Source organism: Streptomyces sp. NPDC031670 (assembly GCF_055580545.1).
The window spans coordinates 1-50,792 of sequence record NZ_JBVILC010000033.1 but is presented as its reverse complement, the minus strand read 5'-3'; the positions used below and the strand labels follow the sequence as shown (position 1 = coordinate 50,792).

The 50,792-nt window shown below is 72.0% G+C and carries 42 protein-coding genes and 1 pseudogene; 10 read left to right on the top strand and 33 right to left on the bottom strand.

Annotated features, from left to right (window positions below; all coding sequences use genetic code 11):
• Positions 1 to 344: 344 nt before the first annotated feature.
• The 3 genes from ACZ5ID_RS34990 to thyX form a co-directional block, all read right to left on the bottom strand.
• On the bottom strand, positions 345 to 2,030 hold the full coding sequence (locus ACZ5ID_RS34990; RefSeq protein ID WP_468906260.1) for a ribonuclease J: 1,686 nt from the start codon (positions 2,028 to 2,030) through the stop codon (positions 345 to 347).
• Positions 2,031 to 2,164: 134 nt separating this feature from the next.
• Positions 2,165 to 3,064 carry a 4-hydroxy-tetrahydrodipicolinate synthase gene (dapA, locus tag ACZ5ID_RS34985; RefSeq protein ID WP_468906258.1) on the bottom strand — a complete coding sequence of 300 codons (900 nt, stop codon included), beginning with the start codon at positions 3,062 to 3,064 and terminating at the stop codon, positions 2,165 to 2,167.
• A 200-nt stretch (positions 3,065 to 3,264) separates the two neighbouring features.
• The gene (gene thyX, locus ACZ5ID_RS34980; protein WP_468906256.1) at positions 3,265 to 4,005 is read right to left on the bottom strand and encodes an FAD-dependent thymidylate synthase; all 741 of its coding nucleotides are present in this window, start codon (positions 4,003 to 4,005) and stop codon (positions 3,265 to 3,267) included.
• Positions 4,006 to 4,196: 191 nt separating this feature from the next.
• On the opposite strand from thyX, the gene ACZ5ID_RS34975 reads away from it, so the two are divergent.
• Both ACZ5ID_RS34975 and ACZ5ID_RS34970 read left to right on the top strand, forming a co-directional pair.
• The gene (locus ACZ5ID_RS34975; protein WP_468906254.1) at positions 4,197 to 4,436 is read left to right on the top strand and encodes a hypothetical protein; all 240 of its coding nucleotides are present in this window, start codon (positions 4,197 to 4,199) and stop codon (positions 4,434 to 4,436) included.
• A 127-nt stretch (positions 4,437 to 4,563) separates the two neighbouring features.
• On the top strand, positions 4,564 to 5,115 hold the full coding sequence (locus tag ACZ5ID_RS34970; protein WP_468906252.1) for a hypothetical protein: 552 nt from the start codon (positions 4,564 to 4,566) through the stop codon (positions 5,113 to 5,115).
• Between the two features lie 27 nt (positions 5,116 to 5,142).
• Here ACZ5ID_RS34970 and ACZ5ID_RS34965 read toward each other — a convergent pair whose 3' ends face one another.
• From ACZ5ID_RS34965 to eccD, 6 genes are all read right to left on the bottom strand, one after another.
• The gene (locus ACZ5ID_RS34965; protein ID WP_468906250.1) at positions 5,143 to 5,583 is read right to left on the bottom strand and encodes a hypothetical protein; all 441 of its coding nucleotides are present in this window, start codon (positions 5,581 to 5,583) and stop codon (positions 5,143 to 5,145) included.
• Between the two features lie 15 nt (positions 5,584 to 5,598).
• The gene (gene dapB / locus ACZ5ID_RS34960; protein ID WP_468906248.1) at positions 5,599 to 6,351 is read right to left on the bottom strand and encodes a 4-hydroxy-tetrahydrodipicolinate reductase; all 753 of its coding nucleotides are present in this window, start codon (positions 6,349 to 6,351) and stop codon (positions 5,599 to 5,601) included.
• A gap of 49 nt (positions 6,352 to 6,400) precedes the next feature.
• On the bottom strand, positions 6,401 to 7,780 hold the full coding sequence (locus ACZ5ID_RS34955; RefSeq protein WP_468906246.1) for a M16 family metallopeptidase: 1,380 nt from the start codon (positions 7,778 to 7,780) through the stop codon (positions 6,401 to 6,403).
• A complete protein-coding gene (locus tag ACZ5ID_RS34950; protein WP_468906270.1) occupies positions 7,777 to 9,993 on the bottom strand; it encodes a polyribonucleotide nucleotidyltransferase in 2,217 nt (738 codons plus the stop codon). The genes ACZ5ID_RS34955 and ACZ5ID_RS34950 overlap by 4 nt, the downstream gene beginning before the upstream one ends.
• 279 nt (positions 9,994 to 10,272) lie before the next feature.
• Positions 10,273 to 10,563 carry a 30S ribosomal protein S15 gene (gene rpsO / locus ACZ5ID_RS34945; RefSeq protein WP_344078972.1) on the bottom strand — a complete coding sequence of 97 codons (291 nt, stop codon included), beginning with the start codon at positions 10,561 to 10,563 and terminating at the stop codon, positions 10,273 to 10,275.
• Positions 10,564 to 10,788: 225 nt separating this feature from the next.
• Positions 10,789 to 12,261: a type VII secretion integral membrane protein EccD gene (gene eccD / locus ACZ5ID_RS34940; RefSeq protein WP_468906243.1), complete on the bottom strand. Its 1,473-nt coding sequence runs from the start codon at positions 12,259 to 12,261 to the stop codon at positions 10,789 to 10,791.
• A 172-nt stretch (positions 12,262 to 12,433) separates the two neighbouring features.
• On the opposite strand from eccD, the gene eccCa reads away from it, so the two are divergent.
• Both eccCa and ACZ5ID_RS34930 read left to right on the top strand, forming a co-directional pair.
• The gene (gene eccCa, locus ACZ5ID_RS34935; RefSeq protein WP_468906240.1) at positions 12,434 to 16,381 is read left to right on the top strand and encodes a type VII secretion protein EccCa; all 3,948 of its coding nucleotides are present in this window, start codon (positions 12,434 to 12,436) and stop codon (positions 16,379 to 16,381) included.
• 93 nt (positions 16,382 to 16,474) lie between these two features.
• On the top strand, positions 16,475 to 16,708 hold the full coding sequence (locus ACZ5ID_RS34930; protein WP_406551694.1) for a DUF397 domain-containing protein: 234 nt from the start codon (positions 16,475 to 16,477) through the stop codon (positions 16,706 to 16,708).
• A 79-nt stretch (positions 16,709 to 16,787) separates the two neighbouring features.
• Here ACZ5ID_RS34930 and ACZ5ID_RS34925 read toward each other — a convergent pair whose 3' ends face one another.
• The 7 genes from ACZ5ID_RS34925 to eccB form a co-directional block, all read right to left on the bottom strand.
• Positions 16,788 to 17,096 carry a WXG100 family type VII secretion target gene (locus ACZ5ID_RS34925; RefSeq protein ID WP_468906236.1) on the bottom strand — a complete coding sequence of 103 codons (309 nt, stop codon included), beginning with the start codon at positions 17,094 to 17,096 and terminating at the stop codon, positions 16,788 to 16,790.
• 80 nt (positions 17,097 to 17,176) lie between these two features.
• The gene (locus ACZ5ID_RS34920; RefSeq protein ID WP_468906233.1) at positions 17,177 to 17,542 is read right to left on the bottom strand and encodes a WXG100 family type VII secretion target; all 366 of its coding nucleotides are present in this window, start codon (positions 17,540 to 17,542) and stop codon (positions 17,177 to 17,179) included.
• A 33-nt stretch (positions 17,543 to 17,575) separates the two neighbouring features.
• A complete protein-coding gene (locus ACZ5ID_RS34915) occupies positions 17,576 to 18,790 on the bottom strand; it encodes a S8 family serine peptidase (protein WP_468906230.1) in 1,215 nt (404 codons plus the stop codon).
• A gap of 39 nt (positions 18,791 to 18,829) precedes the next feature.
• Positions 18,830 to 20,191, bottom strand: a complete 1,362-nt coding sequence (locus tag ACZ5ID_RS34910; RefSeq protein ID WP_468906228.1) for a WXG100 family type VII secretion target — start codon at positions 20,189 to 20,191, stop codon at positions 18,830 to 18,832.
• A 13-nt stretch (positions 20,192 to 20,204) separates the two neighbouring features.
• Positions 20,205 to 20,687, bottom strand: a complete 483-nt coding sequence (locus ACZ5ID_RS34905; RefSeq protein WP_468906225.1) for a hypothetical protein — start codon at positions 20,685 to 20,687, stop codon at positions 20,205 to 20,207.
• A gap of 204 nt (positions 20,688 to 20,891) precedes the next feature.
• On the bottom strand, positions 20,892 to 22,196 hold the full coding sequence (mycP, locus tag ACZ5ID_RS34900) for a type VII secretion-associated serine protease mycosin (protein WP_468906268.1): 1,305 nt from the start codon (positions 22,194 to 22,196) through the stop codon (positions 20,892 to 20,894).
• Between the two features lie 23 nt (positions 22,197 to 22,219).
• On the bottom strand, positions 22,220 to 23,767 hold the full coding sequence (eccB, locus tag ACZ5ID_RS34895; RefSeq protein ID WP_468906222.1) for a type VII secretion protein EccB: 1,548 nt from the start codon (positions 23,765 to 23,767) through the stop codon (positions 22,220 to 22,222).
• A gap of 207 nt (positions 23,768 to 23,974) precedes the next feature.
• On the opposite strand from eccB, the gene eccE reads away from it, so the two are divergent.
• From eccE to ACZ5ID_RS34880, 3 genes are all read left to right on the top strand, one after another.
• Positions 23,975 to 25,255 (top strand): type VII secretion protein EccE, encoded by a 1,281-nt coding sequence (gene eccE, locus ACZ5ID_RS34890; RefSeq protein ID WP_468906219.1) that lies wholly within the window; start codon positions 23,975 to 23,977, stop codon positions 25,253 to 25,255.
• 77 nt (positions 25,256 to 25,332) lie between these two features.
• Entirely contained in the window at positions 25,333 to 26,025 is a 693-nt protein-coding gene (locus ACZ5ID_RS34885) for a hypothetical protein (protein WP_468906266.1), read from the top strand.
• 258 nt (positions 26,026 to 26,283) lie between these two features.
• Complete coding sequence (locus tag ACZ5ID_RS34880; RefSeq protein ID WP_468906217.1) at positions 26,284 to 29,457, top strand: SCO5717 family growth-regulating ATPase; 3,174 nt, start codon at positions 26,284 to 26,286, stop codon at positions 29,455 to 29,457.
• Positions 29,458 to 29,600: 143 nt separating this feature from the next.
• Here the strand turns inward: ACZ5ID_RS34880 and ACZ5ID_RS34875 are convergent, their stop codons facing one another.
• The 13 genes from ACZ5ID_RS34875 to rimP all read right to left on the bottom strand — a co-directional run bounded on the left by ACZ5ID_RS34875 (position 29,601) and on the right by rimP (position 44,204).
• A complete protein-coding gene (locus ACZ5ID_RS34875) occupies positions 29,601 to 30,062 on the bottom strand; it encodes a hypothetical protein (protein WP_468906214.1) in 462 nt (153 codons plus the stop codon).
• A gap of 25 nt (positions 30,063 to 30,087) precedes the next feature.
• Complete coding sequence (locus ACZ5ID_RS34870; RefSeq protein ID WP_468906211.1) at positions 30,088 to 31,407, bottom strand: WXG100 family type VII secretion target; 1,320 nt, start codon at positions 31,405 to 31,407, stop codon at positions 30,088 to 30,090.
• Positions 31,408 to 31,417: 10 nt separating this feature from the next.
• The gene (locus tag ACZ5ID_RS34865; protein ID WP_406555514.1) at positions 31,418 to 31,708 is read right to left on the bottom strand and encodes a DUF6317 family protein; all 291 of its coding nucleotides are present in this window, start codon (positions 31,706 to 31,708) and stop codon (positions 31,418 to 31,420) included.
• Positions 31,705 to 32,100: an SAV_915 family protein gene (locus ACZ5ID_RS34860; RefSeq protein WP_468906208.1), complete on the bottom strand. Its 396-nt coding sequence runs from the start codon at positions 32,098 to 32,100 to the stop codon at positions 31,705 to 31,707. The genes ACZ5ID_RS34865 and ACZ5ID_RS34860 overlap by 4 nt, the downstream gene beginning before the upstream one ends.
• Positions 32,101 to 32,228: 128 nt before the next feature.
• On the bottom strand, positions 32,229 to 33,185 hold the full coding sequence (locus tag ACZ5ID_RS34855; RefSeq protein WP_468906206.1) for a bifunctional riboflavin kinase/FAD synthetase: 957 nt from the start codon (positions 33,183 to 33,185) through the stop codon (positions 32,229 to 32,231).
• Positions 33,186 to 33,248: 63 nt separating this feature from the next.
• The gene (locus ACZ5ID_RS34850) at positions 33,249 to 37,025 is read right to left on the bottom strand and encodes a trypsin-like peptidase domain-containing protein (protein ID WP_468906203.1); all 3,777 of its coding nucleotides are present in this window, start codon (positions 37,023 to 37,025) and stop codon (positions 33,249 to 33,251) included.
• Between the two features lie 187 nt (positions 37,026 to 37,212).
• Positions 37,213 to 38,115 carry a tRNA pseudouridine(55) synthase TruB gene (gene truB / locus ACZ5ID_RS34845; RefSeq protein WP_468906200.1) on the bottom strand — a complete coding sequence of 301 codons (903 nt, stop codon included), beginning with the start codon at positions 38,113 to 38,115 and terminating at the stop codon, positions 37,213 to 37,215.
• Positions 38,112 to 38,570 carry a 30S ribosome-binding factor RbfA gene (gene rbfA, locus ACZ5ID_RS34840; RefSeq protein WP_468906198.1) on the bottom strand — a complete coding sequence of 153 codons (459 nt, stop codon included), beginning with the start codon at positions 38,568 to 38,570 and terminating at the stop codon, positions 38,112 to 38,114. The genes truB and rbfA overlap by 4 nt, the downstream gene beginning before the upstream one ends.
• A 38-nt stretch (positions 38,571 to 38,608) precedes the next feature.
• Entirely contained in the window at positions 38,609 to 38,902 is a 294-nt protein-coding gene (locus ACZ5ID_RS34835) for a DUF503 domain-containing protein (protein ID WP_468906195.1), read from the bottom strand.
• Between the two features lie 139 nt (positions 38,903 to 39,041).
• Positions 39,042 to 42,152 carry a translation initiation factor IF-2 gene (infB, locus tag ACZ5ID_RS34830; protein WP_468906192.1) on the bottom strand — a complete coding sequence of 1,037 codons (3,111 nt, stop codon included), beginning with the start codon at positions 42,150 to 42,152 and terminating at the stop codon, positions 39,042 to 39,044.
• Positions 42,153 to 42,300: 148 nt separating this feature from the next.
• Positions 42,301 to 42,579, bottom strand: coding sequence for a YlxR family protein (locus ACZ5ID_RS34825; RefSeq protein ID WP_406556988.1), 279 nt, complete (start codon positions 42,577 to 42,579; stop codon positions 42,301 to 42,303).
• 132 nt (positions 42,580 to 42,711) lie between these two features.
• Positions 42,712 to 43,704, bottom strand: coding sequence for a transcription termination factor NusA (gene nusA, locus ACZ5ID_RS34820; protein WP_406556989.1), 993 nt, complete (start codon positions 43,702 to 43,704; stop codon positions 42,712 to 42,714).
• A gap of 2 nt (positions 43,705 to 43,706) precedes the next feature.
• Complete coding sequence (gene rimP, locus ACZ5ID_RS34815; RefSeq protein WP_468906187.1) at positions 43,707 to 44,204, bottom strand: ribosome maturation factor RimP; 498 nt, start codon at positions 44,202 to 44,204, stop codon at positions 43,707 to 43,709.
• A 168-nt stretch (positions 44,205 to 44,372) separates the two neighbouring features.
• Between rimP and ACZ5ID_RS34810 the strand changes: the two genes are divergently transcribed.
• The 3 genes from ACZ5ID_RS34810 to ACZ5ID_RS34800 are packed head-to-tail and all read left to right on the top strand — an operon-like array spanning position 44,373 to position 46,246.
• On the top strand, positions 44,373 to 44,897 hold the full coding sequence (locus ACZ5ID_RS34810; RefSeq protein WP_468906185.1) for a hypothetical protein: 525 nt from the start codon (positions 44,373 to 44,375) through the stop codon (positions 44,895 to 44,897).
• Positions 44,897 to 45,328: a ferritin-like domain-containing protein gene (locus tag ACZ5ID_RS34805; RefSeq protein WP_468906182.1), complete on the top strand. Its 432-nt coding sequence runs from the start codon at positions 44,897 to 44,899 to the stop codon at positions 45,326 to 45,328. Before ACZ5ID_RS34810 ends, ACZ5ID_RS34805 begins: the two co-directional genes overlap by 1 nt.
• Before the next feature lie 18 nt (positions 45,329 to 45,346).
• The gene (locus tag ACZ5ID_RS34800) at positions 45,347 to 46,246 is read left to right on the top strand and encodes an aminoglycoside phosphotransferase family protein (protein WP_468906179.1); all 900 of its coding nucleotides are present in this window, start codon (positions 45,347 to 45,349) and stop codon (positions 46,244 to 46,246) included.
• A gap of 434 nt (positions 46,247 to 46,680) precedes the next feature.
• Here ACZ5ID_RS34800 and ACZ5ID_RS34795 read toward each other — a convergent pair whose 3' ends face one another.
• From ACZ5ID_RS34795 to ACZ5ID_RS34780, 4 genes and pseudogenes are all read right to left on the bottom strand, one after another.
• Complete coding sequence (locus ACZ5ID_RS34795; protein WP_468906176.1) at positions 46,681 to 48,381, bottom strand: proline--tRNA ligase; 1,701 nt, start codon at positions 48,379 to 48,381, stop codon at positions 46,681 to 46,683.
• Positions 48,382 to 48,453: 72 nt separating this feature from the next.
• On the bottom strand, positions 48,454 to 49,020 hold the full coding sequence (locus tag ACZ5ID_RS34790) for a GNAT family N-acetyltransferase (protein WP_468906174.1): 567 nt from the start codon (positions 49,018 to 49,020) through the stop codon (positions 48,454 to 48,456).
• Positions 49,021 to 49,060: 40 nt separating this feature from the next.
• Complete coding sequence (locus tag ACZ5ID_RS34785) at positions 49,061 to 49,903, bottom strand: GNAT family N-acetyltransferase (RefSeq protein ID WP_468906263.1); 843 nt, start codon at positions 49,901 to 49,903, stop codon at positions 49,061 to 49,063.
• A gap of 738 nt (positions 49,904 to 50,641) precedes the next feature.
• Positions 50,642 to 50,792 (bottom strand): annotated as a pseudogene (locus tag ACZ5ID_RS34780) (flavodoxin-dependent (E)-4-hydroxy-3-methylbut-2-enyl-diphosphate synthase); the annotation flags it as partial.

Genomic DNA, 50,792 nt, shown 5'->3' with positions numbered 1-50,792 from the left:
CTCAAGGTACGGACGCTTCCTTCGTTCCCGTTTCCGGGCCCTCCGGGCGCTTCCTTCGTTTCCGACTCTATCAGACTCTTTCGTGTCCGATTCCCTGTCGGCGGGATTCGCTTTCCAGGTTTTCGCTTTCGCGTTTCCCTTTCCGGCGGCTCCGACTTTATCAGAAGTTCTGAGTCGGAATTTCCCTCCCGCGGGGTTTCCCTGACCCCGCGTCATGGACGCGGGAGGCACACGAAGGTACCGGGTTCCCGTCTGGAGGAGATGTAAACGTACTGGAGCGGGGCGCCCCGATGCAAATCGAGGGGCCCCGCTCCGGGCGTACGCCGTCAGTACCCGACGGGTCGTCAGACCTCGACGACCACAGGGAGGATCATCGGGCGCCGACGGTAGGTGTCGGAGACCCACTTGCCGACCGAGCGGCGGATCAGCTGCTGGAGCTGGTGGGGCTCGACGACGCCGTCCTGGGCGGACTTGTTCAGCGCCTCCTCGATCTTCGAGACCACGGGGCTGAAGGCCGAGTCCTCGATACCGGAACCGCGCGCCTGGACCGTCGGACCGCTCACGATCTTGCCGCTCGACGCGTCGAAGACGACGAAGACGGAGATGATGCCCTCGTCCCCGAGGATGCGACGGTCCTTGAGCGAGGACTCGGTGACGTCGCCGACCGAGAGGCCGTCCACGTACACGTAACCGGCCTGGACCTTGCCGACGATCTTCGCGGCGCCGTCGACCAGGTCGACGACCACGCCGTCCTCGGCGATGACGATGTGGTTCTTCGGGACGCCGGTGAGGGCTCCGAGCTCCGCGTTCGCCCTCAGGTGGCGCCATTCGCCGTGGACCGGCATCAGGTTCTTCGGCTTGCAGATGTTGTAGAAGTACAGCAGCTCGCCGGCCGAGGCGTGGCCCGAGACGTGCACCTTGGCGTTGCCCTTGTGGACGACGTTCGCGCCCCAGCGGGTCAGGCCGTTGATGACGCGGTAGACCGCATTCTCGTTCCCCGGGATCAGGGACGACGCGAGGATCACCGTGTCGCCCGGGACGATCCGGATCTGGTGGTCGCGGTTGGCCATGCGCGAGAGCGCGGCCATGGGCTCGCCCTGCGAACCGGTGCAGACCAGCACGACCTCGTCGTCCGGCAGGTCGTCGAGCGTCTTGACGTCCACGACCAGGCCCGCGGGGACCCGCAGGTAGCCGAGGTCGCGCGCGATGCCCATGTTGCGGACCATCGAGCGGCCGACGAAGGCGACCCGGCGGCCGTACTCGTGGGCGGCGTCCAGGATCTGCTGGATGCGGTGCACATGGCTGGCGAAGCTGGCCACGATGATCCGCTTGTCGGCGTTCGCGAACACATTGCGCAGGACGTTGGAGATGTCCCGCTCCGGCGGTACGAAGCCGGGGACCTCGGCATTCGTCGAGTCGGAGAGGAGGAGGTCGATGCCCTCCTCGCTCAGCCGCGCGAAGGCGTGCAGATCGGTGAGGCGCCCGTCGAGCGGGAGCTGGTCCATCTTGAAGTCGCCGGTGGCGACGGCCAGGCCCGCGGGGGTGCGGATGGCCACCGCGAGGGCGTCCGGGATGGAGTGGTTGACGGCGATGAACTCGCAGTCGAAGGGGCCCAGGCGCTCGCGGTCGCCCTCGACGACCTCCAGCGTGTACGGGCGGATGCGGTGCTCCTGGAGCTTCGCCTCGATCAGCGCGAGGGTCAGCTTGGAGCCGATCAGCGGGATGTCCGGCTTCTCGCGCAGGAGATAGGGGACGCCGCCGATGTGGTCCTCGTGGCCGTGCGTGAGCACGATGCCCTCGACGTCGTCGAGGCGGTCCCTGATGCTGCTGAAGTCCGGCAGGATCAGGTCGACACCGGGCTGCTCCTCCTCGGGGAAGAGGACGCCGCAGTCGACGATGAGCAGGCGACCGCCGTACTCGAAGACCGTCATGTTCCGGCCGATTTCACCGAGACCACCGAGCGGCGTGACGCGCAGGCCGTTCTTGGGAAGCTTCGGCGGGGTACCGAGTTCAGGATGCGGATGACTCAAAAGACTCTCCTCACCACGCACGCCACGTACCTGTCGGGCACGTGGCGCGCATGACATTCGTGCACTTGCTGTTGTCTGTTTCGTTCTTCTTATTCAGTTGTGAAGTCTGTGGTGACAGCTTTACCCAGTGGGAGCTAAAGCTGTACCCCGCCGGCCGCGAGATCGACCTTGAGCTGGGCGGTCTCCTCCGCCGTCAGTTCGGTCATCGGCAGTCGCAGCGGGCCGCCGGGCAGGCCCTGGAGGGCCAGGGCGGCCTTGGTGGTGATCACTCCCTGGGTACGGAACATGCCCGTGTACACCGGGAGCAGTCGCTGGTGGATCTCGGTGGCCTTCTGGACGTTGCCCGAGAGGTAGGCGTCGAGGAGCGCGCGCAGCTCGGGGGTGACCACATGGCCGACGACCGAGACGAAGCCGACCGCGCCGACCGAGAGCAACGGCAGGTTGAGCATGTCGTCGCCGGAGTACCAGGCGAGGCCGGAGCGGGCGATGGCCCAGCTGGCACGGCCCAGATCGCCCTTGGCGTCCTTGTTGGCGACGATACGCGGGTGCTCGGCGAGGCGCACGAGGGTTTCGGTGTCGATCGGGATACCGCTGCGGCCGGGGATGTCGTAGAGCATCACCGGGAGCTCGGTGGCGTCGGCGATGGCCGAGAAGTGCCGGTACAGGCCCTCCTGGGGGGGCTTGTTGTAGTACGGCGTCACGGCGAGCAGGCCGTGTGCGCCGGAGCGCTCGGCCGTGCGGGCCAGTTCCAGTGTGTGACGCGTGTCATTGGTTCCGATGCCCGCGACGACATGGGCCCGGTCTCCGACCGCTTCCAGTACGGCCCGTACGAGCTGGTCTTTCTCCGCGTCGCTGGTGGTCGGGGACTCGCCGGTGGTGCCGTTGACGATCAGTCCGTCGTTGCCTGCGTCGACCAGGTGGACGGCCAGCCGCTGGGCGCCGTCGAGGTCGAGTGCGCCGTCCGCCGCGAAGGGCGTGACCATGGCGGTGAGGACCCGCCCGAAGGGGGTCTGCGGAGTGGAGATCGGAGCCATGGGTAACACGCTACTCGCTGCTCAGCGCCGGGTGTCCCCTCGGGGGACGTGGCAGAGGGAGCCCGGCACTGCCTGCTCGGGGGTTCAAGCAGTGCCGGGTCCGTTTGATCAGCCTAGATGAACTTCACGAAACGCCGCAATACGGACACTTTGCGCGACCTATTCGTACATCTGTGCTTGCGTGGGCGGATTCCCGCCACTTACGGGGCGACGCGGCCGTTGGCGTTGAAGGCGGCGTAGGTGAGGGGCATGAGCTTCGCCCAGTGCTCCTCCATCTTCTCGCCGACCATCTCGATCTCCCGCTGCGGGAACGAGGGCACCTTCGCCTGCTCGTGCTGGGTGCGCAGGCCCAGGAAGTGCATCAGGGACCGGGCGTTGCACGTCGCGTACATCGACGAGAACAGGCCGACCGGGAGCACCGCGCGGGCGACCTCGCGGGCCACGCCCTCATTGAGCATCTCCTGGTAGGCCTCGTACGCCTCGCAGTACGAACGCTCCATGGCCTCTCTGACGAGCTTGTGCTGGCCCACAGTGCCTTCGACGAACTCGTACTTGCCCGGGCGGCCCTTCTGTACGAGCTTCCGGTCGTCGTTCGGGATGTAGAAGACCGGTTCCAGCTCCCTGTAGCGCCCGGACTCCTCGTTGTACGACCAGCCCACCCGGTGCCGCATGAACTCGCGGAAGACGAAGATCGGGGCGCTGATGAAGAACGTCATCGAGTTGTGCTCGAAGGGGCTGCCGTGCCGGTCCCGCATCAGGTAGTTGATCAGGCCCTTGGAGCTCTCCGGGTCCTTCTGAAGCTCCTCGAGCGACTTCTCACCGGCCGTCGAGACGCGGGCAGCCCACAGAACATCGGAGTCGGTGGCCGAGCTCTTCACCAAGTCCACCGTGACATCGCCACGGAACATGAGCTTGGGTTCTGAGGTGGGGGTGTCGGGCACCGCGGGTCCTTCCGATCGTTCGCTGGGGCGCGCCCACCTTAGCCGGACAGGCATGGGTGCCCTTACCGGGCCCGCCCAAAACCGGCCCGCGCAATTCGGCAGATTCGGGCACCAACCACGAGCTTCGCGCGTCTATACGGGTAGACGCACCAAAGTTCGAGCACAGCCCCACTGACAAGGAGAAGCCCCTCATGTTTCGCCGGCGTGAGCCCGTCCCCTTCGCGTTCGTCGCCGATGCCGACCGCTTCCGCAGCAACATCGCCCCGCCGCCGCGCGAGCGTGCCGGCGCCGGCCGCATAGTGGGCCGTACGCTGATCGGGCTCACCGTGGCGGCCGGGCTCGCGGGCTCGCTCCTGTTCGGCATGCCGGCCCTGCAGCCGAACGAGTCGCCCACCCACTCCCAGCAGCCCCAGGCAGCGGACGGCCGCTGACCCCTCCCCCTCGGCCGAATGGCGTGGGAGGCACCTGCATGGCCCCCCGGAGGTGGTCGTCCGAGGGCCTCCTGGGTAGCCTCACCGGGCACAGCCAATCGAGCGTGCTTGTGAGTGAGGATCAGTCGTGCCCCTGCCCTTCCTGACGGCCGACCGCGCATTCGATGCGACCGCCGACGACGTCGCGCTGCCCTTCGACGACCACGACCGCTGGCGGCGTCCCTACCGGCCGGGCCCGTATCGGGTCGCAGCCGCCGCGGTGCTGCTGCTCCTCGCCTCGTTCGTGCTGCTCGCCGCGGTGATCACGGCGTTCACGGGCGGTCCGGTCGAGGCGGTCGTGGTGCTGGTCGTCGCACTCCTGGTGATCGCGTCGGCGCTGCGGATGCTGCGGATGGGCGTCTGGGTCAGCCGGGCCGGGCTGCGGCGCGTCCGCTTCCTGCGCACCGTCACGGTGCCGTGGCCGCAGATCGAGAACGTACGGACGGTGCAGCAGCCGGTGCGGTGGCTGGGGCTGCCCAGGACCGTGCAGGGGCAGGCGCTGCTCGTCTCCCGGCGCGGCGCTGCCCAGCTGGGCGCGCTGCTCACCGACCACGACGCGGACTTCCTGGCACGCGTGGAGGCCTTCGACCGTGCCGCCGACACGGTGGAGGCGTGGGGCGCGGAGTACGGACGCGTCTGACCGCGGGCCGGACTCCGGGCGCCGGGGCTACTCCGCCTCTCGCAGCGAGATCGCCCGCTGCATGGCCTTGCGGGCGCGCGGGGTGTCCCGGGCGTCCTGGTATGCCACCGCGAGCCGGAACCAGCAGCGCCAGTCGTTCGGCGCGTCCTCCGTCTCGGCCTTGCGGCGGGCGAAGACCGCGTCCGCCGAGTCGCGGTCGATCCGGCCGCCCGCCGTGCGGACCAGCTCGTCGACCGGCAGGCCGCCCTCGGCCTCCAGCTCGGCGGCGAGGGCGTTGGCCCGGGTCACGAAGCGGGTGTTGGCCCAGAGGAACCAGATGCCGATCAGCGGCAGTACCAGGACGGCGAGCCCCATGGTGACGGTGATCAGCTTGCCGTCCTGGATGAGCATCACGCCCCGGCTGCCGACCAGGACGAAGTAGAAGACCAGGACGGCAGCCGTGACGAAGTAAGTGATCTTTGCGCGCATGACCGGCAGTCCAGCTCAGTTCAGGTCGAGGAAGTGTTCCAGGCCGAAGGTCAGGCCGGGAGTGGTCACCACGCGGCGCGCGCCGAGCAGGATGCCCGGCATGAAGCTGCTGTGGTGGAGCGAGTCATGACGGATCGTCAGCGTCTCGCCCTCGGCGCCCAGAAGGACCTCCTGGTGCGCCAGCAGACCGCGCAGCCGGACCGCGTGGACGGGGACACCGTCGACGTCCGCACCGCGCGCCCCGTCCAGCGCGGTCGCCGTGGCGTCCGGCGCGGGGCCGACGCCCGCCTCGGCGCGGGCCGCCGCGATGAGCTGCGCGGTGCGCGTGGCGGTGCCGGAGGGCGCGTCCACCTTGTTGGGGTGGTGCAGCTCGACGACCTCCACCGACTCGAAGTAGGGGGCCGCGAGCTGCGCGAACTTCATGGTCAGGACGGCGCCGATGGAGAAGTTCGGCGCGATGAGCACACCGGTGGACGGCGAGCCGTCCAGCCAGGTGGTGAGCTGCGCGAGGCGGTCCTCGGTCCAGCCGGTGGTGCCGACGACCGCGTGGATGCCGTGGCGCACGCAGAAGTCGAGGTTGCCCATCACCGAGGCGGGCGTGGTCAGCTCGACCACGACCTCGGCGCCCGCCTCCGCGAGCGCCTCCAGCTTGTCGCCCCGGCCCAGGGCCGCCACCAGCTCCATGTCCTCGGCCGCTTCCACGGCCCGGACCGCTTCGGAACCGATGCGGCCCCTGGCGCCGAGAACCGCCACGCGCAGCTTGCTCATCTTGCTTCCTCACGTCCTTGCGTACACGTACGTACGGATTGCGTACGGATCAGGAGACCGCTTCGTGGAGGCGGTCGGCCTGCTTGTCCTTCAGCGGGCCGATGACGGACAGCGAGGGACGCCGGCCCAGCACATCACGGGCCACCTCGTGCACGTCGTCCGGGGTGACCGCGGCTATCTTGGCCAGCATGTCGTCGACCGACATATGGGTCCCCCAGCACAGCTCGCTCTTGCCGATACGGTTCATCAGCGCGCCCGTGTCCTCCAGACCGAGGACGGTCGAGCCGGAGAGCTGGCCGATCGCCCGGCCGATCTCCTCGTCCGACAGCCCCTCGGAGGCGACCCGGTCCAGCTCGTCCCGGCAGATCTTCAGGACGTCGTGGACCTGGCTGGGCCGGCAGCCCGCGTACACGCCGAACAGGCCGCAGTCGGCGAAGCCCGAGGTGTACGAGTACACGCTGTAGGCGAGGCCGCGCTTCTCCCGTACCTCCTGGAAGAGGCGGGAGGACATACCGCCGCCCAGGGCCGTGTTCAGCACGCTGAGCGCCCAGCGGCGCTCGTCGGTGCGGGCCAGGCCCGGCATGCCGAGGACGACGTGCGCCTGCTCGGTGCGGCGGTTGAGGAGTTCCACCCGGCCGGCCGTCTTCAGGGTGCGGACGCCGTCGCGCGGGGCGACCGGGACCGCGTCCGTCCGCGTCAGCGCGCCGGCCTTCTCGAAGGCCCTGCGCACCTGGCGTACGACGGTGGCGTGGTCGACGTTGCCTGCGGCGGCCACGACCAGGTGACGCGGGTCGTAGTGCTTCTTGTAGAAGCGGGCGACCTGCGACCGGGTCAGCGCGTTGATCGTGTCGACGGTGCCGAGGACCGGGCGGCCCAGCGGGGTGTCGCCGAGCATGGTGTGCGCGAACAGGTCGTGCACACAGTCGCCCGGGTCGTCCTCCGTCATTGCGATCTCTTCGAGGATGACACCGCGCTCGGCGTCCACGTCCTCTTCGAGGATGAGGGAGCCGCTCAGCATGTCGCAGACGACGTCGATCGCCAGCGGCAGGTCGGTGTCGAGCACGCGCGCGTAATAGCAGGTGTACTCCTTCGCCGTGAAGGCGTTCATCTCGCCGCCGACCGCGTCGATCGCGGCGGAGATGTCGAGGGCGCTGCGCTTGCGCGTGCCCTTGAACAGGAGGTGCTCCAGGTAGTGCGTGGCGCCGTTGAGCGTGGGCGTCTCGTCACGGGAGCCGACCTGGACCCAGATGCCGAAGGTCGCCGACCGTACGGAGGGCAGGGTCTCGGTGACGACGCGCAGGCCGCCGGGCAGGGTCGTACGGCGGACGGTGCCGATGCCGCCCGCGCCCTTGATAAGCGTTTGGGTACGGGCGACGGCCCGCGCCTCCGAGGAGGTGCGGGCCGTCGCCTTGGAGCTACGGGACGTCACTTGTCGGTGTCGTCCTTCGTCTCGTCGCCCTCTTCACCCTCGACGACCGGGATCAGGGAGAGCTTGCCGCGGGAGTCGATCTCGGCGATCTCGACCTGCACCTTGGAGCCGACCGCGAGCACGTCCTCGACGTTCTCCACGCGCTTGCCACCGGCGAGCTTGCGGATCTGCGAGATGTGCAGCAGACCGTCCTTGCCGGGCATCAGGGAGACGAAGGCACCGAAGGTGGTGGTCTTGACGACCGTACCCAGGTAGCGCTCGCCGACCTCCGGCATGGTCGGGTTGGCGATCGCGTTGATCGTGGCGCGGGCGGCCTCGGCCTGCGAGCCGACCTGGGCACCGATGTAGATGGTGCCGTCGTCCTCGATCGTGATCTCGGCGCCGGTGTCCTCCTGGATCTGGTTGATCATCTTGCCCTTGGGGCCGATGACCTCACCGATCTTGTCCACCGGGATCTTGACGGTGATGATCCGCGGGGCGTTCGGGGACATCTCGTCCGGCGTGTCGATCGCTTCCATCATCACGTCGAGGATGTGGAGGCGGGCGTCGCGGGCCTGCTTGAGGGCCGCGGCCAGGACGGAGGCCGGGATGCCGTCCAGCTTGGTGTCGAGCTGGAGGGCGGTGACGAACTCCTTCGTACCGGCGACCTTGAAGTCCATGTCGCCGAACGCGTCCTCCGCACCGAGGATGTCGGTGAGGGCGACGTAGTGCGTCTTGCCGTCGATCTCCTGGGAGATCAGACCCATGGCGATACCGGCGACGGGGGCCTTGAGCGGCACACCGGCGTTCAGCAGCGACATGGTGGAGGCGCAGACCGAGCCCATCGACGTCGAGCCGTTGGAGCCGAGGGCCTCGGACACCTGACGGATCGCGTAGGGGAACTCCTCGCGCGTCGGCAGCACCGGCACGATCGCGCGCTCGGCGAGCGCGCCGTGGCCGATCTCGCGGCGCTTGGGCGAGCCCACGCGGCCGGTCTCACCGACGGAGTACGGCGGGAAGTTGTAGTTGTGCATGTAGCGCTTGCGGGTCACCGGGGAGAGGGTGTCCAGCTGCTGCTCCATACGGAGCATGTTGAGGGTGGTGACGCCCAGGATCTGGGTCTCGCCACGCTCGAACAGCGCCGAGCCGTGCACGCGCGGGATGGCCTCGACCTCGGCGGCCAGGGTACGGATGTCCGTGATCCCGCGGCCGTCGATGCGGACCTTGTCCTTGATGACGCGCTCGCGGACCAGCTTCTTGGTCAGCGCGCGGTACGCGGCGGAGATCTCCTTCTCGCGGCCCTCGAAGGCCGGCAGGAGCTTCTCGGCGGCGAGCTCCTTGACGCGGTCCAGCTCGGCCTCGCGGTCCAGCTTGCCCGCGATGGTCAGCGCCTGGGCGAGCTCGCCCTTGACCGCGGCGGTGAGCGCCTCCAGGACGTCGTCCTGGTAGTCGAGGAAGACCGGGAACTCACCGGTCGGCTTGGCGGCCTTGGCGGCGAGCTCGGCCTGGGCCTTGCAGAGCACCTTGATGAAGGGCTTCGCGGCGTCCAGACCGGCGGCGACGACCTCCTCGGTCGGCGCCTCGGCGCCGCCCTTGACGAGCTGGATCGTCTTCTCGGTGGCCTCGGCCTCGACCATCATGATCGCGACGTCGCCGTCCTCCAGGGCGCGGCCCGCGACGACCATGTCGAAGACGGCGTCCTCGAGCTCGGTGTGCGTCGGGAAGGCCACCCACTGGCCGCGGATCAGCGCGACGCGGACGCCGCCGATCGGGCCGGAGAAGGGCAGGCCGGCCAGCTGCGTGGAGCAGGAGGCGGCGTTGATGGCGACCACGTCGTAAAGGTGGTCGGGGTTGAGCGCCATGATCGTGGCGACGACCTGGATCTCGTTGCGCAGGCCCTTCTTGAAGGACGGGCGCAGCGGGCGGTCGATCAGCCGGCAGGTGAGGATGGCGTCCTCGGAGGGGCGGCCCTCCCGGCGGAAGAAGGAGCCGGGGATCTTGCCGGCCGCGTACATCCGCTCCTCGACGTCCACCGTCAGAGGGAAGAAGTCGAGCTGGTCCTTGGGCTTCTTGGACGCGGTCGTGGCCGAGAGGACCATCGTGTCGTCGTCCAGGTACGCGACGGCGGAGCCGGCGGCCTGCTTGGCCAGGCGGCCCGTCTCGAAGCGGATGGTGCGGGTGCCGAAGGAACCGTTGTCGATGACGGCCTCGGCGTAGTGGGTCTCGTTCTCCACCAGTGGTTTCTCCATACTCATCGTCTTTCGTCCCCGGGCCCGTGTGGCGGGGGGACGGTCAGCGGAGAAGCGCTCCTGTGCTGCGGGCCGGTCTTCGATCGAAGCATCCGGGGGCGTTCTCTCCCCGGAGGCCACTACCGAGGACCGGCGGCGGGAGGAGGCTTCTCCCTCATTCCGTGGTGCGTTGTACGACCAGAGTACTGAGCGTCCGGTACGTCGCGCACGTACAGCAAAGGGAGCGGCCCCCTAATAGGTGGGAACCGCTCCCTTCACGGCGACTTACTTGGCGCCGCCGGCCGCACCGCGGCGGATGCCCAGGCGGTCGACCAGCGTACGGAAGCGCTGGATGTCCTTCTTGGCCAGGTACTGCAGCAGGCGGCGGCGCTGGCCGACCAGGATCAGCAGACCACGACGGGAGTGGTGGTCGTGCTTGTGGGTCTTGAGGTGCTCGGTCAGGTCCGAGATGCGGCGGGAGAGCATGGCGACCTGGACCTCGGGGGAGCCGGTGTCGCCCTCCTTCTGGCCGAACTCGGACATGATCTGCTTCTTCGTAGCGGCGTCGAGAGACACTCGGTACTCCTCGTAGTCGTGATGTGCCACCGAGTGCCCCTGGTCTTGGTCTCAGGGGAGCTTCCGTTACTCGGGAGGCGGGGATCCGCTGGGCGCAGCCTCCAGAAGAAATCCGAAGACGCGTACACAAACGGCCGTCACACAGCGTACCAGTACGCCGGGACTCATCCGATCGGGGGTCCCCGCGCCCCCGGGCGTGTCTCCCGGGGCGCCGGTACGGGCCGGTCAGCCGCTGGTGAGCGAGCGGGCCCGGTCGAAGACGTCCAGGACGGCCAGGCAGAGCGGGACCAGCGAGAGCAGCACGGCGCCCTCGGCGAGGTCCAGGGTACGGCCCCAGAACGGCGAGAGGCCCTTCTTCGGGATGACCAGGCCGATCGCGGTGATCAGGGCGGCGCCGGCCGCGACGGCCGCGGAGAGCCAGATCGTACGGATGTCGAGGGAGCCGCGGTCACCGTAGCGGACGAAGTCGTACAGCAGGTCGCCGGGCGGGTTCAGGGAAAGGCCGAGGACCAGCAGGGCGATCGCGGTGATCCCGGCCACCAGGACGCAGGCGACCTGGGAGGTGTAGCGGAACAGACGCGCGCGCAGCAGCATGGCGAGCCCGGCCGTGAGGGCGAGGAGCTGGCCGTAGACGTTGTGCGAGAAGCCGAGGACCGCGGCGGCGCCGACCACCGTGGCGGCGCAGCCGCCGACCAGGCCGAGCAGCATCTCGTGGCCGCGCCGGGCCTGGGCGGCGATGCGCTCGGCGTCCACGGGGCGGGCCTCGGGCGCGTTGCTGGGCTCGGCGCCGAAGTCGTCGGCGGCGGCGCTGCGCGGCGAGGCGTACCCGATGGGCAGCCGGGCGAAGCGGGCGGACAGGCCCGGCAGGAAGGCGACCAGGCCGATGGCGACCGGGGCGCAGACCGCGGCCGTCCGGGTGGCGCTGGACTCGGTGAGGATGGCCACGAAGGTGGCGAGGGTGCCGGTGGCCGCGAGGAAGGTGGCCGCCACGAACGGGGCGTCGCCGCTCGGGGTCAGCACGACCAGGGAGACCGAGGCGACCAGGACGGTGACGCAGCCGAGCAGGAACTGGAGCTTGCCGGGGCCGTCGCCGCTGTCCGGTCCGATGATGCCGGAGCCCGCGATCAGCAGCAGCGGCAGCGCGCCCAGGCCCAGGGCCACGGCGCTGGCGCGGTCGGAGTAGACCCGGGCCCGCACCCCCGCGAAGGCGGTGAGCAGCAGGCCGGCGGAGCCCGCGATGATGCCGGGCAGGCCGTGCATGTCGTGGTCGACGGGGTCGGCGTACCAGAGGACGAAGCCCATCAGGACGAGCAACAGGACGCCGCCGGTCAGGCCCGCCCAGCGCAGCAGGTCGTCGCTCCACAGATGACGGTCGCGGGTGACGGCGGAGGCGACGGCGTCCGAGACGTCGTCGAAGACGGCGGGCGGCAGTGATTCGGCGAAGGGGCGCAGGCTGAGCAGCTCCCCGTCCAGGACCTGCTGGGCGGCGAGGGTGCGGGCGCCGTCGAGGACGGTGCCGTCGCGGCGCACCAGGTGGTAGCCGGTGGGCGCCCCCGCGGGCTGGGTCTGCCCGGTGAGCCGGAGGATCTCCGGATAGACGTCGGCGACGGCGATGTCCTCCGGGAGGGCCACATCGATGCGACTGTCGGGCGCCACCACCGTGACCCGGCAGAAGCCTGTCGCTGCGGTCGTACTCACGTCCTCGGACCCCCTGATTCGCGGTTGCGCACACTGCGCGCGCCACCCTACCGGGCTCCGGTGTCACAGGCTGCAAGTAGGATCACCGTCGCGCGGAGGGAGCCCCTGAAACGAGCGGTCACGGGGGCGCCGGAACGCAAGTGACCGTCCGTATTGAGGGATTGATGCTCCGGTGAGCCAGATCGTCGTCAAACGCCCGCCGCGGTCCTTGCCGCCCGAAGTGTCCTCGGACGAGCTGCGGCTGGAGGCGCCGCCGGAATTGCCGCGGGGACAGCAGGAGTCGATGCTGATGCAGCTCCTGCCGATGCTCGGCATGGGCTCGTCGGTGGTGTTCTTCTTCATGCCCAACTCGGCGCCCTTCATGAAGATCATGGGCGCCCTGATGCTGGTGTCCACCCTCGCCATGGTCATCGCGCAGTTGGTGAAGTTCCGCAAGGGTGCGCAGGGGCAAATGGCCGATGTCCGGCGCGACTACCTCAAGTACCTCGCCCAGACCCGGCGGGCGGTGCGCAAGACCGCCCGCCGCCAGCGCGACGCGCAGCTGTATCTGCACCCGGCGCCCGAGCAGTTGTGGTCGGTGGTCGCGGAGGGCTCGCGGGTCTGGGAGCGCCGGGTGGGCGACGACGACTTCGGGCAGGCCCGGATCGGCCTGGGCGCCCAGCAGCTCGCGACCCCGCTGATAGCGCCGGAGACGGCGCCGGTGGACGAGCTGGAGCCGCTGTGCGCGGGCGCGATGCAGCAGTTCCTCGCGGTGCACGGTTCGCTGGACGGGCTGCCGATGGCGGTCTCGATGCGCGCCTTCTACCACGTGACGGTCTCCGGTGACCCGGACGCCGCCCAGTCGGCGGCGCGCGCGCTGGTGGCCCAGCTGGTGACGCTGCACTCCCCCGACGACCTGATGGTCGCCGTGGTGGCGGCGCCGGGCGCGGTGGCGCGCTGGGACTGGACGAAGTGGCTGCCGCACACCCAGGTGCCGGGCCAGGTCGACGGCGCCGGCACCAAGCGCCTGTTCGGCGACGACCTGGGCGAGCTGGAGCTGCTGCTGCACAGCAGGCTGGACGGGCGGCCCCGGTTCAGCCGGGACAACCAGCCGGTCCTGGACCAGCCGCACCTGGTGGTCGTCCTCGACGGCGGGATGGTGCCGCCGGACTCGGCGTTCGCCGCCGCCGAGGGCTTGCAGGGCGTCACCATCATCGAGGTGGTGCCGGGCGAGCTGGACGAGCCGCGCGGCGGCCTCTCGGTGGTCGTGCGGCCGGGACGGCTGCGCCTGGAGTCGGGCTTCGGGATGGCGTACGAGGGTGTGCCGGACCAGATGTCGCTGCCGGCCGCCGAGGCGCTGGCCCGCCAGCTGGCGCCGCTCCAGATGGGCGGCGGTGACGACGACGAGCCGCTCCTCGCCAACCTGGACTTCACGGACCTGCTGAACCTGGGCGACGCCGGCTCCATCGACGTGGCCCGCACCTGGCGACCGCGCTCGACGGCCGAGCGGCTGCGGGTGCCGATCGGTGTGGGCGAGGACGGCCAGCCGGTGATGCTCGACCTCAAGGAGGCGGCGCAGGAGGGCATGGGCCCGCACGGCCTGTGCGTGGGCGCGACCGGTTCCGGCAAGTCGGAGCTGCTGCGCACCCTGGTGCTCGGCCTCGCGGTCACCCACACCTCGGAGACGCTGAACTTCGTCCTCGCCGACTTCAAGGGCGGCGCGACCTTCACCGGCATGTCCCAGATGCCGCACGTGGCGGCGGTCATCACCAACCTGGCGGACGACCTCACCCTGGTCGACCGCATGGGCGACGCCATCCGCGGCGAGCTCCAGCGCCGCCAGGAGCTGCTGCGCTCGGCGGGCAACTACGCCAACATGCACGACTACGAGAAGGCGCGCGCCGCGGGTGCCCCGCTGGAGCCGCTCGCCTCGCTGGTCCTGGTGATCGACGAGTTCTCCGAACTCCTCACCGCCAAGCCCGACTTCATCGACATGTTCATCCAGATCGGCCGTATCGGCCGCTCCCTGGGTGTGCATCTGCTGCTCGCCTCGCAGCGCCTGGAGGAGGGCAAGCTGCGCGGCCTCGACACGTACCTCTCGTACCGCGTGGGTCTGCGGACCTTCTCGGCGGCCGAGTCGCGTACGGCGCTGGGCGTCCCCGACGCCTACCACCTGCCGTCGGTGCCGGGTTCGGGCTACCTCAAGTTCGGTACGGACGAGATGGTCCGCTTCAAGGCGGCCTATGTGTCGGGCACCTACCGCTCCGGCGGCCCGGACCTGACGGTGGGCCCGCTGCCGATCGAGCGGCGCCCCGCTGTGTTCACGGCCGCCCCGGTGCCGGTCGTCTACGCGGCGCCGGACCCGTCGGCGGTCCGGAGCCGCGCCGAGGACGACGCGCTGTCCGACACGGTGCTCGACGTGATCGTGCGCCGCCTGGAGGGGCAGGGCGTCCCCGCCCACCAGGTGTGGCTGCCGCCGCTGGACGACGCGCCCTCGCTGGACCAGCTGCTGCCGGGGATCGCGGCGACGGCGGAGCGCGGGCTGAACGCGACGGAGTACACCCGCCCCGGCGGACTCATCGTGCCGCTCGGCCTCATCGACAAGCCCTTCGAGCAGCGCCGCGAGGTGCTCTACCGCGACTTCTCCGGCGCGGCCGGCCACATGCTGATCGTCGGTGGCCCGCAGTCCGGCAAGTCGACGCTGCTGCGCACGATGATCTCGTCGTTCGCGCTCACCCACACCCCGAACGAAGTGCAGTTCTACGGGCTCGACTTCGGCGGTGGCGGTCTGTCGGCCGTCTCCGGCCTGCCGCACGTGGGCGGCATCGCCTCGCGCCTGGACCCGGAGCGGGTGCGGCGTACGGTGGCGGAGGTCGCGGGCGTGCTGAACCGGCGCGAGGAGTTCTTCCGCGCCAACGGCATCGACTCCATCGGCACCTACCGCCGCCGCCGCGCGGCCGGCGACCTGCCGGGCGAGGCCTGGGGCGACGTGTTCCTGGTCATCGACGGCTGGGGCGCCTTCCGCGGCGACTACGAGATGCTCGACGGCGTCGTCCAGGACATCGCGAGCCGCGGTCTCGGCTACGGCATCCACGTCGTCCTCACCGCCTCCCGCTACATGGAGGTGCGCGCCTCGCTCAAGGACCAGATCCTGGGCCGTCTGGAGCTGCGGCTCGGCGACTCGATGGACTCCGAGTTCGACCGCAAGGTCGCCGCCAACGTGCCGGTGGGCATGCCGGGCCGCGGCCAGGTCGCGGAGAAGCTGCACTTCATGTCGGCGCTGCCGCGCATGGACGGCTCCTGCGACCCCGAGACGCTCTCCCAGGCGACCGAGGCGTTCGTCCGTACGGTGAAGGAGGCATGGCAGGGCCCGGCGGCCCCCACCGTCCGGCTGCTCCCCCGCCGGCTGCCCGCCGACCAGCTGCCGAAGGGCTTCGAGTACCCGCAGCACGGTGTGGCGATCGGCATCGACGAGACCAATCTGGAGCCGGTGTTCGTCGACTTCGAGACCGACCCGTTCTTCCTGGTCTTCGGTGAGAGCGAGTCGGGCAAGACGGCGCTGCTGCGCCACCTCGCCCAGAAGATCTCCGAGCGGTACTCACCGGACGAGGCGAAGATCGTCGTCGGTGACTACCGCCGCTCGCTCCTGGACGCGGTCCCGGACACCCATCTCCTGGAGTACGCGCCGCTCTCCAGCGCGCTGGAGATGCACATGAACGCGCTGGCGGACCTCATGGTGCGCCGCCAGCCGCCGCCGGACGTCACCCCGCAGCAGCTGCGCGACCGGTCCTGGTGGACCGGCCCGCAGGTCTTCATCATCGTCGACGACTACGAACTGGTCTCGACGAACGCGGGCAACCCGCTGTCGGTGATGGTGGAGAACCTGCCGTTCTCGCGTGACGTGGGCGTGCGCTTCATCATCGCCCGCAGCTCGGCGGGCGCGTCCCGGTCGATGTACGAGACCTTCATGCAGCGCATCAAGGAGCTCGGCGCGCAGGGCGTGGTCCTGTCCGGCGACCCGAACGAGGGCGACGTCCTCGGCAACGTCCGCCCCCGCCCGATGCCGCAGGGCCGCGGCTACTTCGTCTCGCGCAAGCGCGGCACCCCGCTGGTGCAGCTGGGCTGGCTCCCGGAGCAGTGACGGGCCGGGGGTGACAGAAGGGAGGAACGGGCGGTGCGAACCGCCCGCTCCAACTACCCTGGGCGGCACTGAACTTCGAAGGGAACGTGCGACATGGGCAGCGAACGCGAGAAGGACGAGCTGTACGCCCTGGACATCTCGGGCGCGGAGTGGGTGAGCGCGCCCGGCACCGAGAACGAGACGGAGCGCGTGGAGATCGCCCATCTGCCCGGCGGGGCGGTCGCGATGCGGTCGTCACTCGACCCGGACACCGTGCTGCGGTACACCGAGGCGGAGTGGACGGCGTTCGTCCTGGGCGCGCGGGACGGCGAGTTCGACCTGCGCTGAGCGCGCGGGGCGCAGACGAAGACGAAAGGGGGTCACGCCCGTCGGGCGTGACCCCCTTTACTGCGCCTGACCGCTGCGATCAGTAGGCCTCGGTGAACAGCCGCGACGCCTTGACGTCGGTGTGGTGGTAGCTGGCCTTGCCGTGCTCGATCGTCTTGGCGATCTTCTCCAGCGTCTGCTGGATGTCGTGCGCGTCGCGCCGGTAGTCCTTCTGGACCTTCAGGTACTGACCGTGCGCCTCGCCGTCCCAGGTGCTGGCGACGACGTTGACGGCCGATTCCATACGGCCGAGGTCGTCCATGATGCGCTTGGAGATGGCGCGGATGCTGTCCGCGATCGCCTGGACGCTCTCATACCGAATCTTGAGGTCGGGACCCAAGTCACCCATGTCTGCTCCTCGTGAAGTCTCAAGTGTGGTGGGGGTGCGTGCGTACGCCGGGGCACCCGCGGGCCGCCCGGCGGTACTGCCTAGAGGCCGTTGATGCCCGAGGTGTTGGGCACGCCACCGCTGGCGGCACCGCCCTGGGCGTTGATCGCCCGGAACGCGGCGTCGACCTCTTCGTCGTTCTGCTGGTTGAGGTTCTTCGTACCGACCACGGCGTTGTAGAGGACGTCCAGCTTGCGGCGGATGTCGTCGTGACGCGTGTTCAGCGTGTCCTGGGCGATCTTGAACTGGTCGGCACCGGCACCGCTCCAGCCCGCACTGACCGTGGCGATCGCGTCGGCCAGCACACGGATCTGCTGGCTCATGTCCTGGGCGGTCTCTTCGATGGCGGACTTGGCCTTGGTGACGGCCTCGTAGCCAATGCTCTGACCACCGGGATTGGAGCTCATTCTCTTCCCTCTCGTGAGTGTCCGAGCGAGTGTTCACGCTCGCTTGTTGCGTACACGTACCGTCGCGACGGCGCCGCCGATGAGGACGACGGCCGCGGCGATGATGGCGATGACGGTCCAGGGCGCGGAGTCCTTGCCGGACGCCGATCCCGCGGCCTTGCCGGCCTGCGGCTTCTCCTGGTCGCCACTGCCTGCCCCCTTGTCTGCTGTGTCTGCGGGAGAGGGGGAAGTCGTGGGTGTGCCGGCGCCGCCTCGGGCGGCGAGCAGCGGGTTGACGTCGGCGGGGCCCGGGTTGCCGTTGCCCTTGAGGAGGACCTGGGCGGGCCGGACGGTGCCGTAGCCGATGTACTGGCTCGGCACCTTGCCGTTGTGCCCGGCGGTCTCCATCATCACGCGCAGCACCTGGTTGCCGGTCCAGCCGGGGTGGGCGGACCAGATGAGGGCGGCTGTGGCGGAGGTTAGGGCGGTGGCTTGGCTGGTGCCCTTGCTTGCGCAGTAGCCGGCGCCGCGTGTGCAGTACCCGGGGATCGCATCGCCCGGGGCCGCGAGCCCGACGCCGGCACCGTGGTTGGACCACGGCGCGACCTTGCCCTTGGAGTCGATGGCGCTCACCGCGACGACACCGGGGTAGGCGCCGGGGTGGTCGATGCGGTTGACCTCGTCATTGCCTGCGGCGGCGAAGATCAGCTTGCCCTTTGCCAGGGCGTAGTCGACCGCCGACTTGAGTTCGACGTCCTCCGCCCCATTCGGCGAGCCGCCCAGCGACACGCTGATGATCTTGGCATCGGTGTCCGCGGCGGCGCGAATACCCAGAGAGACCACCTTCAGGCCCGGCAAGACGTCGCTGTAGGCCTTAACGGGCAGGATCTTGGCGTCGGGAGCGAGCCCCTTGACTCCGCCCTGCGTGCCACTGCCGGCGATGAGCAGGCCCATGTTCGTCCCGTGCCGGTTGGTGTCCTCACGGGCGCTCTGCCCCGGCTTGTCGATGTTCTTGCCCGGTAGGACACGGCCCCGGAGTTCGGGAACGGTGTCGTCGACACCGCTGTCGACCACCGCCACCGTGACTCCGGAACCCGTGCTGACCTTCCACATGGCGTCCGCGTCCATCGCGTCCAGGTACCACTGCTTGGACCGCATGTCGTCGGCGAGCGCCGTCGGCGCGGTGCCGACGGAGCAGGCCAGCGCGGCAGCCAGCGCGGCACCGAGAAGTGCCGAGCGGCTGCGCACTGCGCGGACTGAGCTGACCATGGGACTGCGGACTCCTTGAGCGGTGATGGTTTGCGTACGTCAGTCGACGACCGGCGGGACGACCTTGCGGTGGTCCATCGCCCATGTCTCCTCGTCCTCGACCAGGTAGTCGGGGGCCTCGGAAGAAGTGGAGCGACGCCGGTCCGTGCCTCGCTTGTTGCCGTTCACCAACCCCGTACCGCCGGGGGTGAATTCACCACGCCCGCCGAGAGACGCACGCGGAGCCCCAACAGTTCCACCGGGCTCGGAGGCCAGCCTGCGACCGCCCATGCCGGTGGCGCCGCGCGGGGCGCCGCCGGGGCCGTGCCCCATGCCGCCGCCCATGGGCCCACGGCCCATGCCGGTACCGGCACGCTCCTCGCCCACGACCGTGCCCCTCGGGAGCCGGGGCGTCGAGCCACGGCCGGTGGTGGGCATGGGACGCCCGCCGGTGATGCCCTCGGCGGTGATGCCGCGCGTGGTGCCCGGAAGACCACTCGGACGAGCGATGCCCGGACCACGCTGGTTACCGCTCGGCCCGATCCCCGGTGCGCTCACCCGGCCCATGGTGGAAGACCGACCAAAAACGTCCTTGCCGGACAGGCCGGGCAGGACCGGCGGCGGAGCGACGACAGGCCCCGTTCCGTTGGGGGTCAGGGTCGGGACAACGGGCCCGGTGGGACGCGCCGTCGTCTCCGGAGGCGGCGTCACGGTGACGGAGTCGATCGTGGTTCCCACCGGCTGGTGCACGGCAGACGGTGCCGCAACGGCCGAGCCGGGAGTCACTGCCCCGCTACCAGCGGGTGCGTGGTGCACCGTTGAACCGGACGGCGCGTAGGACGCTCCGCCGACGGAACCACCGCCACTGCTGTGCGCGGTGGAGGTGGCACCGTAGGACGAACTCGTCCCGTAGGCCGTCTCTTCGCCACTGCGCTGGACCGGCAACGGCGCAAACTTGGGCTCAGGCTGAGCCGAGATCCGGTCCCGTGACGCGTCGTAGTACGACGACAGCCGGTTCAGCTGGTTGATCGCCTCGTTCGTCTTCGGCCCCAGCGCCTTCAGCCGGGCCTTCTCCTTCTCGGGGTCGGCGTAGCACATGCCGTCCGCGGGCGGGAGCGCCGCCTTCGCCTCGGTCAGGGCCTGGCCCGCGCGGGCCATCTCCTCGCCGACGACACCGGCGTACTCGCTCAGTACCAGCGTCTGCGACACCATCCCGCGGCCCCACTCGCGGAACGCGTCACCACCGGCGCCGTGCCACTTGACCTGCTCCACGTAGTAGCGCAGGTCCCGCGCGATGTCCGCGATGTCGGGCGCCGCGGCGGCCAGCGTCTCGGCCGCGCCGGTCAGCTCGGTCGGCTTCGCCGACGCGAGCATCGCGTGGAGGGCCTCCAGGGACATGCCCTCGAATTCGTCCGTAGCCATCGTCATGCCCCCCTTACTTCAAGCCGCCGGAGTCGGCGTCGTTCCCGTGACCACCCTGGCCGGGGGCCTGCTTGGTGCCCGGACCCCCGGTCCCCTTCGTACCGCCGTCGGCCGCCGGAGACTCGTAGTACTTCTCCGTCTCCTTACGGATGGCCTGGTACCGGTGGGCCTCGTCGACGTCGATGCCGCCGTAGCCCTTGTCCGCGATGTGCACCGCGATGCCCATGCCCTCGATCTGGTCACCGAAGATCTTGGTGAGCCGCTCCAGGTTCGTACGGACCTTGTCGTACGCCTTGTGCAGCTCGTCCGCCGCCGCGAAGCCCTTGCCGTACGCCTCCGGCTGCACCCGCTGGTCGGCGATCTTGGTGTGGCGTGCCGGGGACTTCTCCAGGCTGCGCAGCAGTTCCTCCATGCGGCCCTTGAAGTCGGCGAGGCTCACCCCGTCGACTCCGAGGTCCGGCTTGCCGCCGCTGCCGCCACCGTTCGGCTCGGCCACTGTTCCTCCCCGTGAATTCCCCGCCGGCACCGCTCTGCCACCGGTACCGCAAAACCTCAGTCGCTTCGTCGAACTCGATCGTCACACTCGTGAAGCGTGAAGCACGCGAAGCATGTGATCACTCTAGTCACTTCGGATGTGGAGCCGAATGAGTATCCGTACTCAAAGATGTCGCAAACTCGTCCCGAAAACCTCTCAGTTCTCTCAGAACCTCTCCGGCAGCCCGCGCGCGCCCCGTCGCCGGGAGTCCCGGATCACCGTCGCCGTGCCCGCGACCACCGCCACCAGCAGCGCGCCGATGCCCAACGCGTAGGTGGCGTACCGCTCGTTGCGCTCCTGGGGCGTCTCCGAGAGGGCCAGCGCCGTCACGTTCGGGGCCTGGGCCCTGGGCGGGCCCGGGTCCGGGTGCGCGGCCTCCTCGGGGGGCGAGTCGTCGGTCACCGCGCGGACCGGGTCGACCACGCCCCAGCCGACGAAGTTGTCGTGCCCGTTGACGGACCGCTCCGCCGTCTGCTCGATCCGCGCGATGATCTGCGCGGCCGTCCACTTGGTCTTCGCGTACGGGTACTTGGCGCGCAGCAGCGCGGCGACCCCGGCGACGTACGGAGCCGAGAAGCTCGTCCCGTTGTCCGAGCACTGGCCGTTGCCCGGCACGGTCGAGACGATGTCGACACCGGGCGCCGCGACCCCGACGAACGTACCCGGCTGCGAGAACACCGCGCGCTCGTTGTTGCGGTCCGAGGACGCGACCGCCAGCACTCCGGGGAAGGCCGCCGGATAGGTCTCCTTGAGCTTGCCGTCCATGCCGTCGTTGCCCGCTGAGGCGACGACCACGATCTGCTTGTCCAGGGCCCGTCGCACGGCCTTCGCCAGGTCCGAGCCCGGGCCCTGCGGCTCGGTGGTGTCCTGGGAGATGTTGATCACGTCGGCGTGCTGGTCGATGGCGTGGTCGATCGCCTTCGCCATCGTGTCCGTCTTGCCGCTGTTCTTCTCGTCGTTCTGGCGGATCGGAATGATCGTGGCCTCGGGCGCCAGACCGACGAAGCCGGTGCCCGCGCGGGGGCGCGCGGCGATGATGCCCGCGACCTTGGTGCCGTGGCCGACCTCGTCGACCGTGCCGCCGGTCTTGCCGCGCTTGTCGTTCTGCTCGCCGGTGCCGTCCTTCTCGGGCTTGAGGTAGTCGGCGCCGCTCTTGGCGTCGACCGCCGGCTTGAGCTGCGGGTTGGCGATGTCGACGCCGGTGTCGATGACCGCGACCCGTACGCCCTTGCCCTTGGTGTCCTGCCACAGCTCGTCGAAGAGCACCCGCTGGAGCGACCAGGGGCGTCCCTCGATCTGCTTCTTCATGGGGAAGGTGCACTCGCCGCTGCCGTCGCGTCCGAGGACGGGTGGGGCGGACGGGCCGGACGGGGCGGGCGCCGGGGACGCGTGCGCCGAGGGCGCGAGCGTCAGCGCGGCGACGGCCGTGGCCGCGCCCACCAGCACCGGTTTCCTGTATGGCTTCAGCATCGACACGACAGGTCAGTCCTTCCCTACGAGCCCTGGGGCTGGCGGGCGCTGTTGGTGTCGAGCCGCGGGCCCTTGGACAGGAACTCCGACCAGTTGATGGGCACCAGGGCCGGGGTGACCTTCTCGTATCCGAGGCGCTGCTGCGCCTGGCTCGGCTCGGGGCGGCCGTCGTCCGGCTTCTGCTGGTCGCCGGCGCCGATGTCCGAACGGGCCGCGTCGCTGTCGCCGTTGGCCTGTACGGCGTACCGCAGTCCGGTGTCGGTCACCAGGAAGAGCGAACCGTCGGGGCGTGTCTGGCGGCCCTGCACCTGGGTGTAGAGCAGGCCCGTGCCGGGGGTGACGTAGGTGCTGGTGCCGCCCGCGGTGATGGCCGCCGGGTACTCGGTGCCCGCCCAGGTGGACAGCGTGGTGTTGCCCTTGTCGTCGACCTTGCGCAGCACGCTGCACACGGTGTTGCGGGCGCCCGCCCCCGCGCTGCCCGCGTTGACCTGCTTCGCGTTCTTCTCGGGCCAGTTGTTGGCGGCACCGAAGTACTCGGGCGTCGGCGTGATGTCGCCCGCGTTCACCTTGCTGACGTCGCCGCGCATGCCGAGCCGCGTCGTCTGCGGGGAGTTGAGCACCAGCCAGGCCGTGAAGTCGGATACGGGCTGGACCTTGCCCTGGAGCACCACGTACTGCTGGCGGCCCGCACCGGTCGGGGCGCTCAGCACCATCCCGACCTTGTCCTGCTGCGGCGAGAGTCCGCCGCCGGTCCCGGCCGGGGCCCCCACGGTGCCGGGGATCGTCGGGAAGTCGATCGGGGTGCCGTCGCCGAGGGTGGCCAGCCAGTCGTCGGTGACCTGCTGCGGCTTTTCGTCGGCACCGAACAGGGTCCGCGCGAGCAGATCGCCGGGAGCGCCCTTGACCAGGTACTTGGTGCCCTTGGCGTCGACCACGTAACGGGCCTGGTTCTTCTGGCCCTGGACGTACAACACCTGGCCACCGGTGAGCCGGTGCTTGTCGTCGGTCAGCTTGAAGTCTCGGTCGGCGAAGACGAACGCGGCCTTCTGGACGGAGTCCTTGCCTCCGCCCGGCTGCTCGCAGACCGCCCAGCGCTTGGCCTTGCCGGCCTCACTCGCGGCGGGCAGCCGGTCCGGGGCGTACGGGATGCCGAGGATCGGGCCGCGTGCGAGCTTGCCCGAGTCCAGGATGTCGTCGCTGACCTGGATGACGTCGAACTTCGCGGGATCGAGCAGCAGTCGGGCGGAGGCCAGGTTGAGCACCGGGTGGAGCAGGACCTTCTTGTCCTTGCCCTTGCCGGTGGAGAGCACGACGTAACGGGTGGTCGACTGCTTGCCGACGATCACCTTGGTGCCGGGGGTGTCCCAGCCCTGCGGCGCCTTGGGCTTGAACATTCCCCAGGCCCCGAAGCCGGCCAGGCAGAGCGCGGCCACGATCACGCTCGGTACGACGGCCTTGAGCGGGCGCGGGGCGCCCTCCTCCGTGCCCGTGGGAGACGGTTGCAGAAACGCCGCCACCGTGCGCTTCTTCGCAAAGGTGTACGCGTTGAGCTCGTCCCGCCGTGATGCCATGCGCCTCTGTCTCTCCCCGCGCGGCCCCCTGATCGGACCTGGTCCTGCGGTCCCCGGGCCTCGATTGTCAGACCGGCCCCCTACTATGCCTGTTGACCGAGGGTGCCTGTGGGGCGGGTAGGGTGAAGCCGCCGACAAGACCCCTTGCCGAGCTGGGGGAATCCGGATGTTTTGGGTGCTTGCGCACGATTGGGGGGTGGTGGAGTGATGGCGTCCGCGACGCGTGTGCGGCCTGCCGCCGCCGGTCCGTCGGCCCCCGCCCCGGGAGCCTCCGCACCCCGCCTCAAGGCCCGGCCCGGACACTTCGGGTCGTTCCGACTGCAACAACTCGTCCTGGTGGAGCTCGCCGCCGCCCTGCTGCTCGTCGCCTGGGTGATCGGCACCCTGATGCTGGTGCCGGCCGGTGTGGTCGCGGCGCTGCTGGTGCTCCTCGCGGTCGTCCGCCGCCACCGCCGCTCGCTGCCCGAGTGGCTGGGCACGGCCCTCGCGCTGCGCGCGCGTACGCGCAGGGCGGCGAGCCTGCCGGTCCCGGCGGGCACCGAACCGGGCTTCGCCCCGGCGGTGGAGTGCGACCCTGCCCTGCGGACGTACACGTTCGGTGACCGCGACCGCCGACCCGTCGGCATGGTGGGCGACGGCACCTTCCTCACCGCCGTGCTCCAGGTCGAGATGGACGCCACGGCGCTGCGCCCGGAGCGCGGCACCCGCCCGCTGCCGGTCGCCCTCGTACGGGACGCGCTGGACGTCGACGGCATCCGGCTGGAGTCCGCGCAGATCGTCCAGCACACCCAGCCCGCGCCCGCCCCGCACCTGCCGCAGCAGTCGGTGGCCGCGCGCAACTACGCCCCGCTCCAGGCCCAGACGGGCTCGCCCGCGGTGCGCATCACCTGGATCGCGCTCAAGCTCGACCCCGAGCTGTGCGCGGAGGCGGTGGCGGCGCGCGGCGGCGGTCTGACCGGCGCCCAGAAGTGCCTGGTGCGCGTGGCGGACCAGCTCGCGAGCCGGCTCACCGGCGCCGGGTTCCGTGCGACGGTCCTCACCGAGCAGGAGCTGACCGGCGCCATCGCCACGTCGACCTGCGCCAACCCGATGGCGATCACCCAGGCGGGCCGCGCGGGCACGCCGGGGCGGCGCACCCAGGAGACGGCCAGGACCTGGCGCTGCGACGACCGCCGCCACACGACGTACTGGGTGGGCCGCTGGCCCCAACTGGCCGGCGCCGGGGCCTCGATGCCGCAGCTCGTCGCCCTGCTGACCTCGCTCCCCGCGCTCGCCACCACCTTCAGCCTGACGCTGGCCGCCGGCGACCGCCAGGAGATCACGCTCACCGGACACGTCCGGATAACCGGCCGCAGCGACGAGGAACTGGTCACCGCCCGGCGGGAGCTGGAGCGCACCGCGCGCGGAGTGAAGACCGGCCTGGTGCGCCTGGACCGCGAACAGCTGCCCGGCATGCTGGCCACACTGCCGCTCGGGGGTGCGCGCTGATGACCACGTCCTCTGTCTCTCCCTCCACCACCCAGCCCGCGCCCGCCTCTTCGGAGGTCCGCAGAGGGCGCGCCCGGATGGGCTTCGGACTCCTCGGTCCGCGCCGCGACCGGCACGCGCTCTCCGCCGACCAGGTGGAGGCGCTGGCGCTGCCCGTCGGCGACGACGGCATGGTGATAGGCGTGGACGCGTCGGGACGCCCGTCGGTCCTCGGCATCAACCGCCCGACGGCGTACGACGTGACGCTGATCGGCGGGCTCTGGACCGCGCAGGTGCTCGCGCTGCGGGCGGCGGCCACGGGCGCGCGCGTGACCGTGGAGACCGGCCGGGCCCCGGCCTGGACGGCGCTCGCCCAGGCGGCCGGCGGCGGCCAGCAGTGCATCGCGCTGCACGACGTGGGTCGGGTGCCGCCGCAGGGCGCGTCCGCCGGATCGCCGGTCGTGGTCATCCGCGACTGCGGGATGCGACCGCCGCGCGGGCGCGTGGTCTCGGGACCGTGGCAGTCGGTGCTGACCCTGCTGCCGTATCTGAGCCCCGTGGCGCCCCGGCTGCTGGAGAAGTCGGATCTGGTCGGTGTGCAGCGGGTCTCGCCGGACGAGGCCGCGCAGATCGGACGGATCATGCATCTCGCGCAGGCCGAGACGGAGGCGCTGTCCACGCTGGCGGACGGGGTCACCCTGTGGTGCGGCGCCCGAGACCGCCAGTTCGTGATGACCCAGGCCACGGACGCGGAGACCGGACTGCTCGGCTCCGCCCGGCGGATGGACTGAGTGGTCCGCGCCGCGCGGGTGCCGCCACAAGAAACGTAGGGAACGCGAGCAGGTACGACCGGTCCTGAGCGGAGTGCGTGAACGGTTCGTTCACACTCCGGCCACACGACGCCGCCCCCCTGTCACTTGACGGCAGCCCCATGGCACGCCGTGATGGACGGGACAGATGGACGGGACAGTCGGTGAGGGGCGGCCGGGCCTGCCGGTGCGGTGTTGTCGGCGATTAGGCTGGGACGGCCTGCGAACGAAAGGAATCCGGTGAACAGCGATCAGGACCAGTTCCGCACCGGCGGGAACGCGCGCGACGAGAATCGGTCCGACGCCGATCCCGAGCCCACGGGTGAGTTCACCATCGACTACACCCCGCCGGCCTGGTACACGCAGAACGCGGCGCCGAGCGCGGACGCGGCGACGCCGCCTCCCCCGCCGCCCGCCGGGCCGCCCGTGGCCGTGCCCGGGCTGCCCGCCAGCGGTGGCTTCCAGCCCAACTGGACGACCACGCCTCCCCCGCCGGGACCCGCCCCGGCCGAGGCCGCGGTTTCCGCTCCGGCTCCGGCCTCCACCCCGGCTCCCGTTCCGGACGCGGCCGTCGAGCCGCAGCCGTTCGGGGGCGGGGACATCGAGAGCGGCGCGACGATGCGGTTCTCGCCGGGCTCGCTGAAGCGCGAGCTCGCGGAGCGGCTGGCGAAGGCGGACGCGGCCAAGGCGGACGCGGCGGCCTCGGAGGCCGGGGCGGATGCGGGTACGGACACGAGTACGGGTACGGGTACGGCCTCCGGTACGGGTACCGATGAGGCGTCCCCTGCCGCCGTGGCCGAGACCGCTCCCGTAGCGGACGCGGCTCCCGCGCCCGCGCCGGTCGTGGACGACAAGCCCGTCGACGCGGCCGTCGAGGACGGGACCGAGCCCGGGACGAGCCCTGCCCAGGACGCGGACACCGAGACTGATGCCCATGCCGGTGCCGACGCCGGTGCCGACGCCGACCGTACGGGCCGGACCGTGCCCGAGGCCGCGGCCTCCGTCCCGGACGGCTCCGAGGGCACGACGGCGGACACCGACGAGCCTTCGGGCGCACCGGAGCCCGCCGCCACCCCTGCGCCTGCCTCTGCCTCTGCCCCTGACCCCTCCGCTGTCGCGGCTGCCGATGCGGCTGAGCCGGGCGATGGCGCCACGGCCGCGCCGGCCGGGCCCGTCGACCGGAGCCCCGGCGAGCCCGCCGACTCCGGTGACTACGTGACCGCCGCGCCGCTGGCGGCCCCCGCCGCTCCCGCCGAGCCGGTCGACGCCGTACCCGCCGTCGTGGACGCGCCCCCGCAGGACGCGGCTCCGCAGGATGCCGCGCCCCAGGACGCCGTGCCGCAGGACGGGCCGGTTGCCCCGGTCGTCCCGGCCGAGCAGCCGTGGGCCGCGCAGGCCCAGCAGCCCGGCCCGCAACCGGGCCCGCAGCCCGGGCTGCCGCCGTTGCCGCCCGCGTACCAGCCGGCCGCACCCGCAGCGGCGCCGCAGTGGCCCGTACCGGCGTATCAGCCGCAGCCGCAGCCGCAGGCAGGGCAGCCCGGGTGGCCGTCGCCGCAGGGCGACCAGCCGCCGGTCCCGGGCGCGCCGAACGTTCCGGCGCAGCACCCCCTGCCGTCGACCGGCCAGCCGGGCTTCCCGGCGCCCCAGCCCCAGCCCCACGCACCGGCCCCGCAGGGCGGCTACGGCTTCCCGCAGCCGGGCACGCCGAACACTCCGGCCCCGGCCCCGGCCCCGGCCGCCGCTCCCGCCCCTGACCCGCAAGGCGCCTACGGGTTCCCGCACCAGAGCACGCAGGGCACCCCGGCCCCGGCTCCCGCCCCCAACACCCCAGCCCCGCAGGGCGCTTACGGCTTCCCGCACCAAGGCACGCCGAACGCCTCGGCCCAGTCCGCCACCCCCAACACGCCCGCCCCGCAAGGCGGTTACGGGTTCCCGCAGCCGACCCCGGCACCGGCCCCGAACCAGCAGGCACCGCACGCACCGCACCCCCAGGCCCCCCAGGGCGGCTACGGCTTCCCCCAGCAGCAGGCGCAGCCACAGCCGCAGCCCCCGGTGCAGGCGCAGGCCCAGCCGCAACCCCAGCCCCAGGCCCAGCCGTTGCCGCAGGCACAGCCCCCCGCCGGGCCCGTGGACCCGCGCAGTGGGACCGGGTGGCCCTCCCCCGTCGCGCACGACCAGCGCGAGCGGTCCGTGCCGGGCGCGCCGCTCGGGTACACCGCGGCCGTGGAGCTCTCCTCCGACCGGCTGCTGCGCAACAACAAGCAGAAGGCGAAGAGCAGCCGCAACCCGGGCGGTTCCTCCCGCTTCAAGTTCGGCGGCAAGAAGGAGGAGGCCGAGCGGCAGCAGAAGCTCAACCTCATCCGTACGCCGGTGCTGTCGTGCTACCGGATCGCGGTCATCTCCCTCAAGGGCGGCGTCGGCAAGACGACGACCACCACGGCGCTGGGCGCGACGCTGGCGACCGAGCGGCAGGACAAGATCCTGGCGATCGACGCCAACCCGGACGCGGGCACGCTCGGCCGCCGGGTGCGCCGCGAGACCGGGGCGACCATCCGCGACCTGGTCCAGGCGATCCCGTACCTCAACTCGTACATGGACATCCGCCGGTTCACCTCGCAGGCGCCGTCGGGTCTGGAGATCATCGCCAACGACGTCGACCCCGCCGTGTCCACGACGTTCAACGACGAGGACTACCGGCGGGCGATAGACGTCCTGGGCAAGCAGTACCCGATCATCCTCACGGACTCGGGTACCGGTCTGCTGTACTCGGCGATGCGCGGCGTCCTCGACCTCGCGGACCAGCTGATCATCATCTCCACCCCGTCGGTGGACGGCGCGTCGAGCGCGTCCACGACCCTGGACTGGCTCTCCGCGCACGGCTACGCCGATCTGGTCCAGCGCTCGCTGACCGTCATCTCCGGAGTTCGCGAGACCGGCAAGATGATCAAGGTGGACGACATCGTCCAGCACTTCCAGACGCGCTGCCGCGGGGTCGTGGTGGTCCCGTTCGACGAGCATCTGGCGGCGGGCGCGGAGGTCGACCTCGACATGATGCGGCCCAAGACGCGCGAGGCGTACTTCCACCTGTCGGCGCTGGTGGCCGAGGACTTCGTACGGGCCCAGCAGCAGCAGGGGCTGTGGACCGGGGACGGGGTCAACCCGCCGCCACACATGGCTCCGCCGATGCCGGGCCAGTACGCGCCGCAGCCCGGCCAGCAGCCCGTGCCCGGCCAGCCCGTTCCCGGCCAGCCGCCCATCCCGGGGCAGCAGGTGCCCGGTCAGCCCTTCCCCGGGCAGGGGCAGCCGCAGCCGTACGCACCTCAGCAGCCGCAGCCGCACCCGCAGCCGCCCCAGCCGTACGGCGGGCAGCAGCCGCCCCAGGGGTGGCAGCAGCAGCAGCCGCCTCAGCAGTAGGAGCGGCGAAGAGCAACACCGAAGGGCCCGTACCGTCTTCGCGACGGCACGGGCCCTTCGGGCTCGGCCTCTGATCCTCCGGCGGCGGCCCGTGCTCGGCCGGTCGCGCGGTTGCCCGCGCGCCCCTGAGGGTGGCGCGCCCCCTACCGCTGGGCCGCCAGCGCCCTGCGCGCCCCCACCTCCGACGGCAGCTCCCGTACGAACGTCGCCGCGCAGAGCGTGCCCAGCAGCCAGGCGAAGAGCGGCGCCAGGAACGGCAGGGCGAGCAGTACCAGGGCCCGCCACGGGCTGCTGAGACCGGTGCCGACCTGCCGCTGCCCGCCGCTGTGCGCCTTCCAGGACTCCTCCGGCGACGCCGCCCTGGCCAGTGCCTCTCGCGTCTGGCGCCGCGCCCGTGCCCAGCCCCAGACCGCCGACCCGGCGCACAGCGCCGTCATGGCGGTCCACAGGACCGGCGGCCAGCTGCCGGGGAGCCCGTCCACGGTGTCGCCGAAGGCGATGAGCAGCACGGTCAGCATCAGCGTCATCGCCAGGAGTACGAAGGCGGCGAGGGCGATCCGGCGCGCCCAGTAGCCGAAGCCCCGCCGGTACCAGGTGGTGCCCACGATCGGCAGTCTGGCCGGAGCCGGCTCAGAAGAGACCCTTGAACCCATTCCACGCCTTCTTCCCCAGGTCCCCCGCGTCGTCCGCGAGCCGCTTCATGTCCTGGCCGGTGTCCGACAGGACGTTGCCGCTGCCGTGCCAGAGTCCGCCGATGACCCCGTGGTCGTGGATGTCCTCGCTCCAGTGCTCGTGGAACGCCTCGTCGAGCAGGTCGGTCGCTCCGATGACGACCGCGCCCCCGACGCCCGCGACCACGGCCACCGGCACGGTGATCTCCGAACTCGCCACCAGGGCCACACCGGCCGCCGTGGCCGCCGTGCCCGCCGCCAGTCCGCCCAGCGCCGCGCCCCCGTCCACCACCACCGAGTGCGTCCACGACCACCCCTTGTCGTGGTCGTCCTTCGCCTCGAGCAGGCCGCAGACGCTCGCCGCGGCGACGTCGACGACGGGGATCTCCTTCAGGAAGTCCGGCACCTTCTCCAGGCCCTTGCCCAGCTTCAGCGCGTCGGCCGCGTCCGCGACCTTCACATTGAGCGCGTGGTCGTAGGGCAGCGCCGAACTGCCGTGCTCCGCGCGGGCGATGTCGGTCTCCAGCCCGTCGAGCTTGGTCAGCGCGTCCTTGTAGGCGAGCCGGGCCGGGGAGTCCTTGGGGAGCGTCTTTCCCTGCTTCTGCCACTCCTTGCGCTCGGCCCGCAGGTCCTTCTTCGCCGCGTCCGCCTCCTTCTTGGCGTCGTCCAGTTTGGTGGCGGCGTCGTGGCCCTTGACCCGGGTGCGTTCGGAGTCGTACGCGTACAGCCCGCGCAGATAGTCGGCGATGGTGACCTTGTCGCCGGTGGACACCTTGGAGGTGTCCTCCTCGTACAGCTTGTTGAGCGCCTCGGCGGCGTCGAGGCGGGCCTGCTGGGCGGTGTGCAGGATCTCGTCGCGCACGCCGGCGTAGTCGCGCAGCGCGTCGATCGCCTTCTGCTCCTTGTCGTTGGGCGGGTTGTTGGTCATGAGCTGGCCCGGTACGCCCTTGGGGCCCATGGGGACGCCCGCCTTCACGGCGACGTCCTCGGCGTTCTGCAGGGCGCTCTCGGCGGCCGAGAGGTGGTCGGCCAGGGTCGTGAGGATCTCGCCGGTCGCGTGGACCAGCTCCGCGAACCCGCCCGCGGTGAGCGCGTCCTCGCTCCACTTGGCGCGGAAGGACTCGGCGGCCTCGCCCTCCCAGGCCGCGTCCTTGGCCAGTTGCTCGACGACCGTGCCGAGCGGCTTCACGATCGATTCGAGGTCGTGCTTGGCGTTCTTGTAGGCGTCGCCCATCGTGCGGATACCGCCGATGTCCCCGCCCACCCAGCTGTCACTCACCGCGTGCCCTTCACATCAGGTCTTCGAAGAGGCCGTGTACGTCGATGTCGTTGCGCTGCATCGAGTCGTGGGCGTACTTCACCTTGTCGCTGTTGTCGTCGAGCCGGTCCGACAGCTTGTCGTGCAGGCCCGCTATCAGGTCGGCCATGGCCTTGATGGCCGCGTCGCACCCGGCGTCGCCCGAACCGGCCACCGCGGGCTTCACATTGGCGTGCATGCCCCGGTAGACCTCGGCCTCCTTGTGGAAGGTCGACGCCATCGCGTTGAGGTCGCCCAGGATGACCTTCACATCGGCGCTCATGCCCCTGCCCCGCTCTCTCCGTACGTCCGCTCCAGGTCCTCCGGCCGCCATCGGCGCCCGCCCGGCGCCACCCGCGGGTCGAGGTGCACCCTGGGCAGCCGGGCCTCACGCATCGCCTCCGCGAACGGACCGATGGAGAGGGCGATCCAGGGCTGCGCCGGGCCGAGCGCCTCGACCAGCTTCACCACGCTGGTGAAGGCCACCGGGACCGGCGGTCCGGAGGGCGGGCGCAGCAGCTCGAAGTCGACGCGCGGGGCGGCGCCGCCGGCCGGATAGCGCGGGTGGGCCGGGACGAACACCGGTGTGTGGTACGGCGGGACGCCCGGCTGCGCGCTCTTGGCCGCGTCGACGCCGACGATGCCGAGGATGCGGGACACTCGTGGTTCAGCCACATGTCTCAACTTATGCGGCGCCCCGATGCGTCAATACGACGAAAACCGCCCAAAGCCTTCACCCATAGTCAATGGATGCCAGCTCTTGGGCGGTTTCTGGGCACTGTTTGACCAGCGTTTGACCAGTGCTACGCCTGTGCCTCGTGCGCCTCGATCAGCTCGGTCGAGCGCTTCACATCGCGCCCGATCGCCTCCAGCAGCGCCTCGATCGACTCGAACTTCTCCTGGCCGCGCACATAGGCCAGGAAGTCGACGGCGACGTGCAGCCCGTAGAGGTCGAGGCCGACGCGGTCGATCGCGTACGCCTCGACCGTGCGGTCGGTGCCGTCGAACTGCGGGTTGGTGCCGACGGAGATGGCGGCGGGCATCCGCTCGCCGTCCGCGGTGAGCCAGCCCGCGTACACGCCGTCCGCCGGGATCGCGGTGTGCGGCAGCGTCTCCACGTTCGCCGTCGGGTAGCCCAGCTCCCGGCCGCGCTGCGCGCCGCGCACCACGACGCCCTCGACCCGGTGCGGGCGGCCCAGGATCTCGGCCGCGCCCGCCACGTCGCCCTCGGCGACCAGACGCCGGGTCAGGGTCGAGGAGAACGGCTGCCCGCCGCCCGCCTCGCCGCTGACGAAGAGGTCGATGACGTCCACCTCGTAGTCGTACGTCTCGCCGAGCTCCGCCAGGAACTCGACGTTCCCCGCCGCCTTGTGGCCGAAGCGGAAGTTGGGGCCCTCGACGACCACGCGCGCGTGCAGCTTGTCGACGAGTGCCTTCACCACGAACTCGGCCGGCGACAGCTTCGAGAACTCACTGGTGAAGGGGAGGATGAGCAGCGCGTCCACGCCGAGTCCCGCCATCAGCTCGGCGCGCCGGTGGTGCGGGGCGAGCAGCGGCGGGTGGCTGCCGGGACGCACGACCTCGCTGGGGTGCGGGTCGAAGGTCACCACGACGGAGGGGATGCCCAGCTCACGGGCGCGCGCCACGGCCCGCCCGATGATCACCTGATGTCCGCGGTGCACCCCGTCGTAGGAGCCGATGGTGACGACGCTGCGTCCCCAGTCCTGGGGAATGTCCTCCAAGCCACGCCAGCGCTGCACTGTGACCGCTCCTCGCCCGAAACTCGCCCGAAATCCGAACCCGTGTACGTGAGAGGTGTCCTCTCACACAGGTCTAAGACTGCCATGCCCGGCGGGTTCGGCCCTCATCGGCATGGGCACCGCAAGTGCCTCGACCGTGCGGCGGGCGCTCGGCCCGATCACGGCCGACCACTCGTGGGGCGCCTGGGCGAGCCAGCCCGCCACCTGAACGGCGAATTCCGGTACTTCCCGGGCCAGCTCCACCACCTGCCGGTCGAAGCAGCAGGCACCTTCGGGTGTCCGCACCAGGAGCAGCCCGGTGCGGTGGACCAGGTCGCGGGTGCGCGCCTCGGGGCGCGCCACCGCCCCGAGCGCGGCGGCCCGCAGCAGGGCGTGCAGCACCTCCGGGTCCCGCGACTCGTACCGCTCGTATTCGAGCAGGACGTCCAGGAGCTCGGCGCGCAGGGGGCGCGAGGTGCGGCTGCCGGGCGCGGCGAGCACCGGCGCCAGCGCCCGCCGCACCTGCGGGGAGCAGCCCCGCAGTACGGAGGTGACCAGCGGGAAGAGCACGGCACGCGCCGCCGGGCCGTACTCCAGGCGCCGCTCCACGAACGCGGCGGCGTCGGCCGCGCCTTCGGGGTGGCGGCCCGCATAGTGCCGGACGAGCGCCGCCGCCCGGCGGGCGAGCGCCGGCGTGTTGATCTCGGCGAGCGCCCCCAGCACCTCGGCGGCGGCGTCGCCCGGCTGGTCCAGACGCGTCTGGAAGGCGGTGAGGACCGGTTCGGGATGGGTGGCGAGGGCGGTGAGGAGCGCGGAGGCGGGCAGCTTGGGGTCGCCGCCCGTGTACCGGGCGAGCGTCGCGTCGAGGTAGTGCGCGCGGGTGCGCGGGTCGCGGATCAGCAGGTTGAGCGCGGCGCCGTGCAGCGGGGTGTCGGCGGACCGGGCGAGCAGGGCGAGCGCGGCGTAGCGCAGCAGATCGCGGTCGGCGGCGGTGGTGACGTGGGGCGCGACGCGCGGACCGTACGCGGCGGCGGCCACCCGTCGTTCGGGCCGGTCGTCGTGGGCCCAGCGGTCCACGGCCCGGCAGAGCGCGGACGGCTCGTCCTCGGCCAGCGCGGCCAGGAGTTCGTCGGCGCGGGCGTGCGCGGTGGCCACCAGCGCCTCGGTGAGATCGTCGATGGCCAGCGAGCGGCGGGCGTAGAGCAGGGCCTGCGCGGCCCCGGCGACGGTCGGGCGCATCTCGCTGCCCGGCGGCGCGGGCAGGGGCCGCTCGTCGGTGAACCACCGGCACAGCAGCGGCTGTACGCTCCGGGGCTCGGCCGCCAGGCGCCGGTCCACGGCGTCGAGGTACCGCTCCCACCCGGGCGAACGGCCCGGTGCCCCGTCGGCGGGCACCAGCCGGCGCAGCAGCTCCATCCGGCGGTCGTCGCCGATCCGCAGCCGCTGCCAGAACCACGGCCCGAACGTGCCGAGCCCGCCCAGCCGCTCCGGCCCGCCCTCGCGCACCGAGCACGCGCTGATCCGGTCCGCGAGCAGCCGCAGCACACACTGGTACGAGCGGGGCTCGGGCACCCGCAGCAGCGTCTGGGTGAGCAGGTGCACGGCCCACCAGCCGGCGTCCTGCGCCCGGTCCGGCGCGGCCGTCCCCGCCCCGGCCGCGAGCCGGTCGAGCGAGTCCACCAGCCTGGCCAGGTGCGGGGCGAGCCCGTCGGGACCCTGCTCGCGGTCGAGGAGCAGCAGGGCCTGGAGGACGGGGCCGACGCGGTGCCGGGGGACGGGAAGGGTGCGGGGCTCGTCCCGCGGGGGCTCGGGCCGCGTCCCGGGCGCGGGCGGCGGCGGTCCCGGGCGGAAGCGCCGGCCCCGTCTGCCGTCCTCGCGGCGCGGCGAGCGGCGCTGGTCGGGGACGACGCCGGGGTGCCGCGGCCCGGCGGGGGTGTCCGGTGGCGGGACGAGGTCCTGGGGGTCCGCTCCCCGGGCGCCGCGCGATCCGGGCGGGGGCGGCACGTACTGCGTCGCGTCGTCGCCCGGACCGCTCGTGCCGGGGCGGGACGGCAGCCGGGCCGGGGTGTGGTCCTCGGCGCCGGACGCGTCCTCGCACCAGCGGTGGACCAGGGTGCGCAGCGCCGCGTCCAGGTCGAGATGGGCGGCCTGGAGCCAGTCGGCCAGCTCCTCGTGGGCGAAGCGGTAGCCGGAGCCCGCCGGGACCAGCAGGCCCTCGGTGAGGACCGCCGAGGCCCAGCCGGTGCGCCAGGGGAAGATCTCCTCGAAGTTCTCGCGGTCCAGTTCGCCCTGGCCGGGGCCCAGACAGCGGCGGGCCGCCTCGTGGACCCGGCCCGAGACCCGGGCCGCCAGCCGCCGCACCGCCGAGCCGCGTGGAGCGGGACGCCGGCCCGCCGCCAGCCGTACCGCGATCCGCAGGCACATCAGGTCCAGATGGGCGGCGAAGACGTCCTCGCGGCCGGGGCGGCCCGCCACCTCGCCCGGCAGCGCCTCGCGCACCTCGGCGAGCAGCCGCAGGGTCAGCGGATGGCGTCCGGCCCCCTCGGCCAGGGCGCCGTCCGGGATGCCGTACCGCTCACGGGCCCGGGCCGCCTCCTTGCGGGAGAGGTCGCCGATCCGTACCGCGTGCGGCAGCCGGGGCGCCTCGGCGGGGTACAGCGCGTCCGGCGGATAGAGCGCCCCGGCCTGCTCCCAGTGCTCGGGGCGGCAGGCGACCACCAGGCGCGCCCCGGCCTCGCGCAGCCAGGCCGCCGTCCCGGCCGTCCACTCGGGCAGCCGGTGCGCGAGGAGGGGCGGCATCTCCTCGGGCCCGTCCAGCAGGACCAGCAGGGGGCGCCCGGCGTCGAAGGCGAGGCGCGCCACCCGCTCGGGGGTGGCGCGGTCCATGTCGCCGGGCGCCCCCGAGGCCGCCACGATCCGGCCCGCCTGCCGTAGCGCCCGCGCCACCGCGTCGGCCACCGAGCCGTCGCCCGCGCGCAGGTCCGCGCCGCGCAGCCACACCGTGGGGGCGGGCTCGGCGCCCCGGGCGCGGCGGGCCGCCAGGGCGGCGAGTTCGGTGGTGCGGCCGGTGCCGGGGTCGCCGACCAGGCCGAGGACGTGGGCGGGGCCGGCCGCGAAGTCGGCGAAGTGCCGTACGGTGAGCCGTCGTTCGACCGGTTCGCCCCGCTCGCCGTGGCCGCCGGCCGAGCCCACGGAGGTCGCGGTGAGCTGGAGCGCGCCCGCCAGGTTCAGGTCCTCGCCGTACGCCGGGACGGTCGCCGCGTTGCGCCGCAGCAGCTCCTCCAGCGGGCCGGCGTCGGGCCGCAGCGGCACCGCGAACCCGGCCGCCCGGTGCGCCGCGTGCAGCGCGGTGCCGAGCACCCCGAGCACCGCGCCGGTCGCCGCGTCCAGCACCGGCCCGCCCGCGGCCTCGCCACCGAGCCGCAGCGCGTCGGCGCCCTCGGTGCCGATCGCCAGCTCCAGGGCGGAGGCGAGGAGATGGAAGCGGTCGGTGGCGGTGTAGGTGACGGGCGACCCGCCGAGCACCCGCGCCTCGCGCCAGCCGTGCGCGGCGATCCGCACATACGTGCCCGCGGCGACGGCCTCCCGGGCGGCGACGGGCAGCGGGCGCACCTCCAGCCCCTCGGTGCGCACCAGCGCGAGGCCCGCCTCCGGCAGCGGGGTGACGGCGTCGGCCTCGGCTAGACAGGTGTGTTCCCCGGGGGCGTGCAGCACCACCCGGCTGAGCCCGTCCACCGCTTCATGGCTGGTGACGACGGTGCCGCGGTCGTCGGCGACGAAGCCGGTGCCCCGGGTGCGTCCCGCCAGATCGCAGATCCGTACCAGTGTCTCCCGGCCCCCGTCACCGTCCCCGCGTCCCATGTCCGAAACGGTAGTTCTGGCATGATCCGCCCGAGAAGAACGCGCGGCGAAAGCGCCCCCCAGTGCACCCCTCTTTCACTACGAGCGCCTGCCCCGAAGGGTGAAAACGCCGGTGGCGGGCTCGCAAGGAGCCCGCCACAGGTTTGGGAACGCGGGACGGGTACCGGCCGCGACCGCCGAAGCGCGCCTAGCCGAACACCGCCAGGCTCTTGGCCTTGCCGCGCTGGCTCTCAACCAGCGCGAGGAGCCGCTCGCCCGGCCCGTAGACGGCGACCGGCCCGCCGCTCCCGTACGTCTCGGGCATGTCCAGGCGCACCCCGTTCAGGAGCAGCCCGGCGCGCCGCTCGTCCACGTCCCAGCGGGCGAACGCGGCAGCCGCCGCCTCGGCGACCGGCATCACGGTCAGCTCCTCCTGGAGCTGGTCGAGGGTGCGGGCCGCGTCCAGCCCGTAGGGGCCGACCCGGGTGCGGCGCAGCGCCGTCAGATGTCCGCCGACGCCGAGCCCGGCGCCCAGGTCACGGGCGAGGGCACGGATGTAGGTGCCGGAGGAGCAGACCACCGAGACGACCAGGTCGACGACGGGGGTGCCGTCCTCGGCGACCGCCTCGCGCACGTCGTACACGGTGAAGGAGGAGACGGTCACCGGACGGGCCGGGATCTCGAACTCCTCGCCGCCGCGCACGCGCGCGTAGGAGCGCTTGCCGTCGATCTTGATGGCCGAGACCTTCGACGGAACCTGCATGATGGCGCCGGTCAGCGCCGCGACCCCGGCGTCGATGCCCTCGCGGGTCACCTTCGAGGCGTCGGTGGACGAGATGATCTCGCCCTCGGCGTCGTCGGTGACCGTGTCCTGGCCGAGGCGGACCGTACCGAGGTACTCCTTCTCGGTCAGGGCGAGGTGCCCGAGCAGCTTGGTGGCCCGCTCGACGCCCAGGACGAGCACGCCCGTGGCCATCGGGTCCAGCGTGCCCGCGTGGCCGACGCGGCGGGTCCTGGCGATCCCGCGCATCTTGGCCACGACGTCGTGCGAGGTGAAGCCGGACGGCTTGTCGACGATGACAAGCCCGTCCGGCGTCGGGTTCTGGCTCATTCGGCGGCGGTACCCTCGTCGTCCTCGTCGTCCTCACCGGGCTTCTTGTACGGGTCGGCGTCGCCGGCGTACTGGGCGCCCGAGGAGACCTCGCGCACCGCGGCGTCCGAGGCCCGCGCCTTGTCGAGGAGGTCCTCGATCGTCTTGGCGTTCTCCGGGAGGGCGTCCGCCACGAACGTCAGGGTCGGCGTGAACTTGGTGCCGGCGGCGGCGCCGACCGCGGAGCGCAGGATGCCCTTGGCGCTCTCCAGTCCGGCGGCGGCGCTGGCCCGGTCCTCGTCGTCGCCGTAGACCGTGTAGAAGACCGTGGCCTCCCGCAGGTCGCCGGTGACCCTGGTGTCCGTGATGGTCACGTGCGTACCGAGGCGCGGGTCCTTGACGCCGCGCTGCAGCTTCTGGGCGACCACCTCCCGGATGAGGTCCGCCAGCTTCTTCGCCCGCGCGTTGTCGGCCACTGGTCCTTCTCCTTCTTTGCCTTGCTCGAGCTCAGTGTTCAGTCTTCGTCAGTGTGGAGCCTGCGTCGCACCGACAGCAGCTCCACCTCCGGCCGGGCGGCGACAAGGCGCTCGCACCGGTCCAGTACGTCCGTGAGGTGCCCCGTCTCGCCGGAGACCACCGCCAGACCGATCTCGGCCCTGCGATGGAGGTCCTGGGCACCCGTCTCCGCCGCGCTCACCGCGTACTTGCGCTGGAGCTCGGCCACGATGGGCCGGACGACGGAGCGTTTCTCCTTCAACGACCGTACGTCGCCGAGAAGCAGGTCGAAGGAGAGCGTCCCCACATACATAGGTGTCCGGATGTCCCGCCGGTCCGGGGTAGACGGCCCCGCCGACGACTTGGCGGGGACATCAGAACCGTACACGCAACGGCCGGGGCCGATCGACGGAAATAAGCTCCGCCGACCGGCCCCGACCCAGCTGCGACGATCAGCCGCGCGGCTTCTCGCGCATCTCGTACGTCGCGATGACGTCGTCGATCTTGATGTCGTTGAAGTTTCCGAGGTTGATACCGCCCTCGAAGCCTTCGCGGATCTCGGTGACGTCGTCCTTGAAGCGGCGCAGACCCTCGATGTTGAGGTTCTCCGCGATGACCTTGCCGTCCCGGAGGAGGCGGGCCTTCGTGTTCCGCTTGACCTCGCCGGAGCGGATGAGGACACCCGCGATGTTGCCGAGCTTGGACGAGCGGAAGACCTCGCGGATCTCCGCGGTGCCGAGCTCGACCTCCTCGTACTCCGGCTTCAGCAGACCCTTCAGGGCCGCCTCGATCTCCTCGATGGCCTGGTAGATCACCGAGTAGTACCGGACGTCGACGCCCTCGCGCTCCGCCATCTGCGCGGCACGGCCGGCCGCACGGACGTTGTAGCCGATGACGATGGCGTCGGAGCCCATCGCCAGGTCGATGTCGGACTCGGTGACCGCACCCACACCGCGGTGCAGGACGCGGATGTCGACCTCTTCACCGACGTCGAGCTGGAGCAGCGAGGACTCGAGAGCCTCGACCGCACCGGACGCGTCGCCCTTGATGATGATGTTGAGGTCCTGGACCAGACCGGCCTTGAGCACCTTGTCGAGGTCCTCCAGGGACACCCGGCGGGTGCGCTTGGCGAAGGCCGCGTTGCGCTCGCGGGCGGCACGCTTCTCGGCGATCTGACGGGCCGTACGGTCCTCGTCGACCACCAGGAAGTTGTCGCCGGCGCCCGGGACGTTGGTGAGACCGAGGACGAGGACCGGAGTCGAGGGACCCGCCTCTTCCACGTTCTCGCCCTTGTCGTCGAGCATGGCGCGGACTCGGCCGTAGGCGTCACCGGCGACCATCGTGTCGCCGACGCGGAGGGTACCGCGCTGGACGAGGACGGTGGCGACGGCGCCGCGACCGCGGTCGAGGTGGGCCTCGATCGCGATGCCCTGCGCGTCCTGCTCCGGGTTGGCCCGCAGGTCGAGCGAGGCGTCGGCGGTGAGGACGACGGCCTCCAGCAGGGAGTCGATGTGCAGACCCTGCTTGGCGGAGATGTCGACGAACATGGTGTCGCCGCCGTACTCCTCGGCCACCAGACCGAACTCGGTCAGCTGACCGCGGACCTTGACCGGGTCCGCACCCTCCACGTCGATCTTGTTGACCGCGACGACGATCGGGACGCCGGCGGCCTTGGCGTGGTTGAGCGCCTCGATCGTCTGCGGCATGACGCCGTCGTTGGCCGCGACCACGAGGATCGCGATGTCGGTCGACTTGGCACCACGGGCACGCATGGCGGTGAACGCCTCGTGACCGGGGGTGTCGATGAAGGTGATCTTGCGCTCTTCGCCGTTGACCTCGGTACCGACCTGGTAGGCACCGATGTGCTGGGTGATGCCGCCGGCCTCGCCCGCGACGACGTTCGTCTTGCGGATCGCGTCGAGCAGTCGGGTCTTTCCGTGGTCGACGTGACCCATGACGGTGACGACCGGCGGACGCGCCACGAGGTACTCCTCGCCGCCCTCGTCCTCGCCGAACTCGATGTCGAAGGACTCGAGCAGCTCGCGGTCCTCCTCCTCCGGGCTGACGATCTGAACCTGGTAGTTCATCTCGCCCGCGAGGAGCTGGAGGGTCTCGTCGGAGACGGACTGCGTGGCAGTGACCATCTCGCCGAGGTTCATCATGACCGCGACCAGCGACGCCGGGTTGGCGTTGATCTTCTCCGCGAAGTCGGTGAGGGACGCACCGCGCGACAGGCGAACGGTCTCGCCGTTGCCGCGAGGCAGCATCACGCCGCCCACGGACGGGGCCTGCATGGCCTCGTACTCCTGGCGCCTCTGACGCTTCGACTTGCGACCGCGACGGGCGGGCCCGCCCGGACGGCCGAAGGCACCCTGCGTGCCGCCACGGCCACCGGGGCCGCCGGGACGACCGGCGAAGCCGGGACGACCGCCGCCGAAGCCGCCGCCACCACCGGGAGCGCCACCGCCACCGCCGGGACGGCCGCCGAAGCCACCGCCCCCACCGGGACGACCGCCGCCGCCGGGACCTGCCGGACGGCCGGCGAAGCCGCCGCCCGCGGGACGGCCGGCGCCGCCCGGACGGCCACCGGGGCCACCGGGACCACGGCCGCCACCGGGGCCACCGCCGGGACGCGGGCCCGCGGCGGGACGCTGCGGCATCATGCCGGGGTTCGGACGGTTACCGCCCGGGGCACCGCCCGGACGCGGGGCGCCGCCCTGCGGACGGGGCATACCGCCCGGGGTGGGACGCCCGGAGGGAGCACCCTGGCCCTGCGGACGCGGAGCGCCACCGGGACCACCCTGCGGACGCGGGGCGCCACCGGGGGCACCGGCGCCGCCGGGACGGGGCGCGCCACCGCCGGGACGGGGCGTCTGCGGACGCGCCATACCGGTGGAGCCGCCGGAGGTGAAGGGGTTGTTGCCGGGACGCGGACCCGCGGGACGGGCACCGCCCGGACGCGGGGCGCCCTGGCCCTGCGGACGCGGGGCACCCGGACGGGCACCCTGGCGCTCGCCGCCCTGACGCTCGCCCTGGCCACCGGAGGCGGCGGGACGGGCGGCCGGACGCGGGCCGGGGGTGGCACCCGCGGGACGCGGGGCCTGCTGCTGCTGCGGCGCGGGGGCCTGAGCAGCCGCCGGAGCCGAGAACTCGGCCGCGGGGACCGGGGCCGCCGGGGCGGGCTTGGCCGGCGCGGGCTTGGGGCCCGGACGCGGGCCGGGGGCCGGCGCCGTGGACGGGGTGCTGCTCTTGGGGGCCTCGGCGGCGGCCGGCTTGGGGGCCGGGGCGCCGGGCTTGGGGGCAGCGGGACGTGCCGCCTGCGCCGGGGAGGGCGCGGCGGGCTTGGCGGGCGTCGCCTTGCGGGGGGCGCCCGGCTTGGCAGCGGACTTGCCGGCGTTGCCACCGGGTCCCTGCAAAGCGTCGGTCAGCTTGCGTACAACGGGGGCCTCGATCGTCGAGGACGCCGAACGGACGAATTCACCGAGTTCTTGGAGCTTGGCCATGACGACCTTGCTCTCCACTCCGAACTCCTTGGCGAGTTCGTATACCCGGACCTTAGCCACTTCGCTCCTTTTAGGTCCGGGTTACCGCCGGACCGTCGCTACTTCATGGGCGTACTCATCGCGTACTCATCGAGTGCTCATCGCAATCTCGACCTACTTCCAACTCGCGAGGTACCTGACCGCACGGTGTTCCGTGCCGTACTTCTTCTTACGGTGCTGCCTGCTCGACGTGCTGACGCACGGCCTCGCTGTCCAGCTGCTCCTTGACCCTGAAGGCCCGGGAGAGCGCCCGGCGGCGGACCGCCAGGTCCAGACAGACCGAGGCGGGGTGAACGTACGCACCCCGGCCGGGCAGCGTACCGCGAGGATCGGGGACGCAAGCGCCCTCGACCTCCACGATGCGCAGCAAATCGGTCTTGGCCGCTCGCTCCCGGCACCCCACACAGGTGCGCTCAGGGCATGCGCGGGCATGCGTCCGGCCAGACACGGTTAAGTCTACCTCCCCGTACCGACCTCACCCCTTTGGGGCAAAAATCGAACGGTCGTTGTCCTAAAAGATCGCCATGACGGCAACGGCGACGGGGCCCGGCGTTATTCCCGGGCCCCGTTGGCCGTCTGTTCAGTCCTGCTCGGACGGCTGCTCCGTGTCCGGGCGGATGTCGATGCGCCAGCCGGTCAGCCGCGCGGCGAGGCGGGCGTTCTGGCCCTCCTTGCCGATGGCCAGCGAGAGCTGGTAATCGGGCACGGTCACCCGGGCGGACCGGGCCGCCATGTCCACGACCTCGACCCGGGAGACCCGGGCCGGGGAGAGCGCGTTCGCCACCATCTCGGCCGGGTCGTCCGACCAGTCGACGATGTCGATCTTCTCACCGTGCAGCTCGGCCATGACATTGCGCACGCGGCTGCCCATCGGGCCGATGCAGGCGCCCTTCGGGTTGATCCCCGAACGCGTCGAACGGACCGCGATCTTCGTACGGTGACCGGCCTCGCGGGCGATGGCGGTGATCTCCACCGAGCCGTCCGCGATCTCCGGCACCTCCAGGGCGAAGAGCTTCTTCACCAGGTTGGGGTGGGTGCGCGACAGGGTCACCGAGGGACCGCGCACACCCTTCGCCACCCGTACGACATACGTACGAAGGCGCAGTCCGTGGATGTACTCCTCGCCCGGCACCTGCTCCTGCACCGGGAGCATGGCCTCCATCTTGCCGATGTCGACCAGGACGTTCTTGGGGTCCTTGCCCTGCTGGACGACACCGGTGATCACATCGCCCTCGCGCCCGGCGAACTCACCGAAGGTGATGTCGTCCTCGGCGTCGCGCAGACGCTGGAGGATGACCTGCTTGGCGGTGGTGGCGGCGATCCGGCCGAAACCGGTCGGGGTGTCGTCGAACTCCTTGGCCTCCTGGCCCTCTTCCAGGTCGGCCGGGTCTTCCTTCGCCCACACGGTCACATGACCGTTCTCGCGGTCGAGCTGCACGCGCGCGCGGCGGAAGCTTCCCTCGGTGCGGTGGTAGGCGATGAGGAGGGCCGACTCGATGGCCTCGACCAGCAGGTCGAAGGAGATCTCCTTCTCCCGTACCAAACCCCGCAGGGCACTCATGTCGATGTCCATGGCTACGCCTCCTCTTCCTTCTTGTCCTTGCGGTTGAACTCGATTTCGACACGCGCCCTGGCGATCTCGGAGAACGCGAGGCGCCGGGCGGTGGCCTTGCGGCCCTTCACACCCGGGACCTCCAGGTCCACGCCCTCCTCGTCGGCGCCGAGAACGCGCGCGACCAGCTCGCCGCCCTCGTTCAGCGTCAGCCGGGCGAGCCGCCCGGTGGCGCGCAGATAGTGGCGCAGTTCGGAGAGGGGGCGCTCGGCGCCGGGCGAGGTGACTTCGAGGACGTACTCCTCGTCGCCCATCACATCGCTCTCGTCGAGCGCGTCGGAGACGGCGCGGCTCAGCTCGGCACAGGTGTCCAGCTCCACGCCCTCGTCGGAGTCCACGACGATCCGCAGCATCCGGCGGCGCCCTGCCCGGGACACCTCGATCTCCTCGAGATCGAGGTCCTGGGCGCTGACGAGCGGTTCCAGCAGTCCGCGCAGCCTCTCGCTCTGGGTCGTGCTCATCCGGGTGACTCCTCGGCCGCGTGTGCTGTTGTGGGTTCGTCGCGTGTCGAATCAAAGGGTATCCGGTCCCGGGGGGTGTTGCCGTCCACCCGGGGCCGGGCGCGGGTACGCTCGCCTGCGGTGATCACATGGCGGCCCCCGGGCCCGGAGCCCGCAGGGGAGACAGACGTGCCGGTGAGCAGGACGGTGACCTCGCGCAGAGCCGCCCTCACGGCGACCGGCGCCGCCGCCGCGGCCGGGCTCCTGTCGGCCTGCTCGGACGGGGGCGCGCGAGACGCCGATGGGAGCGCGCGGGAGCACGAGCGCGCGCGGGCGGCGCGGGCCGAGGCGGCCCTGCGCCTGCGGACCTCGGCCGTCAGCGCGGCGCTGCGCGACCGGTACGAGGCGGTGTCGCTGCGCCATCCGGCGGTACGGGACCGGCTCGCCCCCCTGCGCGAGGAGGCGGCCCAGCACGCGGCGGCGCTCGCGGGCACCCACCCCCGGCCCTCCGCGCCCGTGCCCGTGCCCGCGCCGACCGTCCCCGCCGACCCCGCCGAGGCGCTGCGGGAGCTGGCGGGGGCGGCGCGCCAGGTCTCCGACGCCCAGATGGCGGCGCTGACGGGGGCGCCGCCCGAACTCGCCCGGCTGCTGGCCTCGGTCGCCGCGGCGGGCGCGGTCCACGCGTATCTGCTGACCCGTCGGGAGGGCGTCTGATGCCGGCCCTGGAGGCGGCCCAGGCCGCGCTGGCCGCGGAGCACGCGGCGGTGTACGGGTACGGGGTGCTCGGTGGCCGCGTCGGCGAGCCCCGCGCCGCCGAGGCCCGGGAGGCGTACGCGGCCCACCGCGCCCGGCGCGACGCGCTCACCCGGACCGTGCGCGACCTGGGCGCCGCCCCGGTCGCCTCGGCGCCCGCGTACGCGCTGCCGTTCCCCGTACCGGACACGGAGGCGGCGGTGCGGCTCGCGGCCGAGCTGGAGGACCGGGTGGCCGGGGTCTACTCCGATCTGGTCCGCGCGGCCGAGGGCCCGCTGCGCCGGGAGGCGGCAGCCGCGCTGCGGGACGCGGCGGTGCGGGCGGGGCGGTGGCGGGGCGGCAGCGTAGCCTTTCCGGGGCTCGCCGAACGTCCGGGCCCGACCGGTAGCTGACCAAGGGACGACGCACGTATGGCTTTCGAACCGCCTGAGCGGCTGGTGCGCGCGCTCGGCGAGACGTACGGGGACGCCGTCGCCACGCGCTGGCTGGAGCGGCTGCCCCAGCTCGCGGACGCGGCGGTTGCGGGGCGCGGGCTGACGGTGGAACGGGTGCAGGCGCCCGGTGGCCGCAGCAGCCTGGTCCTGCTCGTACGGCAGCAGGACGGCACTCCCGCGGCCCTGAAGCTGGCGCCCGCCGAGGCCCGTCCGGAGCTGGAGCGGGCAGCACTGGAGCACTGGGCCGGCTGGGGCGCGGCGCGGCTCCTGGAGACGGACGGCCCCGAGGACTCCCTCCTGTTGGAGCGTCTGCACCCCGAGGTGTCCCTGCGCTCGCTGCCCGAGGCGAAGGCGTTGCTGGAGGCGGCGGGGACGCTGCGCCGGCTGTGGGTGGAGCCGCCCGCGGGCCACGCGTTCGAATCGGCGGCGCAGCGGACGGAGCGTCAGTCGGTGCCGATGCGGGGGGAGTTGCCGTCGGAGCTGGCGCCGCTGGCGGAGGCGGCGCTGGCGGCCCGCGACGCCTTGACGTCCTCCCCGCCGGAGGAGCTGCTCCTCCATGGCAACTTCCGTCAGAGCAAGGTGCTTTCAGCGGAGCGCTCCCCGTGGCTGACGGTGGGGCCGGAGCCGCTGGTGGGTGAACGGGCCTACGACCTGGCGCGGCTGGTGCGCGACCGGGTGGAGGACCTGATCGCGGCCCCCAGCGGCGCGTCGGTCGCGCGCCGTCGGGTGAACAAACTCGCGGACGCGCTGGATGTCGACCCGACGCGTCTGCACGGCTGGACGCTGTTCCGAGCGGTGGAGTCGGGGCTCCGGGCGAGGGCGGCGGGCCGCACCCAGGACGCGGAGCTGCTGCTGGAGTTCGCGGGCTGGCTGTAACGCTTCTCGGCCGCAGGTCCGTCTGCGGGCCGGTGGAGGGCTGATCGCGCAGTTCCCCGCGCCCCTTCAGGGCCGGGAGTGCGTCTTCGGGCCGGTGGAGGGCTGAGCGCGCAGTTCCCCGCGCCCCTTGGCGGGGACGGGGCTCGGGGTGGCCTCAGGGGCGCTGTGGCCTGGGCCCCGGTCCCCCGCGCCCCGGACTACCCAGGGGCGCGGGGAACTGCGCGACAAGCCCCCACCCACCCGCAGACAACCCGACCACCGAGGGGCGCGGGGAACTGCGCGACCAGCCGCCCCCAACCGGCAGCCGAAGTCCGAGCCCTGAAGGGGCGCGGGGAACTGCGCGGCCGGCCCCCACCCACCCGCGGGGAAAGGGAGCGGGGTGCCGGGCCCGCAGGTCCCGTTTCGGGGGGCGGGGGCGCAGCACCCGGAGGGGATCAGCCCCGCAGCCGCTCCACCGCGTCCCCCACCGCAAGCTCCTCCCGCTCCCCCGTCCGCCGGTCCTTCAGTTCCAGCACGCCCTCCCCGGCCCGCCGCCCCGCGACCAGGATCTTCGGCACACCCAGCAGCTCCGCGTCGGTGAACTTCACCCCGGGCGACACCCCGGCCCGGTCGTCGACCAGGACCCGCAGCCCCGCCGCCGCCAGCCGCTCCGCCGCGTCAAGCGCCACCTCCGTCTGGAGCGCCTTGCCCGCCGCCACCACATGGACGTCCGCCGGCGCGACCTCCGCCGGCCAGCACAGTCCGTGCTCGTCGGCGGTCTGCTCGGCCAGCGCGGCCACGGCCCGCGAGACGCCGATCCCGTACGACCCCATGGTCACGCGCACCGGCTTGCCCTGCTGGCCGAGCACGTCGAGCTGGAAGGTGTCCGCGTACTTCCGCCCCAGCTGGAAGATGTGCCCGATCTCGATCGCCCGGTCCAGCCGCAGCCCCGCGCCGCACGCGGGGCACGGGTCGCCCTCCTCGACGACGACCACGTCGAGGTAGTCGTCGACCTCGAAGTCCCGCCCGCACACCACGTTCCGCGCATGCGTGTCGGCCTTGTTGGCGCCCGTCACCCAGGCAGTCCCCGGCGCCACCCGGGGGTCGGCGATGTAGCGGACCTTGTCGAGCCCCTGCGGGCCGACGTAGCCACGTACGAGATCGGGCCGGTCCGCGAAGTCCTCCGCCGTCACCAGCTCCACCACCGCCGGCGCCAGGTGCTCGCCCAGCTTGCCGAGGTCCACCTCGCGGTCGCCGGGCACGCCGACCGCCACGATCTCGCCGTCCACCTTGACCAGCAGGTTCTTCAGGGTGGCGGAGGCGGGCACGCCCAGGTGGGCCGCCAGGGACTCGATCGTGGGGGTGTCGGGAGTGTCCAGCTCCTCCACCGGACCGGCCCCGGCCGCGTCCACGGGCGTCGCCACGAAGGTCACCGCCTCCGTGTTCGCCGCGTACTCGCACTGCGGGCAGTCCACGAAGGTGTCCTCACCGGCGGCGGCGGGAGCGAGGAACTCCTCCGACGCCGAGCCGCCCATCGCGCCCGACACCGCCGAGACGATCCGGTAGTCGAGCCCGAGCCGCGCGAAGATCTTCCGGTACGCCTCGCGGTGCAGCGCGTACGACTCGGCCAGGCCCTCGTCGGTGGTGTCGAACGAGTACGAGTCCTTCATCTGGAACTCGCGCCCGCGCAGCACACCGGAGCGGGGCCGCGCCTCGTCGCGGTACTTGGTCTGGATCTGGTAGAGCATCACCGGCAGGTCCTTGTAGGACGTGCACTGGTCCTTGACGGTCTGGGTGAAGATCTCCTCGTGCGTGGGCCCGAGCAGGTAGTCGCCGCCCTTGCGGTCCTTCAGCCGGAACAGCAGGTCGCCGTACTCGTCCCACCGGCCGCTCGCCTCGTACGCCTCCCTGGGCAGCAGCGCCGGCAGCAGCACCTCCTGGGCGCCGATGGCGTCCATCTCCTCGCGCACGACGCGGGAGATGTTGTCCAGGACCTTCTTGCCGAGCGGCAGCCAGGTCCAGACGCCGGCCGCGTTGCGCCGTACGTAACCGGCGCGGACCAGCAGCTTGTGGCTGAGCGTCTCGGCGTCCGCCGGGTCGTCGCGCAGTGTCTTGACCATCAGACGGGACATGCGCTGGACGTGGGCGGCTGCCATGGGATCTCTCCTGTACGTACACGGGTGGTGTCAGGAGGTTATCCGCGCCTCACGCGCGCGTGGAAATCGGTTTTACGGGCGCCGCAGCGGCAGGTGCGCGCCCATGACGGCGTACGGCCTCGACGCGCTCGGGAAGTGGACCTGCCCGGCGAGGTCGAGGTAGCCGAGCGCGCGGTAGAGCGCCCGCGCCGGGCTCTCCGTGTCGATCGCGGAGAGGATCGACCGGGGCTCGGTGGCGCTGTCGGTGATCCGGGTGATGAGCTCGCGGCCGACGCCCCGGCCCTGGTGGGAGGGGTGGACATGGAGCTCGGTGATCACGAAGGAGTCGTCGAGCCAGGCGTCGGTGCCGTTGTGGCGCAGATACGGTTCGACGACCGTGGACCACCAGTGCGCCCGGTCGTTGGGCATCCCGTACACGAACCCGACGAGCGTCCCGTCGGCGGTGGTGGCACCCAGGGCGCGCGCGCCGGGGCAGGCGAGGTGGCGCAGCACGATGTGGCGGCGCACGCCGACCTCCTCCGGGCTGAGCCCGAAGGCGACCGCCTGCACGGCGAGGGCCTCGTCCACACGGGCGGCGAGGTCGAGCGGTGTGACCGTCACCTCGGGGCTCCGGGGACCGCCTCCAAAGGAAGGTGCCATGGTCCGCACCCTACTGTCCGATGACCCTCCGGAGAGACTGTCAGAAGAGCACGCTCATGAAAGCCCCGGTCTCACGGAAGCCGACGCGGCGGTAGCAGGCGCGGGCCGCCGTGTTGAAGTCGTTCACGTAGAGGCTGACGACGGGGGCCACGTCGGCGAGGGCGTAGCGCAGGACGGCGGCCATGCCGGTGACGGACAGGCCCTGGCCCCGGTACTCGGGTGCGACCCAGACGCCCTGGATCTGGCACGCGCGCGTGGTGGCGGCGCCGATCTCCGCCTTGAAGACCACCTTGCCGTCCTCGACGCGGGCGAAGGAGCGTCCCGATCCGACGAGTTCGGCGACGCGGGCCTGGTAGAGCAGTCCGCCGTCGCCCGCCATCGGGGAGACGCCGACCTCCTCGGTGAACATGGCCACGCACGCGGGCATGATCACGTCCATCTCGTCCTTGCGGACCCTGCGGACGTACGGGTCGGGGTCTATGTCGTCCGGCATGCGCTCGGTGACCATCAGCGGCTGGTGGGAGCGGACGTCGCGGGCGGGTCCCCAGTGCGGCTCCAGGAGCTTCCAGAGCAGGGCGGTGGGCTCGGCCGGGCCGACGATGGAGGAGCAGCGGCGGCCGGTGCGGCGGGCGCGGTCGGCGAAGGCGCGGACGGCTTCGGGGGTGGCGCAGATGGGGACGAGGTTGGCGCCGGAGTAGCAGAGCGAGCGGAGCCTGCCGCCGGCGTACCAGCCCCACATCTCGCCGCCGAGCCGCCAGGGGTCGAGGCCGGCGATCTGGACGCGCGAGGCCACGAAGGCGTTGGCGACCGGCTCGCTCTCCAGAACGGCGAGCGCCGCGCCGAGGTCACCGGGTTCGAGGACCCGGGTGGTGGTCTGCGTCAACACGTGGGGGCCTCACCATACGGTCTGCTGATCTCCGCACTGTACCCGGCGGGGTGGCGTTGATGCGGCGCCGGTGGACCGGGGTACGCGTGCGCCCCCGCCCGCCCCTCCCGCCCCGGGGGCCCGGCCCCGGCCCGGGAGGCGTGCGGGCCGGGAGCTGCCACGGGTGCCTCTGCCTTGGGCCGGGGGTTCGTCTGCGGGCCGGTGGTGGGCTGGTCGCGCAGTTCCCCGCGCCCCTACTCGGCCGGGGGTTCGTCTGCGGGCCGGTGGTGGGCTGGTCGCGCAGTTCCTCGCGCCCCTTGAGGGGCCGGATGTCGACTGCGGGCCGGTGGAGGGTTGCTCGCGCCGTTCCTCGCGCCCCTTCAGGGGCCGGTGGTCGGCTGCGGGTTGTCTGGGGCTGAGCGCGCAGTTCCCCGCGCCCGTGAGTACCTAGGGGCGCGGGGAACTGCGCGAGCAAGCCAGCACGGTCCGCAGGCGAAAGAAGCGGGGTGCGGGGGCCGCAGGCCCCGCGAAGAGGGGACCTGGGGCGCAGCCCCGGAGGGTGCCCGGGGGCGCAGCCCCGGAGGGTGCCCGGGTGCGCGGCACCGGAGGGTGCTCGGGGGCTCAGGACCGAGCGGGGCCCGGGTGCGCAGGCCCGAGCGGGGCCCAGGGGCCGCCGGACCCGTGATGGGGGGCGGGGACAGCCCCGGAAAGCCACTACCCGGACCCCGGAGGGTCAGGGGACGCGCGGGGAGGGGATCAGCCCGCCACAGACACCTGCGGCTCCCCCGACCCCACCCCATCCCGCTCCATCTGCTCCGCGATCTTCATCGCTTCCTCGATCAGCGTCTCCACGATCTTCGACTCCGGGACCGTCTTGATGACCTCGCCCTTCACAAAGATCTGCCCC

Bases quoted from the DNA above. Each gene is read 5' to 3' on its own strand.
- dapA (WP_468906258.1), bottom strand. From the start codon at position 3,064: ATGGCTCCGATCTCCACTCCGCAGACCCCCTTCGGGCGGGTCCTCACC.
- ACZ5ID_RS34975 (WP_468906254.1), top strand. From the start codon at position 4,197: ATGTTTCGCCGGCGTGAGCCCGTCCCCTTCGCGTTCGTCGCCGATGCC.
- ACZ5ID_RS34965 (WP_468906250.1), bottom strand. From the start codon at position 5,583: ATGCGCGCAAAGATCACTTACTTCGTCACGGCTGCCGTCCTGGTCTTC.
- dapB (WP_468906248.1), bottom strand. From the start codon at position 6,351: ATGAGCAAGCTGCGCGTGGCGGTTCTCGGCGCCAGGGGCCGCATCGGT.
- ACZ5ID_RS34930 (WP_406551694.1), top strand. From the start codon at position 16,475: ATGGGCAGCGAACGCGAGAAGGACGAGCTGTACGCCCTGGACATCTCG.
- ACZ5ID_RS34925 (WP_468906236.1), bottom strand. From the start codon at position 17,096: ATGGGTGACTTGGGTCCCGACCTCAAGATTCGGTATGAGAGCGTCCAG.
- ACZ5ID_RS34920 (WP_468906233.1), bottom strand. From the start codon at position 17,542: ATGAGCTCCAATCCCGGTGGTCAGAGCATTGGCTACGAGGCCGTCACC.
- ACZ5ID_RS34915 (WP_468906230.1), bottom strand. From the start codon at position 18,790: ATGGTCAGCTCAGTCCGCGCAGTGCGCAGCCGCTCGGCACTTCTCGGT.
- ACZ5ID_RS34910 (WP_468906228.1), bottom strand. From the start codon at position 20,191: ATGGCTACGGACGAATTCGAGGGCATGTCCCTGGAGGCCCTCCACGCG.
- mycP (WP_468906268.1), bottom strand. From the start codon at position 22,196: ATGCTGAAGCCATACAGGAAACCGGTGCTGGTGGGCGCGGCCACGGCC.
- eccB (WP_468906222.1), bottom strand. From the start codon at position 23,767: ATGGCATCACGGCGGGACGAGCTCAACGCGTACACCTTTGCGAAGAAG.
- eccE (WP_468906219.1), top strand. From the start codon at position 23,975: ATGGCGTCCGCGACGCGTGTGCGGCCTGCCGCCGCCGGTCCGTCGGCC.
- ACZ5ID_RS34885 (WP_468906266.1), top strand. From the start codon at position 25,333: ATGGGCTTCGGACTCCTCGGTCCGCGCCGCGACCGGCACGCGCTCTCC.
- ACZ5ID_RS34865 (WP_406555514.1), bottom strand. From the start codon at position 31,708: ATGAGCGCCGATGTGAAGGTCATCCTGGGCGACCTCAACGCGATGGCG.
- ACZ5ID_RS34850 (WP_468906203.1), bottom strand. From the start codon at position 37,025: ATGGGACGCGGGGACGGTGACGGGGGCCGGGAGACACTGGTACGGATC.
- truB (WP_468906200.1), bottom strand. From the start codon at position 38,115: ATGAGCCAGAACCCGACGCCGGACGGGCTTGTCATCGTCGACAAGCCG.
- ACZ5ID_RS34835 (WP_468906195.1), bottom strand. From the start codon at position 38,902: ATGTATGTGGGGACGCTCTCCTTCGACCTGCTTCTCGGCGACGTACGG.
- nusA (WP_406556989.1), bottom strand. From the start codon at position 43,704: ATGGACATCGACATGAGTGCCCTGCGGGGTTTGGTACGGGAGAAGGAG.
- rimP (WP_468906187.1), bottom strand. From the start codon at position 44,204: ATGAGCACGACCCAGAGCGAGAGGCTGCGCGGACTGCTGGAACCGCTC.
- ACZ5ID_RS34805 (WP_468906182.1), top strand. From the start codon at position 44,897: ATGCCGGCCCTGGAGGCGGCCCAGGCCGCGCTGGCCGCGGAGCACGCG.
- ACZ5ID_RS34800 (WP_468906179.1), top strand. From the start codon at position 45,347: ATGGCTTTCGAACCGCCTGAGCGGCTGGTGCGCGCGCTCGGCGAGACG.
- ACZ5ID_RS34795 (WP_468906176.1), bottom strand. From the start codon at position 48,381: ATGGCAGCCGCCCACGTCCAGCGCATGTCCCGTCTGATGGTCAAGACA.
- ACZ5ID_RS34790 (WP_468906174.1), bottom strand. From the start codon at position 49,020: ATGGCACCTTCCTTTGGAGGCGGTCCCCGGAGCCCCGAGGTGACGGTC.